Here is a 57,671-nt window from a genome sequence, read left to right on the forward strand (position 1 = left end):
CCCGCGAGGACGCCGAGACCAGCGCGCCTGAGACCTCCGCCGCCGAGACTCCCGCTCCCGAGGCTGCTGCGGCACCCGCCGCCGAGACCGCCGGTGACGAGCAGGCCGGCCAGGAGCGCCAGCGCAACCGCCGCGGCCGCTCGCGTTCGCGCGGTGGTGACGCCGACACCGATCAGGGCGGCGACGAGGCCGCGAACCGTCGCAGCCGTCAGGGCGACGCCGAGGAGCGCCGGTCCGACCGCAAGGACCGCGAGGATCGCAAGTCCGACCGCGAGGACCGCGGCAACGACCGCCGCGACGATCGCAAGTCCGACCGTGACGAGCGTGGCAACGACCGCAAGTCCGACCGTGACGACCGCCGGTCCGATCGCCGCAACCGCCAGGGTGACAGCGACGACAACCGTCGCGACAACGACAACCGCCGGGACAACGACAACCGCCGCGACAACGACCGCCGGAACCGCAACGGCTCCGACGACGACGAGCGCGGCGGCCGCCGCGGTCGCGGTCGTGACCGGAAGCGTCGCGGACGCGGGGGAGACGAGCCGGAGCTGCGCAGCGACGACGTCCTCATCCCCGTCGGCGGCATCCTCGATGTCCACGACAACTACGCGTTCCTCCGCACCTCGGGCTACCTGCCCGGGCCCAACGACGTCTACGTCTCGGCGTCGATGGTTCGCAAGAACGGTCTGCGCAAGGGCGACGCCGTCGCCGGTGCGATCCGTCAGCCGCGCGAGGGCGAGCGGGGCGGCAAGCGGGAGAAGTTCGACGCGCTCGTCCGCCTCGACTCCGTCAACGGGCTGAGCGTCGACGATGCGAAGAACCGCGTCGAGTTCTCGAAGCTCACCCCGCTCTACCCGCAGGAGCGCCTGCGCCTCGAGACCACCTCGAAGCTGCAGTCGACCCGCCTCATCGACCTCGTCACCCCGATCGGCAAGGGCCAGCGCGGACTCATCGTCGCGCCCCCGAAGGCCGGCAAGACGACGATCATGCAGCAGGTCGCCAACGCGATCACGGAGAACAACCCCGAAGTCCACCTCATGGTCGTCCTCGTCGACGAACGTCCCGAAGAGGTCACGGACATGCAGCGCGCGGTCGCCGGAGAGGTCATCGCCTCGACCTTCGACCGTCCCGCCGACGATCACACGACGATCGCCGAACTCGCGATCGAGCGCGCCAAGCGCCTCGTGGAGATGGGCTCCGATGTCGTCGTCCTCCTCGACAACATCACCCGCCTCGGCCGCGCCTACAACATCGCGCAGCCGGCCTCGGGCCGGATCCTCTCCGGTGGTGTCGACGCGAACGCGCTCTACCCGCCGAAGAAGTTCTTCGGCGCCGCCCGCAACATCGAAGGCGGCGGCTCCCTGACGATCCTCGCCACCGCCCTCGTCGAGACGGGGTCAAGATGGACGAGGTCATCTTCGAGGAGTTCAAGGGCACCGGCAACATGGAGCTGCGCCTGTCGCGCCAGCTCGCCGACAAGCGCATCTTCCCGGCCGTCGACGTCAACGCCTCGTCGACGCGTCGTGAGGAGATGCTCATGACGCCGGAGGAGACGAAGGTCATGTGGCGTCTGCGCCGCCTGCTCTCGGGTCTCGAGCAGCAGCAGGCCGTCGAACTCCTCATGTCGAAGCTCAAGGAGACCGGCTCGAACGCGGAGTTCCTCATGCAGGTGCAGAAGACGACGCCGCTGCCGAAGTCCTCGACCGACGACCACTGAGATGAGCAGTGACAGCCTCACGGCCGGCCTCGCCGTGCTCGTCGACGAGCACACGAGGCTGTCCGAGGAGCTCTCCGACCCGGCCGTGCACGCTGATGCCGGCCGGGCTCGGAAGCTGTCGCGCCGCTATGCCGAGCTCGACCGCATCGTCGTCGCGGCCCGTCGCGTCGACGAGCTGCGCGACGATCTCGCAGCGGCCGAGGAGCTCGGCGACGACGATCCCGAGTTCGCCGCCGAGGCGACGCGCCTGAGCGCCGAGCTCGAGGCGGCCGACGCCGAACTCCGCGACCTCCTCATCCCGCGCGATCCCGATGACGCCCGGGATGCGATCGTCGAGATCAAGGCGGGGGAGGGCGGCGACGAGTCGGCGCTCTTCGCCGGTGACCTCCTGCGCATGTACGAGCGCTGGATCGCCTCCCACGGGTGGTCGTCCCAGGTGCTCACCGCCACGCATTCCGACCTCGGCGGCTTCAAGGACGTGACGATCGCCGTCAAGGCCGGTGCCGACGGCGCGTACGGCTGGCTGAAGTTCGAAGGCGGCGTCCACCGGGTCCAGCGCGTCCCGGTCACCGAATCCCAGGGCCGCATCCACACCTCGGCCGCCGGCGTCCTCGTCTTCCCGGAGGTCGACGAACCCGAGGAGATCCACCTCGAGGACAAGGATCTGCGCATCGACGTCTACCGGTCCTCGGGCCCCGGCGGACAGTCGGTCAACACGACGGACTCGGCGGTGCGGATCACGCACCTGCCCACCGGGATCACCGCGAGCTGCCAGAACGAGAAGTCGCAGCTGCAGAACAAGGAAGCGGCGCTGCGCATGCTCCGCGCCCGCATCCTCGCCAAACAGGCCGAGGAGGCCGCCGCCGAAGCCGCCGACATCCGCCGTTCGCAGGTGCGCACCGTCGATCGCTCGGAGCGGATCCGCACGTACAACTTCCCGGAGAACCGGATCACCGACCACCGCACGGGGTTCAAGGCCTACAACCTCGATCAGGTGCTTGCCGGCGACCTCGACGCCGTCATCGGCTCGAACCGCGACGCCGACCGCGCGGCGCGCCTCGAGGCACTGGGGGACTGAGCTGGACCCGACCACCATGGACGTCCCCACTCTGCTGCGGGCCGGTGCCCGTGTGCTCACCGAGGCGGGGGTGCCCTCTCCCGAGACCGACGTCTCCGCTCTGCTGGCCCATGCATGGGACATCGATGCATCGACCCTGGCCCGTCGCCGGCTCTTCGCCGAGGCGGTCCCGGCCGCCGTCGCCGACCGGTTCGCCCGCCTCCTCGACGAGCGCAGCCGCCGCATGCCGCTCCAGCACCTCACCGGTGTCGCGCACTTCCGCCGTCTCGATCTCGCGGTCGGTCCCGGCGTGTTCGTGCCCCGACCCGAGACCGAACTCCTCGTCACCGAGGTCCTCGATCACCTCGCGCACCGGGAAGGCGACACCGCCCCGCTCGTGCTCGATCTCTGCTCGGGCTCGGGGGCGATCGCCCTGTCGGTCGCCCTCGAGCGCCCGGGCACCCGCGTCATCGGCATCGAACGCGAAGCCGCGGCCCTGCGGTGGTCACGGACGAACCTCGCCCGCCTCGACCTCGGCGCCTCCGACGTCGACCTCATCGCCGGCGATGCGACGACCGCGGCCAGCGACCATCCGGAGCTCGTCGGCACCGTCGACGTCGTCGTGACGAACCCGCCGTACGTGCCCGATGCGGCCGTGCCGAAGGACCCCGAGGTGCGCGACCACGATCCCGCCGCCGCGCTCTACGGCGGCGTCTCCGGACTCGAGATCCCCGCCCTCATCCTCGCTCAGGCGGCGCTCCTGCTCCGTCCCGGCGGACTCGTCATCATGGAGCACGCCGAGGATCAGGGCGCCGGGGTCCGCGAGATCATCGCCGGTGTGGCGGGTCTGGCAGCTGCGACCACGTTCCCGGACTACACTGGACGCGACCGCTACACGGTGGCCGCGGCGACCGCTCCGCGCACCCACCCGACGAGCTGACAGCAGGAAAAGAGATTCAGTGTCCCGACGATTCGACGTCACGCAGGCCGACATCCGCGATCTCGTCCTCGACGAGTGCGCGCGCGTCGTCGAGGCGGGCAACCTCCTCGTCATTCCCACCGACACGGTCTACGGCATCGCGGCCGACGCCTTCAACGCGTCAGCCGTCGCGGCCCTGCTCACGGCCAAGGGCCGGGGGAGGAACATGCCGCCGCCGGTGCTCGTCCCGCGCGCGGAGACGGTCTTCGGGCTCGTCGACGGCGTCGACGAGACGGTGCTCGCGCTCACCGCGAAGTTCTGGCCTGGACCGCTGACGATCATCGCGAATGCCCAGCCCTCCCTCGATTGGGACCTCGGGGACACCCACGGCACCGTGGCCGTGCGGATGCCCGACGACGAGTACGCGCTCGCGCTGCTCGGCCGGACGGGACCGCTCGCCGTCTCGAGTGCGAACACCACGGGAGAGCCGGCGGCCACCTCGGCGGATGCGGCCCAGGACATGCTCGGATCCGATGTCGAGATCTACCTCGACGGCGGCGGGCGCGACTCCGGTCAGTCCTCGACGATCATCGACCTCTCCGGCGACGTCCCCCGCATCGTCCGCAACGGGCCGATCACCGCAGAGCAGCTGCGGGAGATCGTGCCCGACCTTCGCGACCTGGACGGCTGAGTGCGCGCCTACCTCTTCATCCTCGTCGTCTCCGCGCTGGTGGCGTACCTGCTCACGCCCATGGTCAAGCGGGTCGCCGAGCGCGGGCTCATCTTCTCCCCGCTGCGCGAACGCGACGTCCACTCCGTGCCCACGCCGAGGCTGGGCGGAGTCGCGATGTTCGGGGCCGTCATCGTCGGCCTCCTCTTCGCCTCCCAGACGCCGTTCCTCCAGCGGATCTTCGTCGAGATGGGCCCGATCATCGGCATCGCCGGGGCCGCCGGACTGCTCTGTCTGCTCGGGATCATCGACGACATCTGGGACCTCCACTGGATCACGAAGCTCGCCGGCCAGGCACTGGCGGCGGGCTTCATGGCGATCAACGGCGTCGCCCTGCTCTCGATCCCCTTCGGCGGGGTGATCATCGGCAGCCCGCGGATGTCGATCATCGTCACGATCCTCGTCGTCCTCGTGACGATCAACGCCGTGAACTTCGTCGACGGACTCGACGGGCTGGCCGCCGGGGTCGTCGCGATCGGCGGCAGCGCCTTCTTCATGTACTCGTACTGGCTCGCCCGCGACGCCTCCCCGGACTCGTATGCGAACCTCGCCTCGCTCATCATCGCGATCCTCGTCGGGGCGTGCCTCGGCTTCCTGCCGCACAACTTCAACCCGGCCCGCATCTTCATGGGCGACTCCGGCTCGATGCTCATCGGTCTGCTGCTCGCCGCCTCGACGATCCGGGTCACCGGTCAGGTCGATCCCGCCCTCATCGGACAGGAGCGCGTCTTCGCGACGTACCTGCCGATCATCCTGCCCATCGCCGTGATGTTCCTGCCGCTGCTCGACCTCGGGCTCGCCGTCGTCCGCCGGCTCATGGCCGGGCAGTCGCCGTTCTCCGCCGATGCTAAGCACCTCCACCACCGGATGCTCCGCCTCGGGCACTCCCACGCCCGGGCCGTCCTCATCCTCTACACGTGGACGGCGCTCATCGCCTTCGGCTCCGTCATGCTCCTGCTCGTCCCGGCCGTCTCCGTCGTCATCGTCGTCGGCCTGCTCTTCGCCGTCACCCTCGTCTTCACCTTCTACCCGCTGCGCGCCCGCCGCCATGCCAGAGAGGAAATCTCGTGACCGACCCTCAGCCGACCTCGGAGACCGCCGTCCAGGCCGCCTGGACCCGCGTGTGGAGGACGATGCTCATTCGCGGGGCGATCCTCGTCCTCGTCGTCGCCGCCGCCGGCATGGGCATCGGCTGGCTCGTCTCGGGCAGCGCCGGGCTCATCGGCGGGGCGATCGGCGGGGGACTGGCCGCCGTCTTCATCGTCGTCACACTCGTCATCATGTACCTCGGACGCAATCTCGGGCTCACCGCGATCGCGGGGTTCCTCGGGCTCGGCTTCCTCTTCAAGGCGTTCATCTTCATGATCGTCATCTGGCGGCTCAAGGACGCCGTGTGGCTCGACGGCACGGTGGCCTTCTTCACGATCGTCGCAGCCGTCATCGGCTCCTCACTCGTCGAGGCGATCACCGTCGTCAAGGCGCGGGTGCCCTACGTCGATCCCGAAGCGGGACGGTCCCGCTGATCCGTCCATATGCCGAGCATCCACCGCTGCCAGGATTCGCTCAGCCAAGCCGCAAGGATTTGTCGGCAGCTCTCTACCGTTGGTAGAGTAGTTCCGGTGCTGGAGCCGTGTCGCTCCAAGTCGCTCCTGATCTTGATCCCCGCGCTCCTCGCGCGGCCGAAGGCCAGGCCATTTCCGGCCGATGACCATGGGAGAGAAACGTAAACGTGGGTAAACTCAACGCCGCGCAAACACTGATCCAAGCCGCTGAAGGCGGATATCACGCCCCGTCGATGGCGGAGTTCTTTCCCGCACCGTTCGCTTTCATCGGCACGCCGTTCGAGATGAACCGCGTGATGCTCATCCGCATCATCGCCACGATCGCCGTCGTCGTCGTCCTCGCCATCTGGGCGAAGCGGATGAAGCTCATTCCCGGCCGGTTCCAGTCGGCCATGGAGCTCGCCATGGAGTTCGTCACCGTCGGCATCGCCGAGGACACCATGGGCAAGGAGAAGGCGAAGAAGTTCATGCCGCTCATCGTGGCGATCTTCTTCGGCGTCCTCTTCTGGAACGTCACGAAGCTCATCCCGTTCTTCAACATGCCGGCCACCGGCGTCATCGGACTGCCGATCGTCCTCACCCTGACCGTCTACGTCACCTACCACTGGGCGGGCATCGCGCAGAAGGGACTCGGCGGGTACCTCAAGTCGGCGCTCATCCTGCCGAACGTGCCGTGGCCGATGCACATCCTTCTCATCCCCATCGAGTTCATCACGAAGTTCATCACGCAGCCGTTCACGCTCGCGATCCGACTCTTCGCGAACATGATGGTCGGCCACCTCCTCCTCGTCCTCTGCTTCTCCGCGACGAGCTTCTTCCTCTTCGACGCCAGCAACGGCTTCCAGTTCTTCTCGATCCTCACCTTCGCCGGCGGCTTCTTCGTCTTCCTCCTCGAGATGCTGATCGTCGTCCTCCAGGCCTACATCTTCGCTCTGCTCTCGTGCGTCTACATCAACGCCGCGATCTCGGACGACCACTGAGTCGTTCCCACAGTCTGTAACCACGTGTTGCAAGGCCGGGCCAACCCCCCGGCCGACATATGAAAGGAAAGCATTCAATGGATATGCTCGCTGAAGTCAACGGCAGTATCGCCACCGTCGGATACGGCCTCGCCGCGATCGGCCCCGGTATCGGCGTCGGCATCGTCATCGGCAAGACCATCGAGGGAACCGCTCGCCAGCCCGAGATGGCCGGTGCACTCCGCGGAAACATGTTCCTCGGTATCGCTCTGATCGAGGCGCTGGCCCTCATCGGCATCGCGACCCCGTTCTTCCTGCCCTGATCCAAAAGATCCGAAGAGGACTAAACGATGACTCCGGTACAAATTGTTGCAGCGTCTGAGAACCCGCTTCTCCCGGCGCTGTATGACATCGTCTGGAGTGCCGTCTGTCTGCTGATCGTCTTCCTGGTTGTCTGGAAGTACGTCCTCCCCGCCTTCAACAAGACACTCGACGAGCGTGCTGAGCGCATCCAGGGTGGCATCGAGAAGGCCGAGAAGGTGCAGGCCGAAGCCGATCAGGCTCTGGCCGAATATCAGAAGCAGCTCGCCGACGGTCGTGCGGAAGCCGCACGACTGCGCGCCGAGGCTCAGGAAGAGGGCGCTCAGATCATCGCCGAGATGAAGGCACAGGCTCACTCCGAGGCTGATCGCATCATCGCGCAGGCGCAGGTCCAGATCGACGCGGAACGCCAGTCCGCCATGGTGCAGCTGCGCAGTGAGGTGGGCACGCTCGCCACCGATCTCGCCTCCCGCATCGTCGGCGAATCGCTCACCGATGACACCCGGTCCGCCGGCGTCGTCGATCGCTTCATCGCCGATCTCGAAACGCAGTCGTCCGGCCAGCCGGTCAAGGGGGCGTGATGCTCCAGTCGAGCAGGCTGTCCCTGCAGGCCGTCCTCGAGGCCGCGAACGCTGAGATCGCCACCGGCAACGCCCGCGAGATCGGCGAGTCGCTGCTCGGCGTCGTCGGCGTGCTCGCCGACAACCTCGGCCTGCGCAAGGCACTCGCGGACTCCTCGGAGTCCGCGGAGAAGAAGCAGGGCCTGCTGCGCGCCGTCTTCGGCGCCCAGGTGCCCGAATCCGCTCTCACGATCGCCTCGGTGGCGGTCGGCCAGCGGTGGGCGCGCACGCAGGACTTCGTCACGAGTCTCGAGGTCGCCGGAGTCACGGCGATCGCGGCCGCGGCTCAAGAGCTCGGCCAGCTCGGTCAGGTGGAGGAGGAGATCTTCCGCTTCGCCCGACTGCTCGAGAGCGATCATGAGCTCTCGCGGGCGCTCGACTCCGATGCCGGGGCAGACGCCAAGCGCGCACTCGTGGAGAACCTGCTCGCAGGCAAGGCCTCGCCGGACACGATCACGCTCGTCGAGCACGCTGCGGTCCATCCGCGCGGGCTGCGCGTGGCGATCGCCCTCGACCACTTCAGCGACATCCTCGCCGCGCGCCAGCAGCGGTCCGTCGCCGATGTCACGGTGGCCAAGCCGCTGACGCCCGCGCAGACCGAACGCCTCGCTGCGGCGCTGGCTGCCAACTACGGTCGTGAGCTCGTGCTCAACGTCCAGGTCGATCCCGAGGTCCTCGGGGGAGTCCGGGTGCAGGTCGGCGACGAGGTCATGAACTCGACCGTCGCGGACCGTCTGGCAGAGGTCCACCGCAAACTCGCAAGCTGATCACGCTCGCCGGCAGATCCGGCGGCACAGGCGGCCCACCGGTCGTCGGACACACGTTCTGAGTAAAAGGAAGCAGGGAAACCACAATGGCGGAACTGACAATTCGCCCGGAGGAGATCCGGGACGCTCTGGGGAAGTTCGTTGAGTCGTACAACCCCGAGAGCTCGGAGAAGACTGAGGTCGGAAAGGTCGTCACCGCAGGTGACGGCATCGCCCACGTCTCAGGTCTGCCGGGCACCATGGCCAACGAGCTCCTCCGTTTCGAAGACGGCACCCTGGGCCTGGCCCAGAACCTCGACGAGCGCGAGATCGGCGTCGTCGTCCTCGGCGACTTCGCGGGCATCGCGGAGGAGCAGGACGTCTACCGCACCGGTGAGGTCCTCTCGATCCCCGTCGGCGACGGCTACCTCGGTCGCGTCGTCGACCCGCTCGGTCGCCCGCTCGACGGCCTCGGCGAGGTCGAGACCGACGGCCGTCGCGAGCTCGAGCTCCAGGCCCCCGGCGTCATGGACCGCCAGGAAGTGCGCCAGCCGCTGCAGACCGGCTACAAGGCCGTCGACGCGATGATCCCCGTCGGCCGCGGCCAGCGTCAGCTCATCATCGGCGACCGCAAGACCGGCAAGACGGCTCTCGCGATCGACACGATCATCAACCAGCGCGACGCCTGGGCGACCGGTGACCCCGAGCAGCAGGTCCGCTGCATCTACGTCGCCGTCGGTCAGAAGGGCTCGACCGTGGCGAACGTGCGCCGTTCGCTCGAAGAGAACGGTGCGCTCGAGTACACGACGATCGTCTCGGCCCCTGCTTCCGACCCCGCGGGCTTCAAGTACCTCGCGCCCTACTCCGGTTCGGCCATCGGCCAGCACTGGATGTACAACGGCAAGCACGTCCTCATCGTCTTCGATGACCTCTCGAAGCAGGCCGAGGCCTACCGCGCCGTCTCCCTTCTGCTCCGCCGCCCGCCGGGCCGCGAAGCCTACCCGGGTGACGTCTTCTACCTCCACTCGCGCCTCCTCGAGCGCTGCGCGAAGCTCTCCGACGCCCTCGGCGCCGGCTCGATGACCGGTCTGCCGATCATCGAGACCAAGGCCAACGACGTCGGCGCGTTCATCCCGACGAACGTCATCTCGATCACCGACGGACAGATCTTCCTCCAGTCGGATCTGTTCAACTCCGGTCAGCGTCCTGCCGTCGACGTCGGCGTCTCGGTCTCCCGAGTCGGCGGTGCCGCGCAGACGAAGGCGCTCAAGAGCGTCTCCGGTACGCTCAAGCTCTCGCTCGCGCAGTACCGGTCGCTCGAGGCCTTCGCGATGTTCGCCTCGGACCTCGACGATGCGACCAAGCGCGACCTCGCCCGCGGTGCTCGCCTCATGGAGATGCTCAAGCAGCCGCAGTTCGACCCGATGCCGTTCGAGAAGCAGACCGTGTCGATCTTCGCCGGCACCAACGGCTACCTCGACGATGTCGCCGTCTCCGACGTGCTGCGCTGGGAAGCCGAGATGCTCGACACCGTCGAGCGCAAGACCGAGATCCTCACCGTCATCCGCGAGACGCAGAAGCTCGAGGACGACGTCCGCGAGCAGCTCGAGAAGGCGCTTGACGAGTTCAACAAGAACTGGGTCGCTGACGAGAACGACGGCAGCAAGGCCGGCGCTGAGGACTCGTCCGTCGCCTCCTCCGATGACGTCGAGCAGGAGCAGATCGTTCGGCAGAAGCGTTGAACCTGATCTGTAACGGCGAAAGGAAGAACTGATGGGAGCCCAGCAGAGGGTCTTCAAACAGAAGATCCGCTCGACTCAGTCCTTGAGGAAGATCTTCAAGGCCATGGAGCTCATCGCCGCGTCCCGGATTCAGAAGGCGATCGCGCGTTCGCAGGCGGCCAGCCCGTATGCCAACGCCCTGACCCGCGCTGTCTCCGCCGTCGCGAGCGAATCGAACGTCGACCATGTGCTGACCTCGGAGCCGGACCATGTCACCCGCGCCGCGGTGCTCGTCATCGGTCCGGACCGGGGCTTCGCCGGAGCCTACTCCGCCAACCTCATCCGGGAGTCCGAGGAACTCGTCCGCCTGCTCAAGCAGGAGGGCAAGGAGGTCGCGCTCTACACGGTCGGCGGCAAGGCCGAGAGCTACTACACGTTCCGCGATCGTCCGATCGTCGAGGCGTGGACCGGGTTCTCGGAGAACCCGACCGCCGAAGATGCCCGGAAGATCGGCGAGGCGCTGCTCAAGGCCTTCGAGACCGACGCCGGCGACGGCGGGGTCCAGGAGATCTACATGGTCTTCACGCGATTCGTCTCCTCGGTCAAGCACGATCCCGAGTACCGGCGCCTGCTGCCGCTCGAAGTCGTCGACGCCGACGAGGCGACGACCTCGGGCAGCACCGGAGGCGGCGGGTCGGATGCCGGCACGATGCCGCTCTACGAGTTCGAACCGAGCGCGGAGGCCGTCCTCGACGCCCTCCTGCCGCGGTACATCGACTCGCGCATCCTCTCGGCACTGCTGTCCGCCTCGGCGTCCGAACAGGCCTCGCGTCAGGCGGCGATGAAGACGGCGACGGACAACGCCGACGACCTCATCAAGACCTACACCCGGCTGGCCAACTCGGCCCGTCAGGCGGAAATCACCCAGGAACTCACCGAGATCGTCGGTGGGGCCGACGCCCTTGCGGCATCGGCAGCCGGCGACTGACCGGTACGAGCAGAGAAGAAAGAGACCATGACTGCCACAGTTACGGATAACTCCCCGGCACAGGGCACAGCCCTCGGTCGCATTTCCCGGGTCATCGGCCCGGTCGTCGACGTCGAGTTCCCGCTCGATTCCGTGCCGGAGATCTACAACGCACTGACCACGACGGTTGAGCTCTCGGAGGGCACGCGCAAGCTCACCTTCGAGACCAGCCTCCACCTCGGCAACGGCATCGTCCGCGCCGTGTCCCTGCAGCCGACCGACGGCCTCGTCCGCGGCCAGGAAGTCGTCGACACCGGCGCGCCGATCTCGGTGCCCGTCGGCGACGTCACCAAGGGCCACGTGTGGAACACCACCGGTGACTGCCTCAACCTCGCCCCCGGCGAAGAGCTCGACATCACCGAGCGCTGGCCGATCCACCGTCCCGCTCCGGCCTTCGACGAACTCGAGTCGAAGCAGGAGGTCCTCGAGACCGGCATCAAGAGCATCGACCTGCTCACCCCGTACGTCCAGGGTGGAAAGATCGGCCTCTTCGGCGGCGCGGGTGTGGGCAAGACCGTCCTCATCCAGGAGATGATCTACCGCATCGCGCACAACCACAACGGCACCTCGGTGTTCGCCGGTGTGGGTGAGCGCACCCGTGAGGGCAACGACCTCATCTTCGAGATGGACGAAGCCGGAGTCTTCGGCGACACCGCCCTCGTCTTCGGTCAGATGGACGAGCCGCCGGGCACGCGTCTGCGCGTGGCCCTGGCCGGGCTGACGATGGCGGAGTACTTCCGCGATGTCGCGAACCAGGACGTCCTCCTGTTCATCGACAACATCTTCCGCTTCACCCAGGCCGGTTCCGAGGTCTCGACGCTGCTCGGCCGCATGCCCTCGGCTGTGGGCTACCAGCCCAACCTCGCCGATGAGATGGGTGTGCTCCAGGAGCGCATCACCTCGACGCGCGGTCACTCGATCACCTCGATGCAGGCGATCTACGTGCCGGCCGACGACTACACCGACCCGGCTCCGGCGACGACGTTCGCGCACCTCGATGCGACGACCGAGCTCAACCGCGACATCGCCTCGCGTGGTCTCTACCCCGCTATCGACCCGCTGACCTCGTCCTCGCGCATCCTCGACCCGCTGGTCGTCGGCGAGGAGCACTACCGCGTGGCCAACGAGGTCAAGGCGATCCTGCAGAAGAACAAGGAGCTGCAGGACATCATCGCGATCCTCGGCGTCGACGAGCTCTCGGAAGAGGACAAGCTCGTCGTCCACCGTGCCCGCCGCATCGAGCAGTTCCTCTCACAGAACACGTACACCGCTGAGAAGTTCACGGGTGTTCCGGGTTCGACCGTTCCCGTGGCCGACACCGTCGCGGGCTTCGCGAAGATCGTCTCCGGTGAGGTCGACTACATCCCGGAGCAGTGCTTCTTCAACGTCGGCGGCATGGACGATGTCATGCGCAACTACGAAGAACTGCAGAAGAAGTAAGCCATGGCAGTCCTCGATGTCAACGTCGTCGCAGCCGACCAGGAGGTGTGGGTCGGTGAGGCCAAGCGCGTCATCGCCCGCACCCTGGACGGCGAGATCGGCATCCTGCCCGGTCACGAACCCGTTCTCGGTGTCGTGGCCGATGGTGAGGCGAGGATTCTCACGACCTCGGACGAGACCGTCCGAGTGCAGGCCGACGGGGGATTCCTCTCGGTCGAGAACAATCGCGTCATCATTGCGGCTGATCAGGCCGAACTTCTCTGATCAGTCAATTACACTTGGCAACCGTGAACCCTTCCGTCCTGCTCATCGTTCTGCTTTCGCTGGTGGGACTGGCTCTTGCCCTCATCGTCGTCGTGACGATCCGGCGCAGGTCGATCTCGAAGTTGTCGGGTGCCTTTGACTGTTCGATCAACGTGGGCGAGGAATCCAGTTCCCGCCCACGTTGGCGTTTGGGCGTCGCGGTGTTCGCCGTCAGCTCGCTCGACTGGTATCCCGTGTTCGCTCTCAACCGGCGCGCGGCAGTGCGTCTGCCGCGCGCCGACCTCGACATCCTCGTGCGGCGCAAGCCCACCTCGGGGGAGCAGTACTCGGTGCTCCCCGACGCGGTCGTCGTCGACTGCTCGTACGGCAAGGCCGACGGGCGCCCGCGCAATGTCTCCCTGGCGATGGACACCGAGTCGCTGTCGACGATGGCCTCGTGGCTCGAGTCCTCGCCCCCCGGCTTCAATCCGACGATGGGACGGTTCACCTGATGGAAGTCTTCCGCCTCACCGGCCCCACGCAGCTGCGCGGCACCGTCGACGTGCGCGGTGCGAAGAACAGCGTCCTCAAGCTCATGGCGGCGAGTCTGCTCGCCGTCGGCAAGACGACGATCACGAACGTTCCCGCGATCCTCGACGTGCGGATCATGGTCGAGCTCCTCAGCCGCCTCGGATGCACCGTCGACTACGATGCCGAAGCCGGAATCGTCAGCATCGACGTCCCCGCCGAGGTGGGGATCCAAGCCGACTACGAACTCGTCCGCGCGATGCGGGCCTCGATCTCCGTCCTCGGACCGTTGACGGCGCGGATGCATTCGGCGCATGTGGCGCTGCCCGGCGGCGATGCGATCGGCTCCCGCGGCCTCGACATGCACCAGGCCGGACTCGAAGCCCTCGGCGCCCATGTGCGGCTCGAACACGGCTACTTCGTCGCCGAGGCCCCCGGCGGCCTGACCGGCACGGACATCGCCCTCGATTTCCCCTCCGTGGGAGCCACGGAGAACCTCGTCATGGCAGCGACCCTGGCCTCGGGCGTGACGACGATCGCGAACGCGGCGAAGGAGCCGGAGATCGTCGACATCTGCCTCATGCTCGTCGAGATGGGCGCCCGGATCGAGGGGATCGGCACCGCCGATCTCACGATCACCGGCGTCGACGCCCTGCATCCGGTCGTGCACCGCACCGTCGGCGACCGCATCGTCGCCGGCACCTACGCGTTCGCCGCGGCGCTGAGCGGGGGAGACGTCACGGTGCGCGGGGTCGGCCTCGACATCATGCCCAACGTCGCGATCAAACTCCGCGACACCGGCGCGACGGTCGACGACCTCGGCGACATCACCCTGGGTGACGGCACGCAGGGCAAGGGCTTCCGCGTCATCGGTCCCGAGCGTCCCCACGCGATCCGCGTCGCGACGATGCCGTTCCCGGGCTTCCCGACCGATCTCCAGCCCTTCGTCATTGCGCTCAACTCGGTCTCCGACGGCGTCGGGCTGCTCTCGGAGAACCTCTTCGAGGCGCGCTGGCGCTTCGTCCAGGAGGTCGCCCGCCTCGGTGCGAAGGTCCGCGTCGACGGCAATCATGCCCTCATCACCGGGGTCGACGAGCTCTCCGGCGCCGAGGTGGAGGCCTCCGACATCCGCGCCGGTGCCGGTCTCGTCCTCGCCGGTCTGCGGGCGGCCGGGATCACCGAGGTCTCCGGAGTCGATCACATCGACCGCGGCTACGAGGGCTTCGTGCAGAAGCTCCAGGCGCTCGGCGCCGACATCGTCCGCGTCAGCCGCGCCGACCGCCTCAGCTTCGACTAAGCTCCCTCTCGCACGGTGCGGCGACTCATCGGTCGTCGCTCAAGCCGCCCGTCGGTCAAGCCCGCCAGCACGTTTCGAGACTTCCCGCACATCCGCGAGCTCACTCCAGGCTGACCGCGGATCGCCGGTGTTGCACGCCTGGCTATCCGCGCTACGCCGTGACCGGCACCACCCGGGCGCTCACTCCAGGCTGACCGCGGATCGCCGGTGTTGCACGCCTGGCTATCCGCGCCACGCCGTGACCGATACCTCCGGCGTACTCGTGCCGGTTGACTGTCCACAGGCGCGTTCGCCGCTCATTAGTTATCCACAGGGCATTTTGATGCTCTTGCGGTTCGGATGCGTTCTGTTCCATGCTCGATTGCATGTATGCGTGCTTGGAGACTTCGGATCTGGTGGCGGCGAACTGGAACACCCATCAGATCAGATCTGCCGTCGATTGCTGCCTGCGGCGACTCCGGCGGGGACGATACGTCGTCACGCGTGCGTGCGACAATCCGTCGCACGCTTTCGTCGCAGCGATCGCGGAGGCGGAGGAGACCGCGTTGCCCCATGAGACCACGGGGATGCTCAAGCGCGGAGAGGATCTGAGGATTCTCGTCCGGTCATTCGTCCCCGACCTGCCGCATGACGCAGTGTTCTCCCATCGCAGTGCGCTGCTCGTCCACGGCCTGTCCGTGCCGTATGTCGATAGGGGTGAGGTGTACGTCGAAGTCGCGAGCCCTCGCAGCTCGGTCCGCCAGAGGGATCTCGTGGTCCGCCGACGGTCCCTGCAGCCCGACACCATCGAGATCGTCGACGGGATTCCGGTGACGACGGTGGTGCAGACGCTCCTCGATCTCGCCAGGGATTGTCCGTTGGCGTTCGCCGTGGCTGTTGCGGATGCCGCGGTGCGCTTGGGGCGGGTGTCTCTCGAGGAGTTCCGAGCGCACCAGTTGGCGCATCCTGTGCGGACCCGCCAGTCGCGGATCTCAGCGGTGCTGGAGAACATCGACGGGCGGCGTGAAACGGTGGCCGAGTCGATCTGCGCCGTTCGATTCGTCGAGTATTCGATACCGGGGTTCGAGCCGCAACTCGTCGTCTGCGACGCCGATGGTCGCTTCCTCGCTCGGTCCGACTTCGGCAACGAAGCGGTCAAAGTCATTGCCGAGTTCGATGGCGCCGGCAAGTACTATATCGATGACGGTGATCCGCACCGAGCCTTCGAACGCGAACGGAAGCGGGAGTACGCCCTGCGGAACGAGGGGTGGTTGGTCTTCCGCATTCGATGGGCCGATCTCTTCAGCGCAGACCTCTTCCTCAGGATCAAAGAGGCGGTGCGGATCCGCGAGACGGAGATCGCCGCGCGAGACCGACTCGCAGGCCCGATTCACGGCGCGCAGTGAGGGCGATCCAGTCGTCGGTCAAGCCGCAGCGCGGATAGCGGGGCGTGCACGGCCCGCCATTCGCACTCCCGCTTGATCGATAGGTAATGGGCGCCGAGGCGGTCAGAAGAGGCGCGTCTCCGGGTCGTCCATCCCGCGCAGGGCGTCGTAGTCGAGGACGACGCAGCGGATGCCGCGGTCCTCGGCGAGGGTGCGCGCCTGCGGCTTGATCTCCTGCGCGGCGAAGACGCCGGTGACCGGCGAGAGCAGCGGGTCGCGGTTCATCAGCTCGAGGTAGCGGGTGAGCTGTTCGACGCCGTCGATGTCGCCGCGGCGCTTGATCTCGACGGCGACGGACTTCTGCGCCTCGTCGCGCGCGAGGATGTCGACCGGCCCGATGGCCGTCATGTACTCGCGGCGGACCAGGCTGTAGCCCGAGCCGAGGGTGTGGATGTGCTCGGCGAGGAGCTCCTGGAGGTGGGCCTCGACGCCGTCCTTGACGAGACCGGGATCGACGCCGAGGTCGTGGTTGGAATCCGAGAGGACCTCGGCGACGGAGATGACGAGGCGGTCCCCGGTCTTCGCCTGCGCGACCGTCCACACTTCGCGCAGTCCTGCCTCGGCCTGTTCCTCGGTCGCCGGTGCGATCTGGACCGAGCACGGGGGAGTCATCCAGTTGAGCGGCTTGTACGATCCGCCGTCGGAGTGGATGAGGATCGAACCATCGGCCTTGAGCATGATGAGGCGGGTGGCCATGGGCAGATGGGCGGTCAGACGACCGGCATAGTCAACAGAGCATTCAGCTATCACGAGGCGCACCCGTCACACACTACGTGAGAGAATCGGCTTATGCCACGATCGAACTCCTCGCGTCGCCGGAACAAGTGGAGCACTCCCGGCCGGGACCTCTCGGAGTCCGTCGGCGGGCTGCGTCGCAGCCGCGATCTGCCCGACGGCACGTGGTCGGTCCAGCAGGTCGCAGGCAATGCCAGCGGCAAGGTCTACGTCTGTCCCGGGTGCGGTCAGAGCGTGTCCGCGGCGACAGCGCACATCGTCGCGTGGCGGCAGAGCGCCCCTCACGGTATCGACATCGGCGTCGACGCGCGCCGGCACTGGCACACCCGCTGCTTCGAGAAGTTCCGCTGATAGCAGCACGCCGGACACGCGAAAGGGGACCCACTGCAGTGGGTCCCCTTTCGCGTGTCCTCGTCTCACTCAGGCGCGTGAGCAGGAGGCTCAGCGCAGAGAGTTGCGCGTGCGCGCGGCCTTCGACCGCCCCGCGCCGTCGTTCGCCGAGGCGGCCCCGCCCGAACCCTGCGTCCCGGGCGTGGTGCCGGAGACCTGGGCGTCGATGGCGATCGTCTCGGCATCGGTGGCGCCGTTGGGCAGTTCCGAGGTGTCGACATCGGACTCGACCGATTCAGTCGTCGCCTCGTCGACGGTCGTCTTCTGGGCAGCTGTCGCACCGCTCTGATCGGCAGCGGTCTTGTCAGCCGAGCCCTTGTCCGCGGGGCTCTTGTCGGCCGTGCCCTTGTCCGCCGAACCTGCCGCAGCGGCTCCCTTGGCGGAGCCTGCCTTGGCGTCGGCGCCCTTCTTCGCGGCGTCCCGCTCCTCAGCGGCATCGGCGGCGAGGAGATCGGCGAGCGTCTCCCCGTCGGCGATCTGCTCGGTCGCGTGCGTCGCGGCTTCGGCCTTCGCCGGATCGACGGCGTCGCCGCCCATCACACCGGGCATCGCGAAGAGCGAGCGGAGCTGGTCGAGCTGCGCGGTGATCGTCTTGCGCTGCTTCGTGAGCAGATCGACCTGCGACTGCGCCGAGGCGACGTTGCGCTTGGCCTCGGCCGCCGACTCCTCGATCGTCGCCTCGGCCGTGGCGCGAGCCTCGGAGATGAGCGTCTGCGCCCGGGCCTTGCCGTCGGCGATGATCTCGTCGGCCTTCTTCACGGCATCGGCGCGCGTCGTCTCGGCGCGCTCGGCCGCCGTCTTCGCATCGGCGTCGGCCTTGGCCGCGCGGGACTGGGCCTCCTCGATGAGCTTCTTGTTCTCCGTCTGCGCGGTGTCGTAGCGCTTCTTCCGCTCGGCCTCGGCGTCCTTGCGCTTGGCGGCGAGTTCGACCTCGAGGTCGTTCGCAGCCTTCTTCGACGCCTCGTCGCGGGACTTCGCGGCGGCGAGGAGCTCATCGGCCTGGGCCTGTGCGGCGGCGATGGTCTCATCGGCCTGGGTCTTGGCCTCGGCGCGGAGGTCGGTGGCCTCCTTCTCCGCGGCGGCGCGGAGCTCGGCGATCTCGTGCTCGAGGCTCTCGCGGGCCTCCTTCGACGCGGCGTCGTTGGCCTCCTTGGACTGGAGGGACTCGCGCTCGGCGGTGGCCTTGAGCTCGGCGGCGCGATTCTCCGCGGCCTTGACGGCCTCCTCGGCGCGCAGCTCCGCGGAGCTGATGATCGCGTCGGCCTCGGAACGGGCGCTGCTGAGGGTGTCGTTGCTCTCGGTGTGCATCCGCGCGCGCGCGGATGCCGCCTCGGCGCGGGCCTTGTTGCGGATCGTCTCGGCATCGGAGTTCGCCTGGGCCAGCGTCTCGCGGGCCTGGGATTCGGCGATCTTGAGGAGATGGTCGATGCGGGATCCGGGAGGACCGGCCGCCTCGGCGTTCTCATTGGCCGCCTTCTTCAGCTGTGCCTTCGCCTCGGACAGCTCACCGGCGATCTGGAGCTTCGCTCGATCGGCGTTGATGACCTGACTGCGGGCATCCGACAGCGCCTTTCGCACGGATTCGATCTCCGTGCGCAGCTGCTGCAGTCGGGAATCGACTTCGCTCTTCTCGTACCCGCGCATCGCTGTGCGGAATTCTTCGGTGGGCGTCACTGAAGCTGACTCCTGTCGTCTCAAGGGGATGTTGTCGTGCCTGCGCGCTCCCCACTCTATCGGACTCAAGATGAGTGTTGTGTCCGAATCCGGCGGTCGGAACGGGACTGTGCACCGGTGCGGTGACCCCGCGCACAACAGCTGCAGCGAGTGGACCGCGGGGCCGCCTCGGCGAACAGGAACGATGCTCGGTGGGCGCGATATCCGGGGTCGCACGCCCCCGCGGCACCCCAGTGATCAGTGCCACAGAGGGCTCGGTTACCCTGGGAGCAAGCAGCTCACCGCCGTGCAGCACCTGCCCGGGGCGAGGACATCCTTGATCAAGGAGGAAACATGACTGAAGCAGTGATCGTCTCAGGCGCGCGCACACCGTTCGGCAAGCTCTCGGGAGCCCTGGGATCGCAGACCGCGGTCGACCTCGGGGCGGCCGCGATCAAGGGGGCCCTCGACCGTGCGGGCATCTCCGGTGATGAGGTCGAGTACGTCATCATGGGACAGGTCCTCCAGGCCGGCCTCGGTCAGGGTCCGGCACGTCAGGCCGCGGCCCAGGCGGGCATCCCGATGAGCGTGCCCGCGATCACGATCAACAAGCTCTGCCTCTCGGGCATCAACGCGATCACGCAGGCCGCGCAGCTCGTCCGCGCCGGGGAGTACGACGTCGTCGTCGCCGGTGGCCAGGAGTCGATGACGCTGGCCCCGCACCTGCTCGAGAAGTCGCGGGCCGGGTACAAGTACGGCGATGTCGTCGCCAAGGACCATATGGACTACGACGGCCTCTGGGACGCGTTCACCGACCAGGCGATGGGCGGGCTGACCGAGGAGGCGAACAAGGGCGATTCCGAGTTCAGTCGTGAGCAGCAGGACGCGTTCGCCGCGCAATCGCACCAGCGTGCCGCGGCCGGATGGGAGTCCGGCGTCTTCGAGAACGAGGTCGTGCCCGTGACGATCACCAGCCGCAAGGGCGAGACGACGGTGACCGACGACGAGGGCGTGCGCCCGGACACGACGCCCGAGTCGATGGCGAAGCTGCGTCCGGCCTTCCGCAAGGACGGGGCGATCACCGCGGGCAACGCCTCGCAGATCTCCGACGGTGCGGCCGCCGTCGTCGTCATGTCGAAGGAGAAGGCCGAGGAGCTCGGGGCGCCGATCCTCGCCGAGATCCGCGCGCACGGATGGACCGCCGGTCCGGACTCGACGCTCCAGCACCAGCCCTCGCAGGCGATCCGCGCGGCCGCCGAGAAGGAGGGCGTCGCCCCCGACTCGTTCGACCTCTACGAGATCAACGAGGCGTTCGCCGCCGTCGGACTCGCGAGCACGCAGGACCTCGGCATCGATCCCGAGAAGGTCAACGTCAACGGCGGTGCGATCGCGCTCGGCCACCCGATCGGGGCCTCCGGGGCCCGCATCGTCCTCACGCTCGCCCTCGAACTCCAGCGCCGAGGCGGCGGCACCGGTGTCGCGGCGCTGTGCGGCGGCGGCGGCCAGGGCGATTCGCTCATCATCTCCGTTCCCGCCCAGAGCTGAGGTCCGATGGCGGCGGCGCGGGTGGTGAGTGTCAGCAGCGACGCGGAGCATGCGTTCTCGAAGCCTGTCCGCGACGCGATCGACCTCGTCGAGGGCATCGGCGTGCGCGGTGACGCGCACGCCGGGGTCACCGTCCAGCATCGCTCCCGCCTCACCCGCACGCCCTCGGCGCCGAACCTCCGTCAGGTCCATCTTCTCCACGCGGAGCTCTTCGACCGCCTCGGCGCCGCCGGGTTCGCCGTCGGCCCCGGGCAGCTGGGTGAGAACATCACGACGCTCGGCCTCGATCTCCTCGCGCTGCCGGTGGGCACGCGCCTGGGCATCGGGGACGCCGTCGTCACGCTCACCGGTCTGCGCAATCCGTGCGCGCAGATCGACGGACTGATCCCCGGACTGCTGGGGCAGGTCGTCTTCCGCGACGACGAGGGCCAGACCGTGCGCCTGGCAGGTGTCATGGGCATCGTCTCGACCAGCGGCACGGTGCGACCCGGGGACGCGGTGACCGTCGAGCTGCCGGACGGCGAGCCCCACGCCTTGGCGCCCGTCTGACCCACCTCGGCGAGCTGACCGGAGCACCGCCGCAGCGTTTCCTCGGCCCCGAACTGACGACACCTGACACGACAGCAGACCAGCCACGACAACAGGAAGGCATCACGATGCTTCTCGCATTCTCCGTCGCCCCCTCGGGCACCGGCCGCAGCGACGGCTCCGTCCACGAGGCCGTCGCGGCGGCCGTCGAGGTCGTCCGCGCCTCCGGGCTGCCCAACCGCACGACGAGCATGTTCACCGAGATCGAGGGCGAATGGGACGAGGTCTTCGACGTCGTCAGGCGCGCCACCGAGGCGGTCGCACCGTTCGGCTCCCGCATCTCCCTGGTCATCAAGGCCGACATCCGCCCTGGTCATGACGGGGAGATCGAGGCCAAGGTCGACCGCCTTGAGGACGCTCTCGAGGCGCGGAGGAAACTTTCCGACGAGTAATCGGTGACAGGCGCGCCGAACGGGTCTATCGTCGGATTCAGGAAGAAGGAGGATGACCCATGAAAAACGGATCCGCGTATTTCACCACAGCCACTGCTCTGACCATGATCGCCCTGCTCGGGTTCATGATCGCCGGCTTCTTTCCGCTCGCGGCCGAAGTGGCCTTCGGCGTCGAAGCCCTCGCCGTCATCCTCGCCCTGACCGGCGTCGTCATCCTGGCGTTCGTCACGGTGCGCAAGGCGCTCGAGAAGGCCGGCAGCACCCACTGAGCTGACGACACCTCGGCGGTCCCGCATCCTCCACCCGGTCATCTGACCAGGCGGGGGAGTGCGGGGCCGCTTTCGTCTGCCCGGCGGCGATCGGTTACGATGTGTGGGCCTCCGTAGCTCAGTCGGATAGAGCAACCGCCTTCTAAGCGGTAGGTCGCGGGTTCGAGCCCCGCCGGGGGCGCACAGTCCAGGGCAATTGTCGCTCGTCACGGCGTGCCTGGTGGAGCTCAGCTGTGAAAACGTGGAAAGTGGATGCGTGATGACAGACAGCGGAAATGCCGTGACGCCACCCGTGGGCGGAGCTCTCGCCGATATCGCGAAGAGGATCTCCGAGACCCGCTTCACCCTGCAGACCGACGACGCGGCCGAGGGCCGCCGTCTGCTCGGATCGCTCTCGGCTGAGATGACCGACTTCATCCTCCCGCGGATCAACCGCGCTCCCGCACCGTTCCTCATCGCCGTCGGCGGGTCCACCGGGGCCGGCAAATCGACACTCGTCAACTCGCTCATCGGGCGTGCGGTCAGCCCCGCCGGTGTGCGACGCCCGACGACGGCCAACCCGATCGTCATCCACAACCCCGCCGACGCGAAGCACTTCGAGGCCCAGACCTTCCTCGCCGACCTGCCGCGCAGCACCGATCCGGCCTCGCCGACCCCGGCGCTCGTCCTCATCCCCGATGCCGACATCGCGCCGGGCACCGCGATCCTCGACTGCCCCGACATCGACTCGATCGCCGAGGCGAACCGGGACCTCGCCCGCCGCATCCTCATGTGCGCCGACCTCTGGCTCTTCGTCACCACCGCCAACCGCTACGCCGACGCCGCGCCGTGGACCCTGCTGCGCGATGCCGCGCAGCGGAGCACCTCGGTGGCCATCGTCCTCGACCGGGTGCCGCCGGAGGCCAACCGCGAAGTCCGCCACCACCTCTCCCATCTCCTCTCCGAGGCGGGACTGGCCCAGTCGCCGATCTTCTCCGTCGCCGAGCTCCCGCTCGAGGACGGGCTGCTCCCGCACACGGCCGTCTACCCGATCCGCTCGTGGATCCAGGAGGTGAGCTCCGAAGCCGAATCCCGGAACCGGATCCGGCGGCGCACCCTGACCGGGTCGATCGCCGCGCTCCCGGCCCGCGTCGACACCCTCGCCTCCTGCGCCGAGTCCCAGGAGGAGGCGCACGCCGAGCTCGCCCGCATCGTCGACGAGCGCTTCCGCGCCGCCCACGACGGGCTTTCCACGGTCGTCTCCGACGGCCGGATCCTCCAGGGGGCGGTCAACGCCCGGTGGCAGGACTTCGTCGGCACCGGGCAGCTCTTCCGCGGTCTCGAACCGACGATGGCCCGCATGCGCGACCGGATCTCCGCCGCCGTGACGGGCAAGCACGATGCCGCCTCGCCGCTGCACATCGCGATCCTGCGCAGTGCCGCGATCTCCCTGCGCGAAGCCGCCGTCGACGTCGTCGACGGGGTCGTCGACGACTGGGGCCGCACCCCGGCCGGTGCCGCTCTCGTCGAATCCGATCCGGGCCTGCGCGCCCCGACGAGCGAACTCGAGGACCGGGTCAAGGAGGCGGTGAGCGGCTGGTCGAACGAGGTCAACACCCTCGTCCGCGACATCGGTCAGGGGAAGAAGTCGAAGGCGAGGATCCTCTCCTTCGGCGTCAACGGCGTGTGCGCGGTCCTCGAATACGCGACCTTCTGGGACCCCCAGCACGCCCGGGCCGCGGACGCGCAGGCCGCCGGTCCCGGGGTCGCCCTCAACCTTGCGGGAACGATCTTCGGCGAACAGGAGGCCGTCAGCCTCATCGCCTCGATCAGGGACCGCTTCCTCACCGCGGCTGCCGGCATCGTCGGCGACTGCCGCGTCCCATTCGACAGCGCACTACGACTGACAGCGGTGCCCACGCGGCAGTCCGGAGCCCTCCGAACTGCCGGTGCCCGCCTCGAGGAGGCATTGTGAACGATTCGGCACAGTCCGAGATCCGCCGGCTGGCCGAGGGCATCCGCCACTCGCTCGCGCTCGACCCCGACAAGGTCAGCCCCGACGTCCGCGCCGATGCCCAGAGCCTGCTCGAGCGCGCCGACGATCGCCTCGACCTCGGCGAGGACTTCACCGTCGTCGCCTTTGCCGGCTCGACGGGGTCGGGCAAGTCCTCGCTCTTCAACGCCGTCGCCGGCCTCGACATCGCCCGGGTCGGCGTCCGCCGTCCCACGACCTCCCGTCCCACCGCGTGCGTCTGGGGAGAGGGCGGCCGGGAGATCCTCGACTGGCTCAAGGTGCCCGAGCGCAGCCGCACGTGGCGTGAGTCCGCGCTCGACGGCGACGACCAGCGCCGCCTCCACGGGCTCATCCTCCTCGACCTGCCCGACCACGATTCGACGGCCGTCGAGCACCGCGTCGAATCCGACCGCCTCGTCGGGCTCGTCGACGTCGTGTTCTGGGTCGTCGACCCGCAGAAGTACGCGGACTTCTCCCTCCACTCGGAGTACCTGACGAAGCTCGCGGAGAACAGTTCGAACATGGTCGTCGTGCTCAACCAGGTCGACAAGCTCAGCCCCGACGAGCAGAAGGCCGCCGCCGATCATCTCCGGCAGCTGCTCGCCGAGGACGGGCTCACCGACACCGAGGTGCGGCTGTCCTCGGCCGTGACCCGCGAGGGCATCCCGCAGCTGCGGTCGATCCTCGCCGACACCCTCGACTCGAAGCAGGCCGCGGCCGAACGGCTGCTGGCCGACATGCAGGCGATGGCCCGGCGGATCAAGGCGGAGCTCGGCGACCCGGTCGCCACCCCGGACGAGCTGCCGGGTGCCTCCCATCTCGTCGAGACGATGTCCGAGGCCGCCGGTGTCGAGGCCGTCGCGCAGACCGTTCACGACGACTACATCCGCCGCGCCTACAAGCGCACCGGTTACCCGCTGCTCGCGTGGATGCAGCGCAACGCCCCCGACCCGCTCGGGGCCAAGCACGGGCTGACCCGCGATGAGCTCATCCGCGCCTCGGTGCCGGCGACGAGCAAGACGCAGAGCTCGCAGGTCCGGCTCATGGCCCACGACCTCATCACCGAATCCGTCTCGACGCTGCCGCGTCCGTGGCAGACTGCCGCCGCCGAGGCGGAGAAGCAGAGCACGAACCAGCTCGCCGACACCCTCGACTCGGCCGTCACGGCTGTGGACATCGAGCGTCGCACCCCCGGCTGGTGGTCGTTCGCCGGCTTCCTCCAGATCGTCTTCTTCGTCGCCACCGTCATCGGTCTCCTCGGCCTCATCGTCGTCGCGGCCCTGACGTTCGCCGTTCCCGGAGCCCTTCCCGGGTGGACGTGGGCCGTCGTCATCGGTCTCCTCGTCGTCGGGATCCTCGGCTCGGTCATCACCTCGGTGATCGCCCGCAACGCGCGGAACAAGGGGGCGGACGAAGCCGCCGAAGCGGTCGATCGGGACCTGCGCACCGCCGTCGCCCAGGCCGCGCAGAGCTCCTACCTGCAGCCGGTGAACGCGGTCATCGCCGAGCACCGCGACGCGTACGAGAGACTCGCCTGAGACTCGAGCTCACAGGCGGCACGACTCGCGTGCAGATGCCCTGTGGACGGCCACGCGCTGTCCACAGGGCATCGTCGCACTCTCGACAGAACGGGGCAGCGCGCGCTTCGCTGGAACACCCACGGCGGGAATCGAGCGTGTCTGCGCCGACGAGGCAGCAGACCCCCGATCGCGTCTCGCCGACCGTGCGAAGAGAAGCGAGGAAGCAATGTCGACCATCCCCATCAACGTCTGCGGCACCGTCGCGACCGTCCCGAATCTGAGGACTCTGCCCACCGGACGCCCCTGTGCGTCGTTCCGGCTCGCCGTCAACCACTGGAAGCTCGACAAGTCGACCGGCGAATTCGCCGAGGACGGCACCTCCTGGTTCGGCGTCGACTGCTACGGCACCCTGGCCAGCAACGTCGGCACGTCGGTGGAGCAGGGCACGACGGTGCTCGTCCAAGGACACCTGCGCAATCGCGAGTGGGCCAGCGGAGAGCGGTCCGGGATCGCACCGACGGTCATCGCCGATCACATCGGCCCCGACCTGCGCTTCGGCACGGCGCACTATCGAAAGTCGGCGACGACGCGACCGCGGCCGGCCGAGCCGGCCGGTGACGCGCAGGCGACTTCCGGATGGGGTGGACTCCCGGAACCCGGCGAGGCCCCGCGCACTGCGACGGCCGACCCCGTCCGGCCCCGGTGCCGGCGGGGAGGGATCCGGACCCGACGCCGAGGGGGAGGGACCCGACTTCGCGGGGCTGCCCGCCGGGGCCGGCGGCTGGTCGCCTGCCGCGGTGCCGTCCGACACGGCGCACGGACAGGCCGCGGAGACCGACGGGTACGCGGGAAGCGAGGACACCGAACCCGATGAGACCGACCCCGATGAGACCGCATCCAATGAGACCGGCGAGGACACCGACACCGGCGCAGGCGACGGGCAGGGGAGGGATCCCGCGATCGCCGAGGCGACGGCGGCCGCCGCGGCACCGTTCTGACCGTCCGGGGCCGGCTGGAGAGCAGGGCTGGCGTCGTCTGCGCGGTCTGACAGCGTCATCGGCTAGAGTGAGAACGTTCGTCGTCGTCCTCCCCAAGGTGATCCATGCGTGTCGTTCCCCTCCTGGGTGTCGCAGCCCTGACCATCGCCCTGTCCGGCTGCTCCCTGCTCGGACTCGACGACAATGCGGAACGGCGCCGGCGACGACGTCGGCGAAGCCCGAGGCCGAAGTCGACAAGGTCATCAAGGCGGTCGAACCGCTGACCGGTGATTCCGAAACCGTGCCGTCGACGAAGAAGTTCTTCGACACGATGATCGACGCCGGATACAAGCCCGAGCAGCTCGAGGCCACCCTCGACGAATCGCCGTTGGGCAACGAAGTGCCCTCGAAGGTCTTCGGGGTGAAGACGGAGAAGGGCTGCGTCGTCGGGGAGATCCGCGCCGGCAAGGCCACCGCTGAGCTCATGCCCCCCTCGGAGTCGACCGGAGCGTGCCTGCTCGGCGAGGTCGACCGACCCGAAGGCGTCGAGGCGCCCAAGGGGGAGATGCGCGATGAGGACGGCGACGACAACGGTGCCGGTCACCTCCCGGGTGAGAACATCACCGGTGACGACGCGGAGACCCCGAGCCCGGACAGCTCGTCGGGCTCGAGCGACTCCTCGGGTTCGTCGGGTTCCGGAGGCTCGTCGTCGAGCGGTTCGTCCTCGAGCGGCTCGTCGGATTCGAGCGGGTCGTCGTCGGGCTCCGGCAGCGGTTCGGAGGGCTCGTCGAGCTCGGACGGACCGTCGCTGGGCGGAGGCTGATGCGTTTGGCGCGGAGGCGCGCCAACCGATAATCTGGGGCCACTATGGCCGAATTCATTTACACCATGCACAAGGCGCGCAAGGCGCACGGTGACAAAGTCATTCTCGACGACGTGTCGATGTCCTTCTACCCGGGGGCGAAGATCGGCATGGTCGGCCCCAACGGCGCCGGCAAGTCGACGATCCTCAAGATCATGGCCGGCCTCGAACAGCCGTCGAACGGCGAAGCCCGGCTCAGCCCCGGCTACACGGTGGGCATCCTCATGCAGGAGCCCCCGCTCAACGAGAACAAGACCGTGCTCGGCAACGTCGAAGAGGGCGTCGCCGAGATCAAGGCGAAGCTCGACCGCTACAACGAGATCTCCGAGGAGATGGCGAATCCCGACGCGGACTTCGACGCCCTCATGGAGGAGATGGGCAAGCTGCAGGAGGCCATCGACGCCGCCGATGCGTGGGACCTCGACTCGCAGCTCGAACAGGCCATGGACGCGTTGCGCTGCCCGCCGCCCGACGCCGACGTCAGCGTCCTCTCCGGCGGCGAGCGCCGCCGCGTGGCGCTGTGCAAGCTCCTGCTGGAGAAGCCCGACCTGCTCCTCCTCGACGAGCCGACGAACCACCTCGACGCCGAATCCGTGCTCTGGCTCGAGCAGCACCTCAAGTCCTACCCCGGTGCCGTCATCGCCATCACCCACGACCGGTACTTCCTCGATCACGTCGCCGAATGGATCGCCGAGGTCGACCGCGGTCACCTCTACCCCTACGAGGGCAACTACTCGACCTACCTCGAGAAGAAGCGCGAGCGCCTGCAGGTCCAGGGCAAGAAGGACGCGAAGCTCGCCAAGCGCCTCAAGGACGAACTCGAATGGGTGCGGTCGAACCCGAAGGCCAAGCAGACGAAGTCGAAGGCCCGCCTCGCCCGCTACGAGGAGATGGCCGCTGAGGCCGAGAAGACGCGGAAGCTCGACTTCGAAGAGATCCAGATCCCGGCCGGCCCCCGCCTCGGCGACATCGTCATCGAAGCGAAGGATCTTGAGAAGGGCTTCGACGGCCGCCTGCTCATCGACGGACTGAGCTTCTCGCTGCCGCGCAACGGCATCGTCGGCGTCATCGGCCCCAACGGCGTCGGCAAGTCGACGCTGTTCAAGACGATCGTCGGCCTCGAAGAGCTCGACAACGGCAACCTCAAGGTCGGCGAGACCGTGAAGATCTCCTACGTCGACCAGTCCCGCGGGGGCATCGATCCGGAGAAGTCGCTGTGGGAGGTCGTCTCCGACGGACTCGACTTCATCCAGGTCGGCGCCGTCGAGATGCCCTCGCGCGCCTACGTCTCCGCGTTCGGCTTCAAGGGCCCCGACCAGCAGAAGAAGGCCGGAGTGCTCTCCGGTGGTGAGCGCAACCGCCTCAACCTCGCGCTCACGCTCAAGCAGGGCGGCAACCTGCTCCTCCTCGACGAGCCGACGAACGACCTCGACGTCGAGACCCTGGGATCGCTCGAGAACGCCCTGCTCGAGTTCCCCGGCTGCGCCGTCGTCGTCTCCCACGACCGCTGGTTCCTCGACCGCGTCGCCACGCACATCCTCGCGTGGGAGGGCAACGACGAGGACCCGGCTCAGTGGTACTGGTTCGAGGGCAACTTCGAAGCGTACGAGAAGAACAAGGTCGAGCGCCTCGGCGAGGATGCGGCCCGCCCGCACCGCGTCACCCATCGTCGCCTCACCCGCGACTGACGGACTCAGAACACGAGGGCCCCGGCATCATGCCGGGGCCCTCGTGCGCGGGCGGCGGTCTATGAGCGCGGGCCGGCTCCGGGTTCGAAGCGGTCGAAGAGCTTCCGCCACAGGCGGTGGAAGAGCGTGAGCAGCCAGCGGACGACGAACGTGGCGAGGATGCCGAGGACGAGCGCGATGATCGCGACGAGTCCGATGTGGAGATCCGTGCGATCCCGGAGGATGAGCAGCGCGATCGACGTGAGCACGAGGCACAGGGCGACGTTGACGAGGCGACTGAGGATCGAGGCGAGGATCTCGATCATCGCGGTCTTGTCATCGCTCACGGCATGTCCTTGACGCGGACCATGCCCTCCTGCGCGACGGTGGCGAGGAGCTCGCCGTCGCGGGAGAAGATCCGCCCGTAGCCGAGACCGCGACCGCCGCGGGCCGCCGGCGATTCCTGGACGTAGAGCATCCAGTCGTCGACGTGGACGCGCCGATGCCACCACATCGCATGGTCGAGGCTCGCGACCCGCAGGCCGGGGGTGGCCCAAGTGAGGTCGTGCTTGCGCAGCACCGGTTCGAGGAGGTTGAAGTCGCTGGCATAGGCCAGCGCCGCCGCATTGAGCACGGGGTCGTCGCCGAAGTGCGCGCTCGCGCGGAACCACACGTGCTGCTCGGGCAGCTCCGTGTCGATGTCCCCGGCACCGGGAACCCCGAAGGGCTCGACGGGACGGATGTCGAAGGGGCGCCGATTGAACCATTCGGTGACGCGCAGGGAATCGTCGGCGGCGAGCAGCTCCCGCAGATCGGGGCTGTCCTCGGGGCCCGGGATTCCCGTGGGCATCGGCTCGGAGTGCTCGAATCCCGGCTGCTCGTCCTGGAACGAGGCGATGAGCGAGAGGATCGGCACGTCCTTCTGATAGGCGTGGACGCGTCGAGCGGAGAAGGACCGGCCGTCGCGGAGGCGTTCGACCCCGAACTCGATGGGTTCGGCGACGTCGCGGCCCGCAGGAAATAGCCGTGCAGCGAGTGGATGAGGCGGTCGGCGGGCAGGGTCGCGGCGGCCGCGACGATGCACTGCGCGAGCACCTGACCGCCGAAGACGCGGCCGTCGGGCTTGTACTGGCTCGGCCCGACGAAATGATCCGACTCCCGCCTCGACTCGTCCACGGCGACCTTCCTCAACTCGAGGAGTTCGTGCAGACGGGCGACATTCGCCTCGGCGAGGGTCGGTTCGGTTTCGCTCACATGGGCCTCCGGAAGGACAGGGTCGGACATCGTCTCGATCCTACCCGGGCACCGTGCGACCTGCGAGGAGACGCATCGCACGACCGCCGGCAACAGGGCAGTTCGAGCGGGCACGCGGGTGATCCGGTCCGGTGAGCCACCTGCGGCGGGATGAGTCGCCCGGGCACAGGCCGGGGTCTGCGGGATGGCATCATGGGATCATGCACTCAGGCGCCACGAACCCCCTTCTCGACGAATTCACCCGAGTCCTCCTCGAACTGAGATGGGGTGACATGGACGCCTACGGACACGTCAACAACGTCGTCCAGCTCCGGCTCCTCGAAGAGGCCCGCGTCCGGGCGCTGGGATCCCCGACGCAGAGCCGCGACGCCGCCGTCGGGCCGGGGGAGTACGGCGCCGCCGAGGTGGTCTCCGGTCTTCCGATGCCCGAGGTCTTCGGGGCCGCCTCGGCGACGACCGAACTCCTCGTCGCCTCGCACGCCATCGAATACCGCGCCCCGATCAGCTACCGTCCCGGACCGATCGCCGTCGATCTCGTCATCAGCGAGGTGCGGCCCGCCTCGGTGACGATCAGCTACGTCATCGTCGAGCCCGACGGCTCCCTCGTCTACACGGTCTCCGAGACCGTCATCGCCTTCGTCGACCAGGCCAGCGGTCGTCCGCGGCGCCTGAGCGAGGAGGAGATCGTCGCCCTCGAGTCGGTCGTGCGCGCCCCCGCGCGGATGCGGAGCCTGCGCCGATGACGACCCTCGAGATCGCCGATGAGAAGGCCCTGTCCGACCTTGCCGCGTTCACCTCGCTGGCGCACCGACTCGATCCCGACGGGGCGATGCGCCTGCAGGTCGCCTCGGAGGTCCTCGTCCTCACCGTCGCTCCGCTCTTCCCGCACGGGATCGGCGATTCGACCCCGCTCGTGCTCGCGATGCGGATGCAGCGGCTCGATTCCCCCGAACTCGACGGCCTCGACGAGGTCGTCCCGCTCGCCGCGCTGACCGACCGCTTCGCCCGCGCGGAGAACGGCACGAGCCTCCCGCTGCCGCCGACGTCGATGCTCGTCTCCTGGGCCGGCATCGCCCCACCTCGGGGACCGTGGGAGCAGACGGACACGATCGCCCCGTCCGCCCTTATCGCCGGCGCCGAGGCGGGGATCGCCGAGGTCGCCGACGGCACTCCCGACGGGGCGGGCTCGCACGCGGTCAAAGCGCTCCGGGCACGGGTGTGGGCGGCCCCGCTGACGGGCGACCACGGGACGACGCTGACGGCGGGCCTCGCCTTCGCCGCCGCCGGCCTCCGCTTCCTCCCGCCATCGGCGAACGCCGCCTGCCCGATCATGGAATCCGCCGGCTGGCTGCGCGTCGTCACCCCCGGCGGCCACCTCCTCACCCGGAAGACCGCCTGAGGCAGACGGCAGGGGGCGCGAGCCCGCCAGGGCTCACCCTGCTTCGCACGGCTCTGGTCCTGACCTGAGCCCTGGATACCACGGTGAGCCGCAGACACCGGTATGCGCAGAACAGAGCGCGCACCTGACCTGCGTCGCGCGCGGTGCACGCAGACCTGACGCGAGCCGCGTGCACGGCACGCATCACGCATACCGAGGTGAGCGGCAGCCTCAGGCTCCGGTGCTGTTCGTATTCACCATCGCGGTGGCGGCGCGCTGGAAGTAGTCCCAGAACACCTCGTCGTAGAGGGGCGGCAGGTCGACCTCGTCAAGCGCCCCGCGCATCGCCCGCAGCCACCGATCCCGAGCGTCGAAGTCGACGGGGAACGGGAAGTGGCGCATCCGCAGACGGGGGTGGCCCCTCTCCTCCTGATACGTCGTCGGTCCGCCGAAGTACTGCTCGAGGAACATCTGGAGCCGGTGCTTGGCTCCGATGAGGTCGTGGCCCTCCGGGTACATGCTGATGAGCGGCTCGTCGGCGGCGACATTGGCGTAGAACGCGTCGACGAGCCGGGTGAACGTCGGATGGCCGCCGACCGCGTCGAAGATCGTCTCTGAGCTCATCGCTTCCTTCCCTCGGGATTCCCGCTGCCCTTGTGTCCGGCGCCTGCGCGGCTGCCCGTCGAGCGACCGCCCGGCGCGCGACCGCCGGAGGTCCGACCGGTCGCCGGGGACTTGCCCGAGCCGCCGGTCGACGCGGACTCGCGGTCGTGGTCCTCGGAGTCGTCCTCGGCTTCGTTCGTCGACTTGATCTTCGCCGCCTCGGTGGGGTCGGGCAGCGTGCGGAAGACCGTCTCCTGCGTGATCGGGATGTGGATGCCGTATTTGTCCATCTGGCGCTTGAGCTCGGCACGAAGGCGCGCGCGACCTTCCACTGCTGGTTCGGCTTCGTCTTGAGCACCGTGCGGATGACCTGCGACTGCGCCGACAGGGACTCGACACCCCAGATCTCGGGCTGCTCGAGGATCGCATCGGCGATCTCCGGGTCCTCCTCGATGACCTTCGTCGTGTCGGCGATGACCTTCGAATACGTCGCCACCGAGGTGTTGTAGGCGACGGGGATGTCGAGGACGGCGCGGGCCCAGCCCTGCGACTGGTTGCCGACGCGGAGGATCTCGCCGTTGCGCACATGCCACAGCGTCCCGTCGAGTCCGCGGACCTGGGTGGTGCGCAGGCCGACGTCCTCGACGGTGCCGATCGCCTCGCCGAGGTCGACGGAGTCGCCGATCCCGTACTGGTCCTCGATGACCATGAAGAAGCCCGACAGGTAGTCCTTGACGAGCGCCTGCGCCCCGAAGCCGATCGCGACACCCGCGATACCCGCCGAGGCGAGGATCGGGCCGACGTTGAAGTTGAGCTCGGAGAGGACGATGAGGCTCGCGACGACCGCGATGACGATCGAGGTCACCGAGGAGAGCATCCGTCCCACGGTCTGTGCGCGCTGGGCGCGGCGCTCCCTGATCGTCGCCTGGTCGATACCGGTGAACTGCGACTCCATCGCCGAGGTGGAGAACCGCGACGTCGCCTTCGAGCTGCCGACGGTGCCCTTCGCCACGCCTGCGGCGAAGCGGCGGATGACGATGCGCATGAGGAAGTTGATGATGAGCGCACCGACGATGATGATGGTGACCCGCAGCGGGACGTCGAGGAGGAACGCCCAATCGATCTGCGAGGCGGCGAGCAGAGTGGTCTCGAGAGAATCAGAAGTCATGATGCCCTCGAGCCTAGCGAGCGATCTTGGACGGGTCCTCAACCATGCTGGACGTCTCCTGAGCCGTCAGGGCCCGCTGCGCGTCGGCGAGGTTCTCCCGCATCAGCCGCAGCAGTCCCTTCGGCGCCGCCGGATGATCGGTCAGCCACGTCGCCGCCTGGGCCACGGTGTGGGCGGTGGCCGGCGGGAAGAGCTTGAGCGTCATCGTCTGCGCCATCTCGAGCGTCCGGGTCTCCCACCAGCCCGAGACCCGCTGGAAGTACTCGGTGGCGAAGTCGAGGAGGGGCGGTTCGGCGGCGATGAGCTCACCGGTGTCGGTCTGCAGTCCCATCGCGAACCCGGTGGCCAGGGCCCCGAGCTCCGAGTTCGGCAGGTCGACCTCGTCGATCATCCGGGTGAAGGCCTGCGACTTCGCCGCCGAGGTCGCCCTGGCGGCCCGTGCGGTCGCGGCCTGCCGCTGTCCGGTGGCGCTGGGATCCTCGGCGGACATGTCCGCGATCGCGGACTCGGCGATCGCATCGTGGTTCGACAGGGCGATGAGCAGCTCCCATTTGAGGTCCGTGTCGATCGTGATGCCGCCGACCTCGGCGGCGTCGAGCCACTGCCGCAGCTGGTCGATCTGCGCCGGTGATTCGGCATGCCGGATGACTCCGCGGAGGAACTGGAACGCCTGATCCGATCCGGCCGGGGCCGATGCGAAGAGCTCGCCGAGGCGGTCGGCGACCCGGGTGTGTGCCTCCGCCCGCTCGGCCGGGGGCAGGTAGGCTCCGACGGCCGTCTCGAGCTGGCGCATCTGCGTGAGCAGACCGGAGGAGTGGGTGATCGCCCCGAGGTGGTCGAGCAGGGTCTCGATGTAGACGCCGGCCGGCAGCTCGCCGTCGCGCACGGAGTCCCACAGGGTGCTGAGCACGAGCAGCTGGGTGAGGGAATCGTCGAAATCGCTCAGCCGTGCCGCCGCGACCCGCATGCTCTCGGGATCGAAGCGGACCTTCGCATAGGTGAGGTCGGCGTCGTTGACGACGATGACGTCGGGCTTGGGCAGTCCCACGGCTTCGGGCACGTCCGCCTCGGCGGAGTCGAGATCGAGCGGGAGGGCGTGTGTGCGCACGAGCCGACCCTCCGCGTTCTCGGAGTAGAACCCGATCGCCAGGCGATGGGGACGCAGGGACGGCACCGGCTGCCCTTCGATGATCCACGGCTTCTGCGTCACCCGCAGCCGCGTGACCACCTCGGCGGGGGAGGAGTCCGATTCCTGGGCGGTGTCGGCCGGCGCGGTCTCGACGCTCGCCTCGATGAGGTTGACGCCGGATTCCTCGAGCCACAGCTTCGACCACGTCGCGAGGTCGCGTCCGCTCGTCGCCTCGAGCTCGCGCAGCAGGTCGGACAGTTCCGTGTTCGCCCACGCATGCTTCTCGAAGTACTGGGCGAGGCCGGCGAAGAACTCGGCCCGGCCGACCCAGGCGACGAGCTGCTTGAGCACGGAGGCGCCCTTGGCGTACGTGATGCCGTCGAAGTTGACCTCGACGTCGGCGAGGTCCTCGATGGGGGCGACGATCGGGTGCGTGCTCGGCAGCTGATCCTGCCGGTAGGCCCACGACTTCTCGATCGTCGCGAACGTCGTCCACGCCTCGGTGTACTTCGTCGCCTCGGCGGTCGCGAGCGTCGACATGAACTCGGCGAAGGACTCGTTGAGCCACAGGTCGTTCCACCACTTCATCGTCACGAGATCGCCGAACCACATGTGCGCGAGCTCGTGGAGGACGGTGACGGTGCGGCGCTCGACGAGGGCCTCGGTGGGACGGGAGCGGAAGATGTAGTTCTCGAGGATCGTCACGGCCCCGGCGTTCTCCATCGCCCCGGCGTTGAACTCGGGGACGAAGAGCTGATCGTACTTCTCGAACGGGTAGGGCACCCCGAACTCGCGTTCGAAGAACTCGAAGCCGGCGCGGGTGATCCTGAAGAGGGTGTCGGAGTCGAGGTGCTCGAAGAGCGACTCGCGGCAGTAGAGGCCCAGCGGCACCGGCTGGCCGTCGGAGGAGACGAGCTCGGAGTGGACGCTGCGGTAGGGGCCGGCGATGATCGCGGTGATGTAGGAGGAGATCGGCGTCGTCGGGGCGAACTGCCACACGGCCATGCCCTCGGCGGCCTCCTCGCCGAGGTCGGCGAATGTCTCCGCCGGATCGCCAGGGGTCGGAGTCGGGGAGTTCGAGACGACGGTCCAGTGCTCGGGGGCGACGACGGTGAAGGAGAACGGGGCCTTGAGGTCGGGCTGCTCGAAGACGGGGAAGACGCGGCGGGCGTCGGGCACCTCGAACTGCGAGTAGAGGTAGACCTCGTCATCGATCGGGTCGACGAAGCGGTGGAGGCCCTCACCCGTGTTCATATAGGAGAAATGAGCGTCGATGACGAGCTCGTTCTCCGCCGCGAGTCGCGGCAGGGTGATGCGGGAGGGGGCGACGACCTCGGCGAGTTCGAGGTCGAGGCCGTTGAGCACGATCCTCTCGACGCTCGCGGTGATCGCGTCGATGAAGGTCGTCGCATCCGGATCGGCGGTGAAGCGGATCCGGGACCGCACCCGGAACGAGTCCCCGCGACCGGTGAGGATGAGCGTGTGCTCGTAGCTCGTGACGTCAATGTGAGACGACCGCGAACGTGCTTCGTCGCGGGTGAGGTTGTATTGGGGCACTGTCTGGCGACCTCCGCATCAAGTCATGTGTACTGTCGTCATTCTGTCATGGACGCCGCGCGATCCAGGCGACGAGGACGCGGTGGGCCGGGAGCGCGCGGAGTTGGTAGATTGGCACAGTGACCGGGGCGCTGCTGCGCGCCCCCTGCCGATGAGGAGCGAGAATGAGCAGAGAGACCCTTGACCTGTGGTTCGACACGGCATGCCCGTGGGCGTGGATGACGTCCCGGTGGGGACTCGAGGTCGCGAAAGTCCGCGACGTCGACGTCCGCTTCCATCCGATGAGCCTCAACATCCTCAACCGCGACAAGGACCTGCCCGAGGACTACCGGGAGCTCATCGACCGCACCCTGGGTCCGATGCGCGTCGTCACCGCCGCGATCGCCGAGCACGGCGAGGAGATCGCCGAACCGCTCTACACCGCGATCGGCACCCGCATCCACCCCGGTGGGGAGCAGGACTTCGACAAGGCCGTCGCCGAGGCGCTCGCTGAGCTCGACCTGCCCGCCGAACTCCTCGACTACGCCGAGCGCGACGACTACGACGCGGCGCTGCAGGCCTCCCACGACGAGGCGATGGCCCTCGTCGGCGACGACGTCGGCACCCCGATCTGCCGGGTCGCCGGCACCGCGTTCTTCGGTCCCGTCGTCACCCCGGCCCCGAAGGGCGAGGACGCCGGGCGCCTCTTCGACGGCGTCGTCGCCGTCGCCTCGACGCCGGGCTTCTTCGAACTCAAGCGCACCCGCGACCAGGGCCCGATCTTCGACTGACGCTCGTTACAAGACCGACGAGCTGACCAACCCTGACGAAAGGCACATGATGAAGGTTCACCTCGGCACCGACCACGCCGGGTACGAGTTCAAAGAGGTCCTCAAGGACCACCTCGGCGAGGAGGGCTACGAGGTCGTCGACCACGGCGCGCTCGAGTACGACGCGCTCGACGACTATCCGGCGTTCTGCATCGCCGCGGCTCAGGCCGTCGTCGACGACCGGGCCGCGGGCCTCGACTCGCTCGGCGTCGTCATCGGCGGGTCGGGCAACGGGGAGCAGATGGCGGCCAACCTCGTCACCGGCGCCAGGGCCGCTCTGGCCTGGAACCCGGAGATCGCGCAGCTCGCCCGCGAGCACAACGATGCGCAGATCGTCGCCGTCGGCGCCCGCCAGCATTCCGAAGCCGATGCGATCGCCATCGTCGACGCGTTCCTCACCACCCCCTTCTCCGGTGATGAACGCCATTCCCGCCGGATCGGGATCATGGCCGCCTACGAGACCGAGGGACAGGCCGGACTGTGAGGATCCGGGGCGCGGTGCTGCGCGAGATGGAGCATGCCCGGCCGTATGCGGAGTCGTCCCCGCTCACGGTCGAGGAGCTCGACCTCGACGCGCCGGGCCCCGGGGAGATCCTCATCCGGCTGACCGCGGCCGGAGTGTGCCACTCCGACCTCTCCGTCGTCGACGGGAACCGGCCCCGGCCGCTGCCGATGCTGCTCGGCCATGAGGGCGCGGGCATCGTCGAGGCCCTCGGCGACGGCGTCGACGACCTCGAGATCGGCGACCAGGTCGTCACCGTGTTCCTGCCGCGCTGCGGGGTCTGCCGCAACTGCCTCACCGACGGGAAGCTGCCGTGTCTGCCCGGGAGCGCGACGAACGCCGCGGGCACCCTGCCCTTCGACGGTCACCGGGTGCGGCTCCACGACGTCTCCGGTACTGAGGTGCTCCACCACCTCGGCGCGTCGGTCTTCGCCACGCACGCCGTGGTCAACCGCGCCTCCGTCGTGCCCGTCGGCCACGATGTGCCGGCCCCGATCGCCGCGGTGCTCGGGTGCGCGGTGCTCACCGGCGGGGGAGCGGTCCTCAACGCCGGCGCCCCGGGCCCTGACGACGAGGTGATGATCGTCGGCCTCGGCGGGGTCGGGATGGCCGCGCTCATCACGGCGCTGTCGATCGAGACCGCCGGGGTCATCGGCGTCGACGCGAACCCGGACAAGCTCGAGCATGCGCGGAGGCTCGGGGCGGTCGAGGTCTACACCCCCGAGGAGCTCGGAGACCGGACGGCGCCGATCGTCATCGAATGCGTCGGCCATCCCCGCGCCTTCGAAACCGCGTTCACCGCGACCGCCGTCGGCGGAACCACCGTGACCGTCGGCCTGCCCGCCCCGGATGCCGAGGCCCGCATCACCCCGGTGACGCTGACCGCCGAGGCGCGCACCGTCATCGGGTCCTACCTCGGGTCGGCCGTGCCGGCCCGCGACATCCCGATCTACGCGCAGCTGTGGCGCGAGGGCCGATTGCCCGTCGAGGAGCTCATCTCCGAGACCGTCGCCCTGGACGACATCAACGCAGCGTTCGACGCGCTGGCCGCCGGCACCGTCATCCGCCAGGTCATCGACTTCGAGCGCTGAGGCACGCCCCGTGCCGCGGGGCGGCCGCTCACTCCGGTGCCGGGATGCGGATGATCCGGTCGTCGCCGGGCCCCGGATCGCCGCGACCGTCGGTGTTGTTCGTCAGCATCCAGATCTCCCCGGTCGGGGTCGTGACGACGTCGCGGAGGCGACCGTACTCGCCGTCGTAGGACGTCCGCGACTGCGAGAGGTCGGTGACCGGGACCTCGCGCAGCGTCGCACCGCGGAGATTGGCGATGAGGATCGAGTCGCCGGTGATCGTCATCCCGCTCGGACTCGCCTCCGCCGGAGCCCACTGCTGGACCGGATCGACGAAGTCCCCGCCCTCCCCGGGATCGGACATGCCCTCGACCTCGGGCCAGCCGTAGTTCGCCCCGGGTTCGATGACGTTGAGCTCGTCCCACGCGTTCTGCCCGAATTCGCTGGCGTACATCGTCCCGTCCTCGTCCCAGCTCAGACCCTGCGGATTGCGGTGACCGTAGGAGTAGACGTACGACCCGTCGAACGGGTTGTCCTCGGGCACCGCGCCGTCAGGGGTCAGCCGCAGGATCTTGCCCGACAGGGCGTCCCGGTCCTGCGCCGAGGCGCTGTTGCCGGCATCGCCGGCCGTGGCGTAGAGCATGCCGTCGGGTCCGAAGGCGAGTCGGCCGCCGTTGTGGGTGGTCCCTGCCGGGATGCCGTCGAGGAGCACCTCGGGCTCCCCGAGGCCGAGGCCCCCGGGGTCGCCGGTGAGCGGGAAGCGGACGATGCGGTTGCCGTCGGCGGCCGTGAAGTAGGAGTAGAGGACGTCGTCGGCGACGGCGAGGCCGAGCAGGCCGCCCTCGCCGGCGGCGGCGACGTCGGGCACGGTGCCGACCTCCCGGACCTGCGCGGGACGGTCGCCGGAGAGTTCGAGGATCCGCCCCGTATCGCGTTCGGACACGAGCGGGGAGCTGCCGGCGAAGGCGATCGACCACGGTGCGTCGAGGTTCTCGGCGACGACCTCGGGGGCGGTGAGCGGCGGGGGAGACCCCGTCTCAGTACTCGGTGCCTGCGACGGGGAGAACGCCGAGCTGCCCGGCGCCGAGCTCGGGTCGTCCCCTGCGGTGCAGGCGCTGAGGGCGAGGCCGACGGCGGCCCCGAGCGCGGTCAGGCGCACGGTCCGCGTCCGGGTGCGCAGGCGTGAGAGCGGGCTCGGGTGCGAGGACGGGGGCAGCGGCGCCATGGCGGGTCCTTCCTGGATCCGGTCGGGACACCATTGTCGCGAACTTCCCTGCCGCGGGTCGAGCCTCATGCCGTCCAATGGGAACGGCGGTGAATGCAGGAGAGCCGCCCTGACCTGCAGGTCAGGGCGGCTCTCGATCGTCGGGATGACAGGATTTGAACCTGCGACCCTCTGTTCCCAAAACAGATGCGCTACCAAGCTGCGCCACATCCCGCGACACTCAATCTAACCACATCCGCAGGCGGCGTCCCAACGGCGTCCGCGGCCTGTGACACACGTCATGAAAGCCCGATTTGGCCCGTGCCGACGACCTCGGATATAGTCATATTCGCAACACGGGGATGTAGCTCAATGGTAGAGCCTCAGTCTTCCAAACTGATGGTGCGGGTTCGATTCCCGTCATCCCCTCCACCGGCCGGTCGGACCCTTGTGGTTCGGCCGGTTTTCTCGTCTGCGCGACCACCTCGGCGCTTTTCGTGTTTTGGCTCCCGTTTCGCGTAGGATGGGTGACTGCATCTCCAAAGGACATGGTCCATGTCCGATCCCTCAGCGGTCCCACGACTGACGAACCGTCGTGTCGACTGCGAGCATGATTGTCGATTCTGAAAGGTCCCACTGTGAAGAGCTCCGTCGAGCAACTCGACCCGACCCGGGTCAAGATCAGCGTGGAAGTCCCATACGCCGAACTCAAGCCGAGCGTCGACGAGGCCTACAAGACCATCGGTTCCCAGGTCAACGTCCCCGGGTTCCGTCAGGGCAAGGTCCCCACGCGCATCATCGACCAGCGCGTCGGCCGCCCCACCGTGATCCAGGAAGCGATCAACAACGGACTCGACGCGTTCTACCGTGACGCCGTGGAAGCCAACGATCTCAAGCCGCTCGGCCAGCCCGAGGTCGAGATCTCCGAGGTTCCCGGCCTCGACGGCACCGAGGACGGCGACCTCGTCTTCACCGTCGACGTCGACGTGCGCCCCGAGATCACGCTGCCCGCCTACGACTCGATCACCGTCGAGGTCGACCCCATCGAGGTCACCGACGCCGACGTCGAGAACGAGCTCGAGCAGCTGCGCTCGCGCTTCGGCACTCTGACCTCCGTCGACCGCCCGGCGGCCAAGGACGACTTCGTCACCCTCGACCTCGTCGCGAAGATCGACGACGAGGAGATCGACTCGGCCTCCGACATCTCCTACCAGGTGGGCGCCGGGACCATGCTCGAGGGCATGGACGAAGCCCTCGAAGGCCTCTCGGCCGACGAGTCGACGACCTTCTCGACGACGTTCGCCGGCGGCGAGCACGAGGGCGAGGAGGGCACCGTGACCGTCACCCTCAAGGCCGTCAAGGAACGCGAACTGCCCGAGGCCGACGACGACTTCGCGCAGCTGGCCAGCGAGTTCGACACCATCGACGAGCTCCGCGAGGACCTCAAGGTCCAGGCCGGCAAGCAGAAGGAGTTCGCGCAGGGCGCCGAGGCGCGCGACAAGGTCCTCGAAGCGATCATCGAGGCCGTCGACGTGCCGGTGCCCGCGAAGATCGTCACCGACGAGGTCGAGCGCCACCTCGAGTCCGAAAACCGCGTCGACGACGATGAGCACCGCAAGGAGGTCACCGAGGAGACCGAGCGCAACCTGCGCACGCAGTTCGTCCTCGATGCCATCGCCGAGGCCGAAGAGGTCGAGGTCACCCAGCCCGAGCTCATCGAGTACCTCATCTCCGCCTCGCAGCAGTACGGCATGAACCCGAACGAGTTCGCGCAGATGCTCGACAACTCCGGCCAGGTCAACGCCCTCGTCGGTGAGGTCTCGCGGCGCAAGGCCCTCGCCGCGGCGCTGGCCGGCGCCGTCGTCAAGGACACCGACGGCAACGTCGTCGACATGGAGGAGTTCACCTCGCCCGCCGACGACTCCGCCGAGACCGTCTCCGCTGACGACTCCGAGGCCGACGACGCCGAGGCCGACGAGACCGCCGCCGAGGATGCGAAGGCCGACGCCGACGAGAAGTGAGCGTCCGTCACGCAGGCCGACGGCCGCCTCGGCGAGGGTCTGCTGACTGAGCACCGCTGACAACGGCGGGCACGGGATGACCGTGCCCGCCGTTTCGCGCATTCAGCCGCGGATCGCAGCCTTTCACGCTGAGGGCGAACACGGCTGATCGGGGGGACTAAAACCTGCGGCGCACCAGTTAGAGTCCATAGCAAGCCAATCTAGACCAACAGGAGAGAAACGTGAGCGCACACGACACGACAGCGCCCGTCGGCCTCGACGCCGGTGGGGGCATGGGCCTCGACGACCACATCTTCAACCGTCTGCTCAAGGAGCGGATCATCTGGCTCGGCTCGGAGGTCCGCGACGACAACGCCAACGCGATCTGCGCGCAGATGATGCTGCTGGCGGCCGAGGACCCCGATTCCGACATCTGGCTCTACATCAACTCGCCCGGCGGCTCGGTCACCGCGGGCATGGCGATCTACGACACCATGCAGTACATCAAGCCGGACGTCGCGACCGTCGCGATGGGCATGGCCGCCTCGATGGGGCAGTTCCTGCTGTCCTCCGGCGCCAAGGGCAAGCGCTACGCGACTCCGCACGCGCGCATCCTCATGCACCAGCCGCTCGGCGGCATCGGCGGCACGGCCACGGACATCAAGATCCAGGCCGAGCTCATCCTCCACATGAAGAAGCAGATGGCCGAGCTGACCGCCGAGCAGACCGGCAAGTCGCTCGAGCAGATCCTCAAGGACAACGACCGCGACCACTGGTTCACCGCCGAGGAAGCCCTCGAATACGGCTTCATCGACGACGTCGTGACCCAGGCGTCCGAAGTCAACGACAAGTGACGGGGAGACAGGGAAGAATGAACTCAATGAATCTCATGCCAGGGTCGACCGCCGGCCAGATGCCGGTGTCGCGCTACGTCATGCCGCAGTTCGAAGAGCGCACGCCGTACGGCTTCAAGCGTCAGGACCCGTACACGAAGCTGTTCGAGGATCGTGTGATCTTCCTCGGCGTGCAGGTCGATGACACGAGCGCCGACGACATCATGGCGCAGCTGCTCGTCCTCGAATCGCAGGACCCCGACCGCGACATCACCCTCTACATCAACTCGCCCGGCGGCTCGTTCACCGCGCTGACCGCGATCTACGACACGATGCAGTACATCAAGCCGGAGATCCAGACGGTGTGCCTGGGCCAGGCGGCCTCCGCCGCGGCCGTGCTGCTCGCCGCCGGCACCCCCGGCAAGCGACTCGCGCTGCCCAACGCCCGCGTCCTCATCCACCAGCCCTCGATGCAGGGCCAGGGACAGGGCCAGGCCTCGGACATCGAGATCCAGGCCGCCGAGGTGCTGCGCATGCGCCAGTGGCTCGAGGCGACGCTGTCGAAGCACTCGAACAAGACCGAGGAGCAGGTGTCGAACGACATCGAACGCGACCTCTTCCTCACCGCCGAGCAGGCGAAGGACTACGGTCTCGTCGACCAGGTGCTCACCTCCCGCAAGGGAGCCTGAGCCCCGGCAGTCAGCGGGCCCGGACGGCGGCGGTCGTCCGGGCCCGCTGTCGTCTCCGCCGCCGGTCGGGTGGGTGATCCGCCGAGGCGGTTCCGACACACCGTATGACCCCGCGCAGGCGCTGCGTCAGTGTCATATGGGAAGCTATTGAGGTACAGGAAACACGAGCGGTAGAGTTGGGGCGAGGCGCCCTGGCGAAAGGTTGTGACAGTGGCTCGCAGTGCGGACGGAGCAGATCTGCTCAAATGTAACTTCTGTGGCAAGTCACAGAAGCAGGTGCGGAAACTCATCGCCGGACCTGGGGTGTACATCTGCGATGAATGCATCGGACTGTGCAACGAGATCATCGAAGAGGAGCTCAGCGAGTCGACGACGGAGCACGCCGAACTCGAACTGCCCAAGCCGCGGGAGATCTTCGACTTCCTCCACGAGTACGTCGTCGGCCAGGATCCCGCGAAGAAGGCCCTCTCCGTCGCCGTCTACAACCACTACAAGCGCATCCGCGCCCTCCAGGGCGGGGACGACGCGAAGACGCTCGGCAGCGCCGATTCCGAGGTCGAGATCTCGAAGTCGAACATCCTCCTCGTCGGCCCCACCGGCTCCGGCAAGACCTACCTCGCCCAGACGCTCGCGAAGCGCCTCAATGTGCCCTTCGCTGTCGCCGATGCCACCGCGCTGACCGAAGCCGGCTACGTCGGCGAGGACGTCGAGAACATCCTCCTCAAGCTCATCCAGGCCGCGGACTTCGACATCCCGCGCGCCGAGCACGGCATCATCTACATCGACGAGATCGACAAGATCGCCCGCAAGTCGGAGAATCCGTCGATCACCCGCGACGTCTCCGGTGAGGGCGTGCAACAGGCGCTGCTGAAGATCCTCGAGGGCACGCAGGCCTCGGTGCCCCCGCAGGGCGGCCGCAAGCACCCGCATCAGGACTTCCTCCAGATCGACACGACGAACGTCCTCTTCATCGTCGCCGGCGCCTTCGCCGGTATGGAGGAGATCGTCGCCGGCCGCAAGGGCAAGCACGGCATCGGCTTCGGCGCCCTGCTCCAGTCGAAGAACGACGACGAGGACCTCTACGCGGACATCCTGCCCGAGGATCTGCTCAAGTTCGGGCTCATCCCCGAGTTCATCGGCCGTCTGCCGGTGCTCGCGACCGTGTCCAACCTCGACCGGCCGGCGCTCATGTCGATCCTCACCGAACCGAAGAACGCCCTGGTCAAGCAGTATCAGCGGATGTTCGAGTTCGACAACGTCGAGCTCCGTTTCGAGACCGAAGCCCTCGAGGCGATCGCCGATCTCGCGCTCCTGCGAGGCACCGGAGCCCGCGGTCTGCGGTCGATCATGGAGGAAGTCCTCCAGCCGATCATGTTCGATGTGCCCTCCCGCGAGGACGTCGCCGAGGTGGTCGTGACCAAGGACGTCGTCGAGAGCAACGTCGCCCCGACCCTCATCCCGCACGAGCAGACGCGGACGACGAAGAAGTCCGCGTGAGCGCTTCGCGCGCAGCATGAGGCTGTTCGCGGACACGAGACCGCTCAGATACGACAACTACCGCCGGCTGTGGCTGGCCAACATCGTCACCGTACTCGGTGCGCAGATGACGGTCGTCGCCATCCCGGCGCAGATCTTCCACATCACCGGGTCCTCCGGGTACGTCGGGCTCAGCGGTGTCTTCGGGCTCGTCCCGCTCATCGTCTTCGGGCTCTGGGGAGGGTCGCTCGCCGATGTCGTCGACCGGCGCAAGCTTCTCATCATCTCGACCGTCGGCCTCATCGTCACGAGTGCGCTGCTGGCGTTCCTCGCCGTCATCCAGATCGACAACGTGTGGGTGCTGCTCAGCGTGTTCGCGATGCAGCAGGCCTTCTTCGGACTCAACCAGCCCGCCCGCGGGGCGCTGCTGCCGACGATCGTGCCGCTCGCACTGCTGCCGGCGGCGAACTCGCTCAACATGACGGTCGCGACACTCGGAGCGGTCGCGGGTCCCGTCATCGGCGGGGCGCTCATTCCGGTCTTCGGCTACCAGATGCTCTACATCCTCGACGCTCTCTTCCTCGCGACCACTCTCTATGCCGTGGTCAGGCTTCCCCCGCTCGTGCCGGGGAAGCAGCCGGACACGCGGTCGGGGTTCAAGGGCGTCGTCGACGGGTTCCGGTACCTCGGGACGAACACCGTCGTCATGGTCTCCCTCCTCGTCGACGTCATCGCCATGGTCTTCGGCATGCCCCGTGCGCTGTTCCCGCAGATCGCGACCGAGACCTTCGGCGGTCCGCCCGAGGGCGGCATCGTCTTCTCGCTTCTCTTCGCAGCGCTGGCTGCGGGCAGTGCCCTGGCCGGGATCTTCTCCGGGTGGGTCTCGAAGGTCGAACGTCAGGGGCTCGCCGTCATCGTCGCGATCATCGTCTGGGGTGCGGCGATGACGATCTTCGGGTTCGCGCTGCCGTTCGCGAGCGGCTTCTGGATGGCCGCGCTCATCGTCGCGCTCTTCGGGCTCGCACTCGGCGGGGGAGCGGACATCATCTCCGCGGCCTTCCGGTCGACGATGCTCCAGGAGGCCGCCAGCGATGACATGCGCGGGCGCGTGCAGGGCGTGTTCATCGTCGTCGTCGCCGGTGGACCGCGCATCGCCGACATCGTCCACGGCTATGCCGCTGAGGCGACCACGACGACGATCGCTTCGGCCGGCGGCGGCATCGCCGTCATCGTGCTCGTCCTCATCTGCGCCGCAGTCTTCCCGGCGTTCCGACGCTACCGTGTCGAGAGGGGCGGGGCGGACGAGACGCGCTCGGTGGCCTGAGCCGCCGGCTCGAGGCCATGTGGCAGAAGGCGGGGACCGCCTCGGCGAGGGCCAGCCGTGGTCAGTGCTGGTGAGGGCCGACGGGGGACCGCCTCGGCGATCACACCTCCGCGATGACACCCCGGCGATCACACCTCGGCGATCACACCCCGGTGAGCGCCGACTCCATGTTCGCGAGGATGCCCGGCCATCCCGATCCCATGCCCTTGTACGCCTGCTGACCGAGCGGGGAGTCGACGTCGAGACCGGAATGGGCGAGGAACAGGCGTGTGCCCGTGCCCTCGGGTTCGATGGTCCAGGTCAGGGTCGAGTCGAGGCTGCCCTCGGCGAAGGTGAAGGCGATGAGGCGTTCGGGTTCGACGCGGGTCACCGTGCACGGCTGCTCACCGAAGCCGCCCATGTCGAGGGTGAAGGCGTGGCCGACGACCGGGGCGATGTCGCCGGGCGCCCACCATCGCGCGAGCAGCTCGGGTTCGGTGAGTGCCCGCCAGACGGTGTGCGGTGAGTGGGTGAGGAACTGGTCGACTTCGATGGTCCGTTCGTCAGTCATCGTTGGTCTCCGTTTCGGGGTCGGGTTTCGTGTTCCGTGGCGGTATCGGGCTGGGCTTCAGTGTCGGGTTCGGTGATGTCGTCGAGGGTGCGCGCCAGATCGCCGAGGCGGTCGCGCCAATACCGTTCGAAGGGGTGGAGCCATTCGCCGAGCTCGGCCAGGGGCGCCGGTTCGAGATGATAGATCCGCCGCTGACCCTGCGGCTCCTCGCGGACGAGGCCGGCGAGACGGAGGATTCGCAGGTGTTCGGAGACCGCGGGGCGGCTGAGGTCGAAGAGCGCTGTCAGTTCGGTGACGGAGCGCGGTTCGTCGCGCACCGCCTCGAGGATCTCACGGCGTGTGGGGTTCGCGACGGCAGCGAAGACATCGGTGTTCACGCCCTCGAGGTTATGTCGGGAATATCCGACATGTCAAGAATCTCCGACATATCTGTGCGGTGAGCGGCGGGTTGTGTGTGCGGCTGCGGGTGGTGTTCGCCGGTGCTCGAGGAGCGTCTCGCGGCGACCCGGATGCGGAGCTCGAAGAACTACGTGTGCACGGGGTGGAACTGCGACTGCGCGTTGTGTGTGGCGAGCTGCGGGTTGTGCGAGAGCTCAAGGGTTGTCCGTGCGGCGGAGGGTTGCGAGCAGACCGACGGGTTGTGTGTGCGGCTGTGGGTGGTGTTTGCCGGTGCGTCGAGGCGCGTCGCGTGCCGACCCGGATGCGGAGCTTGACGAACTACGCGTGCACGGGGTGGATCTGCGACTGCGCGGTGTGAGTGGCGAGCTGCGGGTAGTGCGAGAGTTCCAGGGTTGTGCGCGAGCTCAAGGGTTGTGCGTGGGGCGGAGGGTTGTCAGGGGACCGGCGGGTAGTCGGTGCGGGCGGAGATCTGTCGGCACACCGGTGAGCAGCGCGAGTGGGCCAGTGCCGGGCAGTGCGTGTGGGAAACGGAGCGTGACGCGGCGCGGCCGCCGGTGGGGACCGACGGCCGCTGGGGATGTGGAGCGGGGATGCGTGGAGCGGGTGGGGAGTGTGCTCAGGCCTGGGCCGAGTAGACGGCGTTCTCGGCGGGCTGGACCACGACGAAACCGGGACCGTGGAAGGCGAGCTGGATCGATTCGCCGGAGCCGCGGCCGAAGAACGAGCCGAGGCTGACGTCGGTCTTGATCTGCGGGGCCAGCGACGACGACCAGCAGACCGCGGACTGCGGATCGACGAAGGTGGGCTGCTGTGAGGCGTCGAGAACCATCGGGTCGCCCTTGCAGCAGATCGCCGCGGTGCCGGTGCCGGAGAGCTCGAGGTTGAAGAGACCCGAACCGCTCGCGAGCGCGCCGATGCCGCCCTTGATGCGCTTGATCTCCCAGTTGAGGGCGTCGTCGAAGGCGAGGAGGTTCGACGTGTTGACGGTGAGCGCGTCCTGCTGGCCTTCGAGGGACATCATGAAGATGTTCGAGGCTTCGCGGGCGAAGAACACCTCACCGTTGCCTTCGACGCGCATGACGTTGCCGCCCTCGCCGGTGGCCGCCTTCTTCATGAACTGGCCGACCGACTTCGACCCCTGGTGGGAGAAGTGGATATCGCCCTGGTAGGCGACCATGGCGCCCTTCGTGGCGATCATCGGAGCGTCCGGCGTGATCACGGTGCGCAGCATCTTACTCGACTGCAGCGTCCACCGATCCCGGTTCTGGACCTCGGCGTTGCGCTGCGCAAAGAGCTCACTTCTCATGGTCTGTCATGCCTTTCAGTCAGGTCGGGACCGAGTGCCCCGGCGTCTGCGACGACTCCATGATATGTGGGTCACACAGGGATTCCGGGACGATTCGTGTGCTCATTTGGGAACAGGTCCCGCACCGAGGCGACCGCTGGGTGGCGACCTGCGAACACAGAGAGGCGGGCCAGCGCGATTCCGCGAACGCAGAGAGGCGGGACCGGGAGCATGTCCCGGCCCCGCCTCGCGGCAGAGAACCTCAGGCCTGCGGTTCGAACTCGATCGCGGCGACGGTGATCTCGTCTCCGCCGACGTCGGTCGTCAGGCTCTGCACGCGCCCGGCGGCCTTGAGATCGCCCTCCGCCGAGGCGACGGCGCCGGTGATCGCGGCCGGAGCCTCGATCGTCAGGCTGAGCACCGAGGTCTTCTGCGAGACCTTCGCCTCGGTCTTCGCACGGCGGATCTCTGAGAGCACGGCAGCCACGGAGCGCAGCAGCTCGGGGTCGGCGGCGCCGGCCTCGGCGAACGTCGCCTCATCGGTGGGCCACGGTGCGCGGTGGACCGACCCGGTGCGCCACCACGACCAGACCTCCTCGGTGACGAACGGCATGAACGGGGCGAACAGGCGCAGCAGCACATCGAGGGCGGTGGCCAGGGTGACATGGGCCGACAGCTGATCGGCCTCTCCGGCGGCACCGTACGAGCGGTCCTTGACGAGTTCGACGTAGTCGTCGGTGAACTCCCAGAAGAAGCTCTCGACCTCGCGCAGCGCGTGCGCGTAGTCATAGGCCTCCATGTGGGTGGTGGCGCTCGCGGCGACCTCGCCGAGGCGGGCGAGCAGGGCCCAATCGAGGTCATGGCTGACCGCGTCGACCTGTCCGACGAGTCCGGCGTGCACGCCCTGCGCGAGCGCGAACTTCGAGGCGTTGAGCAGCTTCATCGCCAGGCGGCGGCCGATCTGCATCTGCGAGACGTCGTAGGCGGTGTCGGCGCCGAGCTTCGCACTTGCCGCCCAGTAGCGCACGGCGTCGGGACCGAACCCGGGCTTCGCCTCGGCGAGGATGTCCGAGGGCACGACGACGTTGCCCTTCGACTTCGACATCTTCTTCCGGTCGGGGTCGAGGATCCACCCGGACAGTCCCGCACGCTTCCACGGGGCGGCGTCGTTGAGCGAGTTCGCCCGCACGACCGTGGAGAAGAGCCACGTGCGGATGATGTCGTGGCCCTGCGGCCGCAGATCGAACGGGAAGACGGTTTCGAAGAACTTCTCGTCCCGGCTCCACTTGCCCAGCAGCTGCGGGGTCAGCGACGACGTCGCCCACGTGTCGAGGACATCGGGGTCGGCGGTGAAGCCGCCCGGCTGGTCACGCTGGTCCTCCGAGAAGCCCGCCGGCACCTCGGCGATCGGGTCGACCGGCAGGTTCTCGGGCACGATCGGGTTCTCGTAGTCCGGGGTGCCGTCGGCATCGAGGCGGTACCACAGCGGGATCGGCACCCCGAAGTAGCGCTGGCGGGAGACGAGCCAGTCGCCGTTGAGGTTCTCCACCCAGTTCTCGTAGCGGGAGCGCATGAACGCCGGATGCCATTCGATCTCACGCCGCGGCGATGAGTTCGTCGCGCAGCTGCGCCGAGCGACCGCCGTTGCGGATGTACCACTGACGGGAGGTGACGACCTCGAGCGGCTTGTCGCCCTTCTCGTAGAACGGCACGGGATGGGTGATCGCCTCGATCTCGCCGACGAGGTCACCGGAGTCCCGGAGCATCTCCGCGATGTCCTTGCGGGCGGTGAACGTCGTCTTGCCCGCCAGCTGCTCGTAGTTGCCCACGGCATCGGGCTTCGGCGAGGCGGCGATCCACTCGGGCACCTCGAGGCCGAGGCGCCCGGCGCGGTTGACGACCGCCCGCGTGGGCAGGTCGAGTTCGCGCCACCACGTGACGTCGGTGAGGTCGCCGAACGTGCAGACCATGGCGATGCCCGTGCCCTTGTCGGACTTCGCGAGCTCGTGGGCCCGGACCTCGACCTCGACGCCGAAGAGCGGGGAGACGAAGGTCGTGCCGAAGTGCGGCTGGTAGCGCTCGTCATCAGGGTGGGCGACGAGGGCGACGACGGCGGGAATGAGCTCGGGCCGTGAGGTGAGGATGATGATCGGATCCGCCGAGGTGTCGGCCAGTCCGTCGGCTCCGCGCGGGAAGAACTTCACCTTGTGATAGGCGCCCTCCTTCTCCCGGTCCTCGAGTTCGGCCTGGGCGACGGCGGTGCCGAAGGACACGTCCCACATCGTCGGGGCATCCTGGGAGTACGCGTGTCCGCCGGCGAGGTCGGTGAGGAACGCCCGCTGGCTCACGGCCCGTGAGGTGTCGTCGATCGTCCGGTACGTGTACTTCCAGTCCACGGACAGACCGGTCGAGCGGAACAGGTCCTCGAAGACCTGTTCGTCCTCGGCCGAGAGGCGTTCGCAGAGTTCGATGAAGTTCCGGCGCGAGACCCGCTCGAAGTCCCGCGAGTTCTTCGCGGGCTTGGCCGGGGGAGTGAAGTCGGCGTCGTAAGGCTGCGACGGGTCGCACGTCACGCCGTAGTAGTTCTGCACCCGACGCTCGGTCGGCAGGCCGTTGTCGTCCCAGCCGAGCGGGTAGAAGACGTTCTTGCCCCGCATGCGCTGGAAGCGGGCGATGACGTCCGTCTGCGTGTACGAGAAGACGTGACCGACATGGAGCGACCCGGAGGCCGTCGGCGGGGGAGTGTCGATCGAGTAGACCTGCTCCCGGTCCGTGTCGGCGTCGAAGGCGTAGACGTCGGACTCGCTCCAGGCGGCGTCCCACTTGTCGCGCAGACCTTCGAGAGCCGGCTTGTCCGGCAGGTTCACAGACTCGTGCGTCGAGTCGGAATAGGCAGAGTTCATAGTTGTCGATTTTCCCACTCGCGGACCCAGTCGCCAAACCGGTCGTCCCGCCGTCTCCGGCGGTGAGCCCGACCGGTCGCAGCACCGTTCCCGGCCATGAATCGGACCCGGTGCCCACGCTGTGTCGACAACCGCCGGGAAGCTGTGTCGACAACCGCCGCAGAATTGCCTGAACGGGAGGTTCGAACGCGACCACCTGGTCGGATGAGACGATGGACGCATGGCGACCTTGGACAGAATCGGGACAGAGAATCCGCCTCCCACCTCGACGGGGTGGATGAACCCCGCGAGAGCCTTCGCGATCCTCGCCGTCGTCGCCATCCACTCCCTCGGCACCGTCGTCGAGGTCAACTTCGCCTCGATGGGGCCCGACTGGTGGGTCGCCAACGTCATCGACTCGGCGAGCCGCTGGTCGGTGCCCGTGTTCATCATGATCTCCGGTGCCCTCGCGCTCGACCCGCTGCGGGGCAGCAAGCCGCGGAAGTTCCTCTCCAAGCGCGTGTGGCGCATCGGCATCCCGCTCGTCTTCTGGACGATCGTCTACGTCGCCTTCCGCCGCTACTACCTCCTGTCCCCGGACTCCGACTGGAATGCGCTGCTCGCGATCCTCTCCGGCTCGCCCTTCGTCCAGCTCTACTTCCTCTACGTCCTCGCCGGCCTCACCCTGCTCACGCCGTTCTTCCGCCTGCTCAGCGTCCACGGCTCCCGGCGTCTGCAGTGGGGGACGGGGCTGATCTTCCTCGGCATCGGCATGCTCGACCAGTTCGTGTCGATGATCTTCTCCGTCGGGGAGGCGAACATCGCCACCAGGTTCCTGCCGATGGCCGGGTTCTACATCCTCGGCTGGGTGCTGCGCGACGTCGTCCTCTCGACCCGCGGTGTCGTGTGGGCCTGGGTCGCGTTCGTCGCCGCGACCGCGGTGACCGCGCTGTGGGCGGGCTTCGGGCCGGGGGAGAAGCCGTGGCTCTATCCCTACGAGTACCTGTCCCCGGGCGTCGTCGTCGCCTCGCTCGCGGCCTACCTCCTGCTCCACCACTACATGCGCACCGGGTTCAGGGTCCTCCACTGGTTCTACCCGTACTCGTTCGGCGTCTTCCTCCTCCACCCGCTCGTCCTCTACCCGCTGCGTAACCTCATCGGCCTGCCGACGACCGTGCCCGGAGTGCTCTTCCACGGCGTCGTCATGGTCCTCGTCTACACCGCGATCTGCGTCGCCGTGACGTGGGTGGCGGTGAAGATCCCCGGTCTGCGCGCCGTGTTCGGCGAGGGCGGACCCCGCAATCCGTACACCCCGTCGAAGCCGGCGGCGCCACCGAAAGACGCCCCACCGGACGGGGACCAGGCGCCCGACGGCACCCGCTAGGGCCCCGACCGTAGACTGAGAGCGACCCGTTGTCAGTCGAGAGGGAGTTGAGGCATATGCAGGCATTGCGAGCAGTCGTCACCGGAGCGAGCTCGGGCATCGGCGCCGCCACCGTGCGCCGGCTGCGGGACCAGGGCTGGGACGTCGTCGCCGTGGCCCGACGCGGGGACAAGCTCACCGCCCTGGCCGAGGAGACCGGTGCCACCGCGATCACCGCCGACCTCACCGATGACGCCGCCGTGGCCGCGATGGCCGCCGAGGTGCTCGCCGGCGGTCCCGTCCACGCCCTCGTCGCCAACGCCGGTGCCGCGTTCGGCACGGACACCGTCGCCGAGGCGTCGGTCGAGGGATGGCGCGACATGTTCGACATCAACGTCCTCGGAGTCCTCCGCGTCGTCCAGGCGTTCCTGCCCGCTCTCATCGACTCCGGCCGCGGCGACATCGTCGTCATGTCCTCGACCGCCGGTCACCAGGCCTACGAGGGAGGCGGCGGTTACGTCGCGACGAAGCACGGCACGCATTCGATCGCTGCGACCCTGCGCCTCGAACTCGCAGGTTCGCCCGTCCGCGTCATCGAGATCGCCCCGGGCATGGTCGCCACCGACGAGTTCACCCTCAAACGCGTCGGCGGGGACACCGCACGGGCCGACAAGGTCTACGAGGGCGTGGAGAACCCGCTCACCGCAGACGACGTCGCCGACGCCGTGACCTGGACGCTCACGCGCCCGCACCACTTCAACGTCGACCTCATGGTCATCCGCCCGATCGCCCAGGCCGCCCAGCACAAGGTCGCCCGCCACCAGGGGCTCTGAGCGACTCTCCACCAGGGGCGCTGAACCGCCCGCCACCACGGCCTCTGAGCCGCTCGCGGGCACCGGGCACGCACCTGCGACACCCCTGCCGGAGCGACCGCCCGTCAGCGCCCCGGGTGACTGGTGTGGGCGCGGCCCGCGGGTATAGAATTGAGGACGCGTCGATCCGGCCATCACCGGGGAGCATCCGGAAGAACAGCATGACCGATCCACGGCCGACCACCTCGGCGGGATGGGATGCTCACTAGACCCGGACGGTCGGACCCGTCATCGTCCGCATCAATGAGCGATCCGTCGCTGAGGCACCGTGCCGGTCGGCACTGCGGCCTGACGGCGGATAAGCGGGGTGGTACCGCGGCAGCAATGTCGTCCTCGCGGCCAGTGACCGCAGCTACCGTGAAGGACGCTCATGACGCAACCCCTCTATCCCAAGGTGTCGACCTCGGCCTTCGGCCTCAGCGCCTCGCCGAACTTCCCCGAGATCGAGCGCGCGGTGCTCGAGTACTGGAAGCAGGACGACACCTTCGCCGCGTCGATCGCCGAACGCGATCCCGGTGAGAACGGGTCGAACGAATTCGTCTTCTACGACGGCCCGCCCTTCGCCAACGGCCTCCCGCACTACGGTCACCTCCTCACCGGCTACGTCAAGGATGTCGTCCCCCGCTACCAGACGATGCAGGGCAAGAAGGTCGACCGCCGCTTCGGCTGGGACACCCACGGGCTGCCGGCCGAACTCGAAGCCGAGCGCCAGCTCGGCATCACCGACAAGTCCGAGATCGGCCGCATGGGTCTGGCCGCCTTCAACGACGCGTGCCGGTCCTCGGTGCTGCGCTACACGCAGGAGTGGGAGGAGTACGTCACCCGTCAGGGCCGGTGGGTCGACTTCGAGAACGACTACAAGACGCTCAACGTCGAGTACATGGAGAGCGTCATCTGGGCGTTCAAACAGCTGTGGGACAAGGGCCTGGTCTACGAGGGCTACCGCGTCCTGCCCTACTGCTGGAAGGACCAGACCCCGCTGTCGAGCCATGAGCTGCGCATGGACGACGACGTCTACAAGATGCGCCAGGACCCGGCGGTGACGATCGGCTACAAGCTCACCGACTCAGACGAATGGGTCCTCATCTGGACGACGACTCCGTGGACGGTGCCGTCGAACCAGGCCGTCGCCGTCAACCCGGAGATCCCGCTCGTCGCGGTCGTCCCCGGTCCCGACGGAGCCCCCGAACTCCAGGGCAGGACCCTCATCCTCGCCGAGGCGCGCCTCGGCGCCTACGCCCGTGAACTCGGGGAGAACCCCGAGGTGCTGCGGACGTTCCCCGGCAGCGAGATCGTCGGACGCTCCTACGAGCCGCCGTTCCCCTACTTCGAGGGACGCCAGGACGAGTTCGGGCAGCGCATGCACACGATCCTGCCCGCGGACTTCGTCACCACCGAGGACGGCACCGGCATCGTCCACCAGGCTCCGGCCTTCGGTGAGGAGGACAAGGAGCTCACCGACGCCTTCGGGATCACTGCCGTCCGCCCCGTCGACGACGCCGGCCTCTTCGACGCCACCGTGCCCGACTACGCCGGCGAGCAGGTCTTCGACGCCAACCGGCCGATCATCCGGGATCTGCGCGACCACACGGGACCGCTGGCCGATCGCCACGCCCTGCTGGTGCGCCACGAGTCCTACGAGCACTCGTACCCGCACTGCTGGCGCTGCCGCAACCCGCTCATCTACCGCGCAGTGTCGTCGTGGTTCGTCCGCGTCACCGAGTTCAAGGACCGGATGGTCGAACTCAACGAGCAGATCAACTGGGTGCCCGACAACGTCAAGGACGGACAGTTCGGCAAGTGGCTCGAGAACGCCCGCGACTGGTCGATCTCGCGCAACCGGTTCTGGGGCTCGCCGATCCCGGTGTGGATCTCCGACGACCCGACCTACCCGCGCACCGACGTCTACGGGTCGCTGGCCGAGATCGAAGCCGACTTCGGCCGTCTGCCGGTCAACGACCGCGGCGAGGTCGACCTCCACCGTCCGTGGGTCGACGACCTCACCCGTCCCAACCCCGACGACCCGACGGGGAAGTCGACGATGCGCCGGATCCCGGAGATCTTCGACGTGTGGTTCGACTCGGGATCGATGAGCTACGCCCAGGTCCACTACCCGTTCGAGAACGCCGCGTGGTTCGACAACCACTTCCCGGCCGACTTCATCGTCGAATACATCGGGCAGACGCGCGGCTGGTTCTACCTCCTCCACGTTCTCGCTACCGCGATCTTCGACCGCCCGGCGTTCCTCAACTGCATCTCCCACGGCATCGTCCTCGGCTCCGACGGGCAGAAGATGTCGAAGTCCCTGCGCAACTACCCCGACGTCAACGAGGTCTTCGACCGCGACGGCTCGGACGCGATGCGCTGGTTCCTCATGGCCTCGTCGATCCTGCGCGGCGGCAACCTCGTCGTCACCGAACAGGGCATCCGCGACGCGGTCCGCCAGGTCGTGCTTCCGCTGTGGAACACGTGGCAGTTCTTCGCGACGTACTCGAACACCGCGGACTCGGCGGCAGGGACCGACGACGCCGAGGCGGTGGCCGGCTACCGGGCGTCCAAGCGCTTCGACTCCTCCCAGGTCCTCGACCGCTACCTGCTCGCGAAGACGCACGACCTCATCGTCGACTTCGCCGCGGCGATGGACGACTTCGACATCTGGGCGGCCTGCGAGATCGTCCGCAGCTACCTCGACATGCTGACGAACTGGTACGTCCGCCGCTCGCGCCGGCGCTTCTGGGACGGCAGCGCTGCGACCCACGAGACCTTCGACGTCCTCTACACGTGCCTCGAGGCCTTCGCCCGGGTCGCCGCCCCGCTGCTGCCGTTCACGGTTGAGGAGATCTACCGCGGGCTCACCGGGCACCGGTCGGTCCACCTCGAGGACTACCCGGATGCCGCGGAGTTCCCGGCCGACCCCGACCTCGTCGCGGCGATGGACCTCACCCGCGACATCAGCTCGACGGCCTCCTCGGTGCGCAAGTCCAACCGGCTGCGGGTGCGCCTGCCGCTCAGCCGCCTCGTCGTCGCCGGCAGCACCCCGCTGAGCCGCGAGTTCACCGACATCATCGCCGATGAGCTCAACGTCCGCGAGGTCGAGGCCCTCGATCTCGCCGCCGCCGAGGACGCGGGCTTCTCGCTCACCCAGAACCTCGTCGTCAACGCCCGCGCCGCCGGTCCGCGACTGGGCAAGCAGGTGCAGGCGGCGATCAGGGGCTCGAAGACCGGTGACTGGTCGGTCGCCGCTGACGGCACCGTGACCAGCGGCGGCGTCGAACTCGTCGACGGCGAGTACACGCTCGAGTCCGTCGCCGAGTCCGGCACCGACGGCATGGAGCTCGCCGCCCTCGACTCCGGATTCCTCGCGCTCGACACCCGGGTCACCCCGGAGCTCGAAGCCGAGGGCGTGGCCCGGGACACCGTGCGGGCGATCCAGGGCATCCGCAAGCAGCTCGACCTCCACGTCGCCGACCGCATCACCGTCGTCATCGAGGCCGATGAGGCCGTCACCGAGGCGCTCGGCACGCACCGGGACCTCATCAGCACCGAGACCCTGGCGACGGGACTCGACTTCGCTCCCGTCGCCGAGTCCGCGGAGGTCTTCACCCCCGAAGAGCTGCCTGCGGGCACCCGGATCTCGGTGGTGAGGGCATGAGCACAGACGACCTCACCCGGGTCTATGCCACCCTGCTCACCCGGGCGGGGGAGGCCGCCGTCGAGGTCCGCCTCGACGCGACCCGCCGGGCCGTCGAGCTCCTCGGCGACATCCACCGGGCCGCACCCGTCATCACGGTGACGGGGACGAACGGGAAGACGTCGACGGCGCGGATGATCGATGCGATCATCTCCGCCCACGATCTGCGAGTCGGACGGTTCACCAGCCCCCACCTCCACTCGGTCACCGAACGCGTGTCCGTCGACGGGCAGCCCGTCGACGCGGAGACGTTCGTGCGGATCTTCGACGAGATCGCCCCGTACCTCGACATCGTCGATGCCGAGCTCGTCGACTCCGGTCGCCCCAAGCTCACGTACTTCGAGGTCCTCACCGTCCTCGCCTTCGCGATCTTCGCCGACGCTCCCGTCGACGTCGTCGTCGCCGAGGTGGGGATGGGCGGGGAATGGGACTCGACGAACGTCTCCGACGCCGAGGTGTGCGTGTTCACCCGCATCGGCCTCGACCATCAGGCCTACCTCGGCGACACCCTCACCGCGATCGCGCAGACCAAGGCGGGGATCCTCAACCGCACCATCGACCCGACCCCGGCCCCGGAGCCGGTGGCGATCATCGCGGCACAGGAGGACGAGGCGCTCACCGCCCTCGACGCCGAGGTGGCCCGCCGTGAGGTGCCCGCGCTCGTCGAGGACCGCAGCTTCCGCCTGATCGACCGGCAGCGGGCCGTCGACGGACAGCTCATCGCCGTC

50 protein-coding genes, 3 tRNA genes and 6 pseudogenes (1 of these 59 running past the window's edge) are annotated in these 57,671 nt (G+C 68.3%); 44 read left to right on the top strand and 15 right to left on the bottom strand.

The window, feature by feature from the left end:
• The 17 genes and pseudogenes from rho to AC2W7K_RS12895 all read left to right on the top strand — a co-directional run.
• Positions 1-1,720, top strand: a pseudogene (rho, locus tag AC2W7K_RS12815) (transcription termination factor Rho); the annotation flags it as partial.
• A 1-nt stretch (position 1,721) separates the two neighbouring features.
• Complete coding sequence (gene prfA, locus AC2W7K_RS12820; protein ID WP_211977768.1) at positions 1,722-2,798, top strand: peptide chain release factor 1; 1,077 nt, start codon at positions 1,722-1,724, stop codon at positions 2,796-2,798.
• A 16-nt stretch (positions 2,799-2,814) separates the two neighbouring features.
• Positions 2,815-3,717 carry a peptide chain release factor N(5)-glutamine methyltransferase gene (prmC, locus tag AC2W7K_RS12825; RefSeq protein ID WP_198498592.1) on the top strand — a complete coding sequence of 301 codons (903 nt, stop codon included), beginning with the start codon at positions 2,815-2,817 and terminating at the stop codon, positions 3,715-3,717.
• Positions 3,718-3,736: 19 nt separating this feature from the next.
• Positions 3,737-4,387, top strand: coding sequence for an L-threonylcarbamoyladenylate synthase (locus tag AC2W7K_RS12830; RefSeq protein ID WP_140955146.1), 651 nt, complete (start codon positions 3,737-3,739; stop codon positions 4,385-4,387).
• Complete coding sequence (locus AC2W7K_RS12835) at positions 4,388-5,497, top strand: MraY family glycosyltransferase (RefSeq protein ID WP_198498593.1); 1,110 nt, start codon at positions 4,388-4,390, stop codon at positions 5,495-5,497.
• Positions 5,494-5,949 (top strand): Cg1360 family ATP-synthase-associated protein, encoded by a 456-nt coding sequence (locus AC2W7K_RS12840; protein WP_198498594.1) that lies wholly within the window; start codon positions 5,494-5,496, stop codon positions 5,947-5,949. Before AC2W7K_RS12835 ends, AC2W7K_RS12840 begins: the two co-directional genes overlap by 4 nt.
• A gap of 272 nt (positions 5,950-6,221) precedes the next feature.
• Positions 6,222-6,968 carry a F0F1 ATP synthase subunit A gene (atpB, locus tag AC2W7K_RS12845; protein ID WP_198498595.1) on the top strand — a complete coding sequence of 249 codons (747 nt, stop codon included), beginning with the start codon at positions 6,222-6,224 and terminating at the stop codon, positions 6,966-6,968.
• Positions 6,969-7,045: 77 nt separating this feature from the next.
• Positions 7,046-7,270: a F0F1 ATP synthase subunit C gene (gene atpE / locus AC2W7K_RS12850; protein WP_198498596.1), complete on the top strand. Its 225-nt coding sequence runs from the start codon at positions 7,046-7,048 to the stop codon at positions 7,268-7,270.
• A gap of 27 nt (positions 7,271-7,297) precedes the next feature.
• Positions 7,298-7,849, top strand: coding sequence for a F0F1 ATP synthase subunit B (locus tag AC2W7K_RS12855; protein WP_137825931.1), 552 nt, complete (start codon positions 7,298-7,300; stop codon positions 7,847-7,849).
• Positions 7,849-8,655, top strand: coding sequence for a F0F1 ATP synthase subunit delta (locus AC2W7K_RS12860; protein ID WP_198498597.1), 807 nt, complete (start codon positions 7,849-7,851; stop codon positions 8,653-8,655). The genes AC2W7K_RS12855 and AC2W7K_RS12860 overlap by 1 nt, the downstream gene beginning before the upstream one ends.
• Positions 8,656-8,741: 86 nt before the next feature.
• Positions 8,742-10,376 (top strand): F0F1 ATP synthase subunit alpha, encoded by a 1,635-nt coding sequence (gene atpA / locus AC2W7K_RS12865; RefSeq protein ID WP_198498598.1) that lies wholly within the window; start codon positions 8,742-8,744, stop codon positions 10,374-10,376.
• Positions 10,377-10,407: 31 nt separating this feature from the next.
• A complete protein-coding gene (locus AC2W7K_RS12870) occupies positions 10,408-11,343 on the top strand; it encodes a F0F1 ATP synthase subunit gamma (protein WP_140955141.1) in 936 nt (311 codons plus the stop codon).
• A 27-nt stretch (positions 11,344-11,370) separates the two neighbouring features.
• Positions 11,371-12,822, top strand: a complete 1,452-nt coding sequence (atpD, locus tag AC2W7K_RS12875; protein WP_140955140.1) for a F0F1 ATP synthase subunit beta — start codon at positions 11,371-11,373, stop codon at positions 12,820-12,822.
• A 3-nt stretch (positions 12,823-12,825) separates the two neighbouring features.
• The gene (locus AC2W7K_RS12880; protein WP_137825936.1) at positions 12,826-13,086 is read left to right on the top strand and encodes a F0F1 ATP synthase subunit epsilon; all 261 of its coding nucleotides are present in this window, start codon (positions 12,826-12,828) and stop codon (positions 13,084-13,086) included.
• Between the two features lie 23 nt (positions 13,087-13,109).
• Positions 13,110-13,577 carry a DUF2550 domain-containing protein gene (locus tag AC2W7K_RS12885; RefSeq protein WP_137825948.1) on the top strand — a complete coding sequence of 156 codons (468 nt, stop codon included), beginning with the start codon at positions 13,110-13,112 and terminating at the stop codon, positions 13,575-13,577.
• The gene (gene murA / locus AC2W7K_RS12890) at positions 13,577-14,890 is read left to right on the top strand and encodes a UDP-N-acetylglucosamine 1-carboxyvinyltransferase (protein WP_198498599.1); all 1,314 of its coding nucleotides are present in this window, start codon (positions 13,577-13,579) and stop codon (positions 14,888-14,890) included. The genes AC2W7K_RS12885 and murA overlap by 1 nt, the downstream gene beginning before the upstream one ends.
• A 395-nt stretch (positions 14,891-15,285) precedes the next feature.
• On the top strand, positions 15,286-16,275 hold the full coding sequence (locus AC2W7K_RS12895) for a hypothetical protein (protein WP_198498600.1): 990 nt from the start codon (positions 15,286-15,288) through the stop codon (positions 16,273-16,275).
• A gap of 102 nt (positions 16,276-16,377) precedes the next feature.
• Here AC2W7K_RS12895 and nucS read toward each other — a convergent pair whose 3' ends face one another.
• Entirely contained in the window at positions 16,378-17,073 is a 696-nt protein-coding gene (gene nucS, locus AC2W7K_RS12900) for an endonuclease NucS (RefSeq protein WP_198498601.1), read from the bottom strand.
• Between the two features lie 30 nt (positions 17,074-17,103).
• Here nucS and AC2W7K_RS12905 point away from each other — a divergent pair, with 30 nt between their 5' ends.
• Positions 17,104-17,400, top strand: a complete 297-nt coding sequence (locus AC2W7K_RS12905; protein ID WP_232623572.1) for a hypothetical protein — start codon at positions 17,104-17,106, stop codon at positions 17,398-17,400.
• 90 nt (positions 17,401-17,490) lie between these two features.
• Here AC2W7K_RS12905 and AC2W7K_RS12910 read toward each other — a convergent pair whose 3' ends face one another.
• Entirely contained in the window at positions 17,491-19,113 is a 1,623-nt protein-coding gene (locus AC2W7K_RS12910; protein ID WP_198498602.1) for a coiled-coil domain-containing protein, read from the bottom strand.
• A 333-nt stretch (positions 19,114-19,446) separates the two neighbouring features.
• On the opposite strand from AC2W7K_RS12910, the gene AC2W7K_RS12915 reads away from it, so the two are divergent.
• From AC2W7K_RS12915 to ettA, 11 genes and pseudogenes are all read left to right on the top strand, one after another.
• Complete coding sequence (locus AC2W7K_RS12915; protein ID WP_198498603.1) at positions 19,447-20,637, top strand: acetyl-CoA C-acetyltransferase; 1,191 nt, start codon at positions 19,447-19,449, stop codon at positions 20,635-20,637.
• A 6-nt stretch (positions 20,638-20,643) separates the two neighbouring features.
• On the top strand, positions 20,644-21,186 hold the full coding sequence (locus AC2W7K_RS12920; protein ID WP_198498604.1) for an MOSC domain-containing protein: 543 nt from the start codon (positions 20,644-20,646) through the stop codon (positions 21,184-21,186).
• A gap of 107 nt (positions 21,187-21,293) precedes the next feature.
• Positions 21,294-21,617 (top strand): thiamine-binding protein, encoded by a 324-nt coding sequence (locus AC2W7K_RS12925; protein WP_486006263.1) that lies wholly within the window; start codon positions 21,294-21,296, stop codon positions 21,615-21,617.
• Between the two features lie 59 nt (positions 21,618-21,676).
• Positions 21,677-21,886, top strand: coding sequence for a hypothetical protein (locus AC2W7K_RS12930; protein ID WP_198498605.1), 210 nt, complete (start codon positions 21,677-21,679; stop codon positions 21,884-21,886).
• 107 nt (positions 21,887-21,993) lie between these two features.
• Positions 21,994-22,067: transfer RNA gene (locus AC2W7K_RS12935), tRNA-Arg, on the top strand.
• Between the two features lie 78 nt (positions 22,068-22,145).
• On the top strand, positions 22,146-23,840 hold the full coding sequence (locus AC2W7K_RS12940) for a dynamin family protein (protein ID WP_232623573.1): 1,695 nt from the start codon (positions 22,146-22,148) through the stop codon (positions 23,838-23,840).
• Positions 23,837-25,417, top strand: coding sequence for a GTPase (locus AC2W7K_RS12945; protein WP_198498606.1), 1,581 nt, complete (start codon positions 23,837-23,839; stop codon positions 25,415-25,417). The genes AC2W7K_RS12940 and AC2W7K_RS12945 overlap by 4 nt, the downstream gene beginning before the upstream one ends.
• 208 nt (positions 25,418-25,625) lie before the next feature.
• A pseudogene (locus AC2W7K_RS12950) lies at positions 25,626-25,925 on the top strand (single-stranded DNA-binding protein); the annotation flags it as partial.
• Between the two features lie 115 nt (positions 25,926-26,040).
• Positions 26,041-26,397, top strand: coding sequence for a hypothetical protein (locus AC2W7K_RS12955; RefSeq protein ID WP_486006267.1), 357 nt, complete (start codon positions 26,041-26,043; stop codon positions 26,395-26,397).
• Between the two features lie 67 nt (positions 26,398-26,464).
• The gene (locus AC2W7K_RS12960; protein ID WP_486006264.1) at positions 26,465-27,199 is read left to right on the top strand and encodes a DUF6993 domain-containing protein; all 735 of its coding nucleotides are present in this window, start codon (positions 26,465-26,467) and stop codon (positions 27,197-27,199) included.
• Between the two features lie 44 nt (positions 27,200-27,243).
• Positions 27,244-28,926, top strand: coding sequence for an energy-dependent translational throttle protein EttA (gene ettA, locus AC2W7K_RS12965; protein ID WP_137826330.1), 1,683 nt, complete (start codon positions 27,244-27,246; stop codon positions 28,924-28,926).
• 59 nt (positions 28,927-28,985) lie between these two features.
• On the opposite strand, the gene AC2W7K_RS12970 is transcribed toward ettA, so the two are convergent.
• The 4 genes and pseudogenes from AC2W7K_RS12970 to AC2W7K_RS12985 all read right to left on the bottom strand — a co-directional run.
• Complete coding sequence (locus AC2W7K_RS12970; RefSeq protein WP_198498609.1) at positions 28,986-29,252, bottom strand: hypothetical protein; 267 nt, start codon at positions 29,250-29,252, stop codon at positions 28,986-28,988.
• On the bottom strand, positions 29,249-29,821 hold the full coding sequence (locus tag AC2W7K_RS12975; protein ID WP_486006266.1) for an acyl-CoA thioesterase: 573 nt from the start codon (positions 29,819-29,821) through the stop codon (positions 29,249-29,251). Before AC2W7K_RS12975 ends, AC2W7K_RS12970 begins: the two co-directional genes overlap by 4 nt.
• A 21-nt stretch (positions 29,822-29,842) precedes the next feature.
• Positions 29,843-29,989: pseudogene (locus tag AC2W7K_RS12980) on the bottom strand (hypothetical protein); the annotation flags it as partial.
• Positions 29,962-30,189, bottom strand: a pseudogene (locus tag AC2W7K_RS12985) (acyl-CoA thioesterase II); the annotation flags it as partial. The pseudogenes AC2W7K_RS12980 and AC2W7K_RS12985, both read right to left, overlap by 28 nt.
• A gap of 170 nt (positions 30,190-30,359) precedes the next feature.
• Between AC2W7K_RS12985 and AC2W7K_RS12990 the strand changes: the two are divergent.
• Together AC2W7K_RS12990 and AC2W7K_RS12995 are read left to right on the top strand one after the other, a co-directional pair.
• Positions 30,360-30,902, top strand: coding sequence for an acyl-CoA thioesterase (locus AC2W7K_RS12990; protein ID WP_198498611.1), 543 nt, complete (start codon positions 30,360-30,362; stop codon positions 30,900-30,902).
• Positions 30,899-31,558: a DUF8185 domain-containing protein gene (locus AC2W7K_RS12995; protein ID WP_198498612.1), complete on the top strand. Its 660-nt coding sequence runs from the start codon at positions 30,899-30,901 to the stop codon at positions 31,556-31,558. Before AC2W7K_RS12990 ends, AC2W7K_RS12995 begins: the two co-directional genes overlap by 4 nt.
• Before the next feature lie 210 nt (positions 31,559-31,768).
• On the opposite strand, the gene AC2W7K_RS13000 is transcribed toward AC2W7K_RS12995, so the two are convergent.
• The 3 genes and pseudogenes from AC2W7K_RS13000 to pepN all read right to left on the bottom strand — a co-directional run bounded on the left by AC2W7K_RS13000 (position 31,769) and on the right by pepN (position 35,994).
• Entirely contained in the window at positions 31,769-32,161 is a 393-nt protein-coding gene (locus AC2W7K_RS13000) for a globin (RefSeq protein ID WP_198498613.1), read from the bottom strand.
• A 349-nt stretch (positions 32,162-32,510) separates the two neighbouring features.
• Positions 32,511-33,308: pseudogene (locus AC2W7K_RS13005) on the bottom strand (mechanosensitive ion channel family protein); the annotation flags it as partial.
• Between the two features lie 13 nt (positions 33,309-33,321).
• Positions 33,322-35,994, bottom strand: a complete 2,673-nt coding sequence (gene pepN / locus AC2W7K_RS13010; RefSeq protein ID WP_198498615.1) for an aminopeptidase N — start codon at positions 35,992-35,994, stop codon at positions 33,322-33,324.
• Between the two features lie 164 nt (positions 35,995-36,158).
• Between pepN and AC2W7K_RS13015 the strand changes: the two genes are divergently transcribed.
• The 3 genes from AC2W7K_RS13015 to AC2W7K_RS13025 are packed head-to-tail and all read left to right on the top strand — an operon-like array spanning position 36,159 to position 38,396.
• Complete coding sequence (locus AC2W7K_RS13015; protein WP_198498616.1) at positions 36,159-36,764, top strand: mycothiol-dependent nitroreductase Rv2466c family protein; 606 nt, start codon at positions 36,159-36,161, stop codon at positions 36,762-36,764.
• Between the two features lie 49 nt (positions 36,765-36,813).
• A complete protein-coding gene (locus tag AC2W7K_RS13020) occupies positions 36,814-37,287 on the top strand; it encodes a ribose-5-phosphate isomerase (protein ID WP_198500951.1) in 474 nt (157 codons plus the stop codon).
• Complete coding sequence (locus AC2W7K_RS13025; protein ID WP_198498617.1) at positions 37,284-38,396, top strand: alcohol dehydrogenase catalytic domain-containing protein; 1,113 nt, start codon at positions 37,284-37,286, stop codon at positions 38,394-38,396. Before AC2W7K_RS13020 ends, AC2W7K_RS13025 begins: the two co-directional genes overlap by 4 nt.
• A 28-nt stretch (positions 38,397-38,424) precedes the next feature.
• On the opposite strand, the gene AC2W7K_RS13030 is transcribed toward AC2W7K_RS13025, so the two are convergent.
• Both AC2W7K_RS13030 and AC2W7K_RS13035 read right to left on the bottom strand, forming a co-directional pair.
• On the bottom strand, positions 38,425-39,600 hold the full coding sequence (locus AC2W7K_RS13030; protein ID WP_198498618.1) for a PQQ-dependent sugar dehydrogenase: 1,176 nt from the start codon (positions 39,598-39,600) through the stop codon (positions 38,425-38,427).
• A 140-nt stretch (positions 39,601-39,740) separates the two neighbouring features.
• A tRNA-Pro gene (locus AC2W7K_RS13035) sits at positions 39,741-39,814 on the bottom strand.
• A gap of 123 nt (positions 39,815-39,937) precedes the next feature.
• Between AC2W7K_RS13035 and AC2W7K_RS13040 the strand changes: the two genes are divergently transcribed.
• The 6 genes from AC2W7K_RS13040 to AC2W7K_RS13065 all read left to right on the top strand — a co-directional run bounded on the left by AC2W7K_RS13040 (position 39,938) and on the right by AC2W7K_RS13065 (position 45,901).
• Positions 39,938-40,011: transfer RNA gene (locus tag AC2W7K_RS13040), tRNA-Gly, on the top strand.
• A gap of 206 nt (positions 40,012-40,217) precedes the next feature.
• Positions 40,218-41,600, top strand: a complete 1,383-nt coding sequence (tig, locus tag AC2W7K_RS13045) for a trigger factor (RefSeq protein ID WP_198498619.1) — start codon at positions 40,218-40,220, stop codon at positions 41,598-41,600.
• Positions 41,601-41,872: 272 nt separating this feature from the next.
• Positions 41,873-42,433 (top strand): ATP-dependent Clp protease proteolytic subunit, encoded by a 561-nt coding sequence (locus AC2W7K_RS13050; protein WP_137826332.1) that lies wholly within the window; start codon positions 41,873-41,875, stop codon positions 42,431-42,433.
• 26 nt (positions 42,434-42,459) lie between these two features.
• Positions 42,460-43,101 (top strand): ATP-dependent Clp protease proteolytic subunit, encoded by a 642-nt coding sequence (locus AC2W7K_RS13055; RefSeq protein ID WP_137826318.1) that lies wholly within the window; start codon positions 42,460-42,462, stop codon positions 43,099-43,101.
• 210 nt (positions 43,102-43,311) lie between these two features.
• Positions 43,312-44,598 (top strand): ATP-dependent Clp protease ATP-binding subunit ClpX, encoded by a 1,287-nt coding sequence (gene clpX / locus AC2W7K_RS13060; protein ID WP_198498620.1) that lies wholly within the window; start codon positions 43,312-43,314, stop codon positions 44,596-44,598.
• A gap of 16 nt (positions 44,599-44,614) precedes the next feature.
• Positions 44,615-45,901 carry an MFS transporter gene (locus AC2W7K_RS13065; RefSeq protein ID WP_198498621.1) on the top strand — a complete coding sequence of 429 codons (1,287 nt, stop codon included), beginning with the start codon at positions 44,615-44,617 and terminating at the stop codon, positions 45,899-45,901.
• A 142-nt stretch (positions 45,902-46,043) separates the two neighbouring features.
• Here the strand turns inward: AC2W7K_RS13065 and AC2W7K_RS13070 are convergent, their stop codons facing one another.
• The 4 genes and pseudogenes from AC2W7K_RS13070 to valS all read right to left on the bottom strand — a co-directional run bounded on the left by AC2W7K_RS13070 (position 46,044) and on the right by valS (position 51,038).
• On the bottom strand, positions 46,044-46,451 hold the full coding sequence (locus AC2W7K_RS13070; protein ID WP_198498622.1) for an SRPBCC family protein: 408 nt from the start codon (positions 46,449-46,451) through the stop codon (positions 46,044-46,046).
• Entirely contained in the window at positions 46,448-46,828 is a 381-nt protein-coding gene (locus AC2W7K_RS13075) for an ArsR/SmtB family transcription factor (RefSeq protein ID WP_198498623.1), read from the bottom strand. Before AC2W7K_RS13075 ends, AC2W7K_RS13070 begins: the two co-directional genes overlap by 4 nt.
• 638 nt (positions 46,829-47,466) lie before the next feature.
• Positions 47,467-48,156: an AIM24 family protein gene (locus AC2W7K_RS13080; protein WP_198498624.1), complete on the bottom strand. Its 690-nt coding sequence runs from the start codon at positions 48,154-48,156 to the stop codon at positions 47,467-47,469.
• A gap of 241 nt (positions 48,157-48,397) precedes the next feature.
• Positions 48,398-51,038 (bottom strand): annotated as a pseudogene (valS, locus tag AC2W7K_RS13085) (valine--tRNA ligase).
• Positions 51,039-51,315: 277 nt separating this feature from the next.
• Between valS and AC2W7K_RS13090 the strand changes: the two are divergent.
• The 4 genes from AC2W7K_RS13090 to AC2W7K_RS13105 form a co-directional block, all read left to right on the top strand.
• The gene (locus tag AC2W7K_RS13090) at positions 51,316-52,401 is read left to right on the top strand and encodes an acyltransferase (RefSeq protein ID WP_232623574.1); all 1,086 of its coding nucleotides are present in this window, start codon (positions 51,316-51,318) and stop codon (positions 52,399-52,401) included.
• Between the two features lie 56 nt (positions 52,402-52,457).
• A complete protein-coding gene (locus AC2W7K_RS13095; RefSeq protein ID WP_198498627.1) occupies positions 52,458-53,213 on the top strand; it encodes an SDR family oxidoreductase in 756 nt (251 codons plus the stop codon).
• A gap of 409 nt (positions 53,214-53,622) precedes the next feature.
• Positions 53,623-56,904 (top strand): isoleucine--tRNA ligase, encoded by a 3,282-nt coding sequence (gene ileS, locus AC2W7K_RS13100; protein WP_198498628.1) that lies wholly within the window; start codon positions 53,623-53,625, stop codon positions 56,902-56,904.
• Positions 56,901-57,671, top strand: partial view of a bifunctional folylpolyglutamate synthase/dihydrofolate synthase gene (locus AC2W7K_RS13105; protein WP_198498629.1) — the 5' portion only. 600 nt of this gene lie beyond the right edge of the window; 771 of the gene's 1,371 nt are visible here — the first part of the coding sequence; its start codon is at positions 56,901-56,903; its stop codon lies beyond the right edge, outside the window. The genes ileS and AC2W7K_RS13105 overlap by 4 nt, the downstream gene beginning before the upstream one ends.

It is taken from the genome of Brevibacterium sp. LAARM2_SD2 (genome assembly GCF_057364785.1).

Coding starts and splice junctions, on each gene's coding strand:
- AC2W7K_RS13080 (WP_198498624.1), bottom strand. CDS start 48,156: ATGAGAAGTGAGCTCTTTGCGCAGCGCAACGCCGAGGTCCAGAACCGG.
- AC2W7K_RS13070 (WP_198498622.1), bottom strand. CDS start 46,451: ATGACTGACGAACGGACCATCGAAGTCGACCAGTTCCTCACCCACTCA.
- AC2W7K_RS13015 (WP_198498616.1), top strand. CDS start 36,159: ATGAGCAGAGAGACCCTTGACCTGTGGTTCGACACGGCATGCCCGTGG.
- AC2W7K_RS12855 (WP_137825931.1), top strand. CDS start 7,298: ATGACTCCGGTACAAATTGTTGCAGCGTCTGAGAACCCGCTTCTCCCG.
- AC2W7K_RS12925 (WP_486006263.1), top strand. CDS start 21,294: ATGCTTCTCGCATTCTCCGTCGCCCCCTCGGGCACCGGCCGCAGCGAC.
- AC2W7K_RS12880 (WP_137825936.1), top strand. CDS start 12,826: ATGGCAGTCCTCGATGTCAACGTCGTCGCAGCCGACCAGGAGGTGTGG.
- AC2W7K_RS12995 (WP_198498612.1), top strand. CDS start 30,899: ATGACGACCCTCGAGATCGCCGATGAGAAGGCCCTGTCCGACCTTGCC.
- AC2W7K_RS12940 (WP_232623573.1), top strand. CDS start 22,146: ATGACAGACAGCGGAAATGCCGTGACGCCACCCGTGGGCGGAGCTCTC.
- AC2W7K_RS12860 (WP_198498597.1), top strand. CDS start 7,849: ATGCTCCAGTCGAGCAGGCTGTCCCTGCAGGCCGTCCTCGAGGCCGCG.
- AC2W7K_RS12930 (WP_198498605.1), top strand. CDS start 21,677: ATGAAAAACGGATCCGCGTATTTCACCACAGCCACTGCTCTGACCATG.
- ileS (WP_198498628.1), top strand. CDS start 53,623: ATGACGCAACCCCTCTATCCCAAGGTGTCGACCTCGGCCTTCGGCCTC.
- AC2W7K_RS13020 (WP_198500951.1), top strand. CDS start 36,814: ATGAAGGTTCACCTCGGCACCGACCACGCCGGGTACGAGTTCAAAGAG.
- AC2W7K_RS12870 (WP_140955141.1), top strand. CDS start 10,408: ATGGGAGCCCAGCAGAGGGTCTTCAAACAGAAGATCCGCTCGACTCAG.
- AC2W7K_RS12915 (WP_198498603.1), top strand. CDS start 19,447: ATGACTGAAGCAGTGATCGTCTCAGGCGCGCGCACACCGTTCGGCAAG.
- AC2W7K_RS13030 (WP_198498618.1), bottom strand. CDS start 39,600: ATGGCGCCGCTGCCCCCGTCCTCGCACCCGAGCCCGCTCTCACGCCTG.
- prmC (WP_198498592.1), top strand. CDS start 2,815: ATGGACGTCCCCACTCTGCTGCGGGCCGGTGCCCGTGTGCTCACCGAG.
- AC2W7K_RS13065 (WP_198498621.1), top strand. CDS start 44,615: ATGAGGCTGTTCGCGGACACGAGACCGCTCAGATACGACAACTACCGC.
- prfA (WP_211977768.1), top strand. CDS start 1,722: ATGAGCAGTGACAGCCTCACGGCCGGCCTCGCCGTGCTCGTCGACGAG.
- AC2W7K_RS12905 (WP_232623572.1), top strand. CDS start 17,104: ATGCCACGATCGAACTCCTCGCGTCGCCGGAACAAGTGGAGCACTCCC.
- AC2W7K_RS13000 (WP_198498613.1), bottom strand. CDS start 32,161: ATGAGCTCAGAGACGATCTTCGACGCGGTCGGCGGCCATCCGACGTTC.
- ettA (WP_137826330.1), top strand. CDS start 27,244: ATGGCCGAATTCATTTACACCATGCACAAGGCGCGCAAGGCGCACGGT.
- AC2W7K_RS12990 (WP_198498611.1), top strand. CDS start 30,360: ATGCACTCAGGCGCCACGAACCCCCTTCTCGACGAATTCACCCGAGTC.
- AC2W7K_RS13050 (WP_137826332.1), top strand. CDS start 41,873: ATGGGCCTCGACGACCACATCTTCAACCGTCTGCTCAAGGAGCGGATC.
- murA (WP_198498599.1), top strand. CDS start 13,577: ATGGAAGTCTTCCGCCTCACCGGCCCCACGCAGCTGCGCGGCACCGTC.
- atpA (WP_198498598.1), top strand. CDS start 8,742: ATGGCGGAACTGACAATTCGCCCGGAGGAGATCCGGGACGCTCTGGGG.
- atpD (WP_140955140.1), top strand. CDS start 11,371: ATGACTGCCACAGTTACGGATAACTCCCCGGCACAGGGCACAGCCCTC.
- AC2W7K_RS13095 (WP_198498627.1), top strand. CDS start 52,458: ATGCAGGCATTGCGAGCAGTCGTCACCGGAGCGAGCTCGGGCATCGGC.
- atpE (WP_198498596.1), top strand. CDS start 7,046: ATGGATATGCTCGCTGAAGTCAACGGCAGTATCGCCACCGTCGGATAC.
- atpB (WP_198498595.1), top strand. CDS start 6,222: ATGGCGGAGTTCTTTCCCGCACCGTTCGCTTTCATCGGCACGCCGTTC.
- AC2W7K_RS13055 (WP_137826318.1), top strand. CDS start 42,460: ATGAATCTCATGCCAGGGTCGACCGCCGGCCAGATGCCGGTGTCGCGC.
- AC2W7K_RS13090 (WP_232623574.1), top strand. CDS start 51,316: ATGAACCCCGCGAGAGCCTTCGCGATCCTCGCCGTCGTCGCCATCCAC.
- AC2W7K_RS12920 (WP_198498604.1), top strand. CDS start 20,644: ATGGCGGCGGCGCGGGTGGTGAGTGTCAGCAGCGACGCGGAGCATGCG.